This is a genomic window from Acidovorax sp. Root267 (assembly GCF_001429215.1).
GTDB lineage: Bacteria > Pseudomonadota > Gammaproteobacteria > Burkholderiales > Burkholderiaceae_C > Acidovorax > Acidovorax radicis.
Genome location: NZ_LMJC01000022.1, coordinates 341,143 through 392,495, shown reverse-complemented (window position 1 = coordinate 392,495; position 51,353 = coordinate 341,143). Strand labels below are relative to the sequence as shown.

The 51,353-nt window shown below is 65.6% G+C and carries 40 protein-coding genes and 1 tRNA gene (1 of these 41 running past the window's edge); 13 read left to right on the top strand and 28 right to left on the bottom strand.

Features of this window, described 5'->3' with window-relative positions:
* Positions 1-196 (top strand): hypothetical protein (locus ASE39_RS26980; protein ID WP_206779129.1); only part of this gene is annotated, 196 nt, incomplete at its 5' end.
* Here the strand turns inward: ASE39_RS26980 and ASE39_RS15720 are convergent.
* Positions 187-384, bottom strand: coding sequence for a hypothetical protein (locus tag ASE39_RS15720; RefSeq protein WP_010458615.1), 198 nt, complete (start codon positions 382-384; stop codon positions 187-189). The genes ASE39_RS26980 and ASE39_RS15720 overlap by 10 nt on opposite strands.
* On the opposite strand from ASE39_RS15720, the gene ASE39_RS15715 reads away from it, so the two are divergent.
* Positions 383-1,693, top strand: coding sequence for an HD domain-containing phosphohydrolase (locus tag ASE39_RS15715; RefSeq protein WP_057271753.1), 1,311 nt, complete (start codon positions 383-385; stop codon positions 1,691-1,693). The two genes, ASE39_RS15720 and ASE39_RS15715, sit on opposite strands and share 2 nt — an antisense overlap.
* 9 nt (positions 1,694-1,702) lie before the next feature.
* Here ASE39_RS15715 and ASE39_RS15710 read toward each other — a convergent pair whose 3' ends face one another.
* Positions 1,703-2,308: an IPTL-CTERM sorting domain-containing protein gene (locus tag ASE39_RS15710; protein ID WP_057271752.1), complete on the bottom strand. Its 606-nt coding sequence runs from the start codon at positions 2,306-2,308 to the stop codon at positions 1,703-1,705.
* Positions 2,309-2,499: 191 nt separating this feature from the next.
* Here ASE39_RS15710 and imuA point away from each other — a divergent pair, with 191 nt between their 5' ends.
* From imuA to ASE39_RS15695, 3 genes are all read left to right on the top strand, one after another.
* Entirely contained in the window at positions 2,500-3,399 is a 900-nt protein-coding gene (imuA, locus tag ASE39_RS27300) for a translesion DNA synthesis-associated protein ImuA (protein WP_140426801.1), read from the top strand.
* Complete coding sequence (locus ASE39_RS15700; protein WP_057271751.1) at positions 3,362-4,909, top strand: hypothetical protein; 1,548 nt, start codon at positions 3,362-3,364, stop codon at positions 4,907-4,909. Before imuA ends, ASE39_RS15700 begins: the two co-directional genes overlap by 38 nt.
* A gap of 64 nt (positions 4,910-4,973) precedes the next feature.
* Positions 4,974-8,282, top strand: coding sequence for an error-prone DNA polymerase (locus ASE39_RS15695; protein ID WP_057271750.1), 3,309 nt, complete (start codon positions 4,974-4,976; stop codon positions 8,280-8,282).
* 99 nt (positions 8,283-8,381) lie between these two features.
* Here ASE39_RS15695 and ASE39_RS15690 read toward each other — a convergent pair whose 3' ends face one another.
* Positions 8,382-8,897: a M23 family metallopeptidase gene (locus ASE39_RS15690; RefSeq protein WP_057271749.1), complete on the bottom strand. Its 516-nt coding sequence runs from the start codon at positions 8,895-8,897 to the stop codon at positions 8,382-8,384.
* A gap of 43 nt (positions 8,898-8,940) precedes the next feature.
* The gene (locus ASE39_RS15685) at positions 8,941-11,097 is read right to left on the bottom strand and encodes an AsmA family protein (protein WP_057271856.1); all 2,157 of its coding nucleotides are present in this window, start codon (positions 11,095-11,097) and stop codon (positions 8,941-8,943) included.
* Between the two features lie 314 nt (positions 11,098-11,411).
* Between ASE39_RS15685 and ASE39_RS15680 the strand changes: the two genes are divergently transcribed.
* Together ASE39_RS15680 and ASE39_RS15675 are read left to right on the top strand one after the other, a co-directional pair.
* Positions 11,412-12,329 carry a pseudouridine synthase gene (locus ASE39_RS15680; RefSeq protein WP_057271748.1) on the top strand — a complete coding sequence of 306 codons (918 nt, stop codon included), beginning with the start codon at positions 11,412-11,414 and terminating at the stop codon, positions 12,327-12,329.
* Between the two features lie 140 nt (positions 12,330-12,469).
* Positions 12,470-14,512 carry a Cache 3/Cache 2 fusion domain-containing protein gene (locus ASE39_RS15675; protein ID WP_242421464.1) on the top strand — a complete coding sequence of 681 codons (2,043 nt, stop codon included), beginning with the start codon at positions 12,470-12,472 and terminating at the stop codon, positions 14,510-14,512.
* Between the two features lie 54 nt (positions 14,513-14,566).
* On the opposite strand, the gene ASE39_RS15670 is transcribed toward ASE39_RS15675, so the two are convergent.
* The gene (locus ASE39_RS15670) at positions 14,567-14,929 is read right to left on the bottom strand and encodes a hypothetical protein (RefSeq protein ID WP_010458595.1); all 363 of its coding nucleotides are present in this window, start codon (positions 14,927-14,929) and stop codon (positions 14,567-14,569) included.
* 235 nt (positions 14,930-15,164) lie between these two features.
* Between ASE39_RS15670 and ASE39_RS15665 the strand changes: the two genes are divergently transcribed.
* The 3 genes from ASE39_RS15665 to ASE39_RS15655 all read left to right on the top strand — a co-directional run bounded on the left by ASE39_RS15665 (position 15,165) and on the right by ASE39_RS15655 (position 17,752).
* Positions 15,165-15,238 (top strand) — tRNA-Gly (locus tag ASE39_RS15665).
* 302 nt (positions 15,239-15,540) lie between these two features.
* Positions 15,541-16,431 carry a sulfurtransferase gene (locus ASE39_RS15660; RefSeq protein WP_199864293.1) on the top strand — a complete coding sequence of 297 codons (891 nt, stop codon included), beginning with the start codon at positions 15,541-15,543 and terminating at the stop codon, positions 16,429-16,431.
* A 124-nt stretch (positions 16,432-16,555) separates the two neighbouring features.
* Complete coding sequence (locus ASE39_RS15655; RefSeq protein WP_057271746.1) at positions 16,556-17,752, top strand: YeeE/YedE family protein; 1,197 nt, start codon at positions 16,556-16,558, stop codon at positions 17,750-17,752.
* A gap of 100 nt (positions 17,753-17,852) precedes the next feature.
* On the opposite strand, the gene ASE39_RS15650 is transcribed toward ASE39_RS15655, so the two are convergent.
* From ASE39_RS15650 to ASE39_RS15610, 9 genes are all read right to left on the bottom strand, one after another.
* The gene (locus ASE39_RS15650; protein WP_057271745.1) at positions 17,853-19,343 is read right to left on the bottom strand and encodes an NAD-dependent succinate-semialdehyde dehydrogenase; all 1,491 of its coding nucleotides are present in this window, start codon (positions 19,341-19,343) and stop codon (positions 17,853-17,855) included.
* 44 nt (positions 19,344-19,387) lie between these two features.
* Entirely contained in the window at positions 19,388-21,076 is a 1,689-nt protein-coding gene (locus tag ASE39_RS15645) for a methyl-accepting chemotaxis protein (protein WP_057224148.1), read from the bottom strand.
* Positions 21,073-22,182 carry an ABC transporter substrate-binding protein gene (locus tag ASE39_RS15640; RefSeq protein ID WP_242421462.1) on the bottom strand — a complete coding sequence of 370 codons (1,110 nt, stop codon included), beginning with the start codon at positions 22,180-22,182 and terminating at the stop codon, positions 21,073-21,075. Before ASE39_RS15640 ends, ASE39_RS15645 begins: the two co-directional genes overlap by 4 nt.
* A 17-nt stretch (positions 22,183-22,199) precedes the next feature.
* Positions 22,200-23,018 (bottom strand): ABC transporter permease, encoded by an 819-nt coding sequence (locus ASE39_RS15635; RefSeq protein ID WP_057224151.1) that lies wholly within the window; start codon positions 23,016-23,018, stop codon positions 22,200-22,202.
* Positions 23,019-23,049: 31 nt separating this feature from the next.
* Positions 23,050-24,315: an ABC transporter permease gene (locus ASE39_RS15630; RefSeq protein ID WP_057271743.1), complete on the bottom strand. Its 1,266-nt coding sequence runs from the start codon at positions 24,313-24,315 to the stop codon at positions 23,050-23,052.
* A 28-nt stretch (positions 24,316-24,343) separates the two neighbouring features.
* Complete coding sequence (locus tag ASE39_RS15625; RefSeq protein ID WP_010458579.1) at positions 24,344-25,375, bottom strand: ABC transporter substrate-binding protein; 1,032 nt, start codon at positions 25,373-25,375, stop codon at positions 24,344-24,346.
* 84 nt (positions 25,376-25,459) lie between these two features.
* Complete coding sequence (locus ASE39_RS15620) at positions 25,460-26,560, bottom strand: ABC transporter ATP-binding protein (RefSeq protein ID WP_057271742.1); 1,101 nt, start codon at positions 26,558-26,560, stop codon at positions 25,460-25,462.
* A 43-nt stretch (positions 26,561-26,603) separates the two neighbouring features.
* On the bottom strand, positions 26,604-27,896 hold the full coding sequence (gene gabT / locus ASE39_RS15615) for a 4-aminobutyrate--2-oxoglutarate transaminase (RefSeq protein ID WP_057271854.1): 1,293 nt from the start codon (positions 27,894-27,896) through the stop codon (positions 26,604-26,606).
* A gap of 360 nt (positions 27,897-28,256) precedes the next feature.
* On the bottom strand, positions 28,257-30,065 hold the full coding sequence (locus ASE39_RS15610; protein ID WP_140426800.1) for a right-handed parallel beta-helix repeat-containing protein: 1,809 nt from the start codon (positions 30,063-30,065) through the stop codon (positions 28,257-28,259).
* Positions 30,066-30,605: 540 nt separating this feature from the next.
* Here ASE39_RS15610 and ASE39_RS15605 point away from each other — a divergent pair.
* The gene (locus ASE39_RS15605) at positions 30,606-32,024 is read left to right on the top strand and encodes a PLP-dependent aminotransferase family protein (RefSeq protein ID WP_010458571.1); all 1,419 of its coding nucleotides are present in this window, start codon (positions 30,606-30,608) and stop codon (positions 32,022-32,024) included.
* Positions 32,025-32,170: 146 nt separating this feature from the next.
* On the opposite strand, the gene ASE39_RS15600 is transcribed toward ASE39_RS15605, so the two are convergent.
* From ASE39_RS15600 to ASE39_RS15560, 9 genes are all read right to left on the bottom strand, one after another.
* Positions 32,171-32,845, bottom strand: a complete 675-nt coding sequence (locus tag ASE39_RS15600) for a GntR family transcriptional regulator (protein ID WP_010458570.1) — start codon at positions 32,843-32,845, stop codon at positions 32,171-32,173.
* A 205-nt stretch (positions 32,846-33,050) separates the two neighbouring features.
* On the bottom strand, positions 33,051-34,073 hold the full coding sequence (locus ASE39_RS15595; protein ID WP_010458568.1) for a TRAP transporter substrate-binding protein: 1,023 nt from the start codon (positions 34,071-34,073) through the stop codon (positions 33,051-33,053).
* An 80-nt stretch (positions 34,074-34,153) separates the two neighbouring features.
* Positions 34,154-35,419, bottom strand: a complete 1,266-nt coding sequence (locus ASE39_RS15590; RefSeq protein WP_057271740.1) for a TRAP transporter large permease — start codon at positions 35,417-35,419, stop codon at positions 34,154-34,156.
* Positions 35,420-35,458: 39 nt separating this feature from the next.
* Entirely contained in the window at positions 35,459-36,094 is a 636-nt protein-coding gene (locus ASE39_RS15585; RefSeq protein ID WP_057271739.1) for a TRAP transporter small permease, read from the bottom strand.
* Positions 36,095-36,243: 149 nt separating this feature from the next.
* Positions 36,244-37,584, bottom strand: a complete 1,341-nt coding sequence (locus ASE39_RS15580) for an FAD/NAD(P)-binding oxidoreductase (protein ID WP_057271738.1) — start codon at positions 37,582-37,584, stop codon at positions 36,244-36,246.
* Positions 37,581-37,841, bottom strand: a complete 261-nt coding sequence (locus tag ASE39_RS15575; RefSeq protein ID WP_199864292.1) for a (2Fe-2S)-binding protein — start codon at positions 37,839-37,841, stop codon at positions 37,581-37,583. Before ASE39_RS15575 ends, ASE39_RS15580 begins: the two co-directional genes overlap by 4 nt.
* A 23-nt stretch (positions 37,842-37,864) precedes the next feature.
* Positions 37,865-38,980 carry an FAD-dependent oxidoreductase gene (locus tag ASE39_RS15570; protein ID WP_010458559.1) on the bottom strand — a complete coding sequence of 372 codons (1,116 nt, stop codon included), beginning with the start codon at positions 38,978-38,980 and terminating at the stop codon, positions 37,865-37,867.
* Positions 38,981-39,011: 31 nt separating this feature from the next.
* A complete protein-coding gene (locus ASE39_RS15565) occupies positions 39,012-39,959 on the bottom strand; it encodes a 4-hydroxyproline epimerase (RefSeq protein WP_057271737.1) in 948 nt (315 codons plus the stop codon).
* 37 nt (positions 39,960-39,996) lie between these two features.
* On the bottom strand, positions 39,997-40,914 hold the full coding sequence (locus ASE39_RS15560; RefSeq protein ID WP_057271736.1) for a dihydrodipicolinate synthase family protein: 918 nt from the start codon (positions 40,912-40,914) through the stop codon (positions 39,997-39,999).
* A gap of 255 nt (positions 40,915-41,169) precedes the next feature.
* Between ASE39_RS15560 and alaS the strand changes: the two genes are divergently transcribed.
* Positions 41,170-43,797, top strand: a complete 2,628-nt coding sequence (alaS, locus tag ASE39_RS15555; RefSeq protein ID WP_057271735.1) for an alanine--tRNA ligase — start codon at positions 41,170-41,172, stop codon at positions 43,795-43,797.
* A gap of 136 nt (positions 43,798-43,933) precedes the next feature.
* Positions 43,934-46,921 carry an HD domain-containing phosphohydrolase gene (locus ASE39_RS15550; RefSeq protein WP_057271734.1) on the top strand — a complete coding sequence of 996 codons (2,988 nt, stop codon included), beginning with the start codon at positions 43,934-43,936 and terminating at the stop codon, positions 46,919-46,921.
* Positions 46,922-46,992: 71 nt separating this feature from the next.
* Here ASE39_RS15550 and ASE39_RS15545 read toward each other — a convergent pair whose 3' ends face one another.
* From ASE39_RS15545 to ASE39_RS15525, 5 genes are all read right to left on the bottom strand, one after another.
* A complete protein-coding gene (locus tag ASE39_RS15545) occupies positions 46,993-48,045 on the bottom strand; it encodes a GGDEF domain-containing protein (protein WP_010458550.1) in 1,053 nt (350 codons plus the stop codon).
* 33 nt (positions 48,046-48,078) lie between these two features.
* Positions 48,079-48,837 (bottom strand): tRNA (guanosine(46)-N7)-methyltransferase TrmB, encoded by a 759-nt coding sequence (gene trmB / locus ASE39_RS15540; protein ID WP_057271733.1) that lies wholly within the window; start codon positions 48,835-48,837, stop codon positions 48,079-48,081.
* The gene (gene gluQRS / locus ASE39_RS15535; protein WP_057271732.1) at positions 48,834-49,814 is read right to left on the bottom strand and encodes a tRNA glutamyl-Q(34) synthetase GluQRS; all 981 of its coding nucleotides are present in this window, start codon (positions 49,812-49,814) and stop codon (positions 48,834-48,836) included. Before gluQRS ends, trmB begins: the two co-directional genes overlap by 4 nt.
* Positions 49,811-50,944: an FAD-dependent oxidoreductase gene (locus tag ASE39_RS15530; RefSeq protein ID WP_029412973.1), complete on the bottom strand. Its 1,134-nt coding sequence runs from the start codon at positions 50,942-50,944 to the stop codon at positions 49,811-49,813. Before ASE39_RS15530 ends, gluQRS begins: the two co-directional genes overlap by 4 nt.
* Before the next feature lie 96 nt (positions 50,945-51,040).
* Positions 51,041-51,353: the end of a LysR family transcriptional regulator gene (locus ASE39_RS15525; protein ID WP_010458546.1), read on the bottom strand. The gene runs 626 nt beyond the window's last position; 313 of the gene's 939 nt are visible here — the last part of the coding sequence; its start codon lies off the right edge, out of view; it ends in the stop codon at positions 51,041-51,043.

Genomic DNA, 51,353 nt, shown 5'->3' with positions numbered 1-51,353 from the left:
CTTGCGGGTTCGGCTCATCGATGGGTTGAACTGTACGCGGGTGGAAGCGGAAGAAAAACCACCGGGTCGCAAACTAACTGTTCCAGTATTGGAAACAATCTTCTCGGAGATCTTGAGGGTTTACCCAAATAAAAATGGCAAAACGGGGCCTGGGGCATCTTTTGCATCCGATGAATGGGGCGTTTATCAGAAATAGTGCTCAATCGTTTTGGAAATGACCAGCACAGGTAAATGCCTGATCTTTGAGTCCTTGGCCTGGGTGATCAGCGGGCTGTTGCCGAGGTCTTGATATGGCTCAAGGCTGCATGCGTGCCCGGCATTTTTCGTGGGTGCTTCGAAGGGGAACGTCATATAGTCCAAGGTAAGCTTTTGTGTTTCCTGCATGACAGATCCTCTTGTGCCCGCGGGCATCGACGTTGCGGACAGCCCCCACTACTTGCGTGCGTTGACCGATATGGCCGACCAGCGCACCGTGGTCGCTGACGCAGCCATTTACACCGACAACGGCATCAAGCTGGTCGAAAAAGGCGCACGCATTGACAGCCGCCTGTACGACCGCCTGGTGCAGCACAAGCTGCGCGAGCCCATTGACCGCCATCTGTCCATCGAGAATCCCGTAGACGTACCCGCTTTGCTGGTGGCAGGGCAGGCCATGAGCGAGCAGGAAGTGCTGTTCAATCTGCTGGCAGAAGCGTTGGGTTCTGCAGCCCGGCTGCTGGCGCCGCTGCGTTCGCTGCCCTTGCCTTCATCCATGGCCTGCAAGCTCACCGTGATGCGCGACCAGCGGCCCGAGCTTTTTCAGCACAGCCTCCAGATGATGGCCGTGGCCGTGTTTCTGGGCATCAAGAGCGGGCTGGCGGAGCGTGATTGCGCCAACCTCGCCGCTGCGGCCTTGCTGCACGACCTGGGTGTGCTGCACATGGACCCGGCCTGGATCGATCCCGACCACAAGGTGGTTGGTGCACAGCGCAAGCATCTGGTGGCACACCCCATCACCGCCATGCTCATGATTCGCGATACCCAGGTCTACCCCAAGGCCGTTGAGGTCGCTGTGCTGGAGCATCACGAGCGCATGGATGGGAGCGGTTACCCGCGTGGCCTGGCAGGTGCCGATATCTCCGCCCTGGGACGTATCTTGCTGCTGGCCGAGGTGGTGGCTGCGTTCTACGAAAAATACGAAGACATGCCCGCGCAGCGCCTGTCGCTGGTGCTGCGGCTGAACCACCGCAAGTTCCCTGCGGCCCTGGTGGCGCACATCCTGCCCCTGCTGCAGGAAGAGGTCGCCCGGGAGTCCGCCCTCATGCCGCTGGGCAACGACGCCTCGCGCCAGATCGACCTGCTGGCCGAAGCTTTTGAATGCTGGGACCAGCTCAAGGTCGCACTGCCCCCCGAAACCAGCGCCAAGGCACTGTCGGGAAGCGCCTTTGTATTCCTCGACGCGCGGCTGTTGGCTCTGCAAAAGGCCTTGCTGGAGGCCGGCTCACATCCCCGGCAGCAGGGCGAGCTCATGGCCCAATTGCAGGGTGATGCCATCGGCATGGCCGAAGTGGCGCTGGTGGGGCGCGAGGCGCTGTGGCAACTGCAAAGCATCCTGAATGCCAGCCATCGCCGCTGGCCACAGCTGGCAGACCGCGCCACGCCTGCGGATGCGGCTGTGGCGGATTGGTGTGATTGGGCCGTCCAGAAGCTTTGAAAAGGGTGGTCAGCCCACCCGGCTTCGCTGCGAGAACCGATGGCGCGTCGCCCAGCCTGCCATGAGCACCACCAGGATCAGCAGCCCCCATTCAGAGAGCGTGGGAATGGATGCGGGCGGCGCGATGCCGATGTGGACCGTGAATGAATCCGCTGTCGGGCCCGTGCCCCAGGTCCAGAGATAGGTGCCCGGTGTGAGTCCCAGACTGGCGAGTGAGGTCGCAGTCCAGGTGGCCGAGGACGTCAGCGCAGAGCCCGAGACGTAGCCTGTCGGGGCGAAGACAAACCCGGGCCCTGTGCTGTCCAGGCCCACCATGTTGCCAGATCCTGCATCCGCCCCGACGGGGCCTCCGCCTCCGAACGCTGGCGGGCCGGATATCCCCAGGTAGGCGTCCACTGTACCTGCCGTGCCGGTGAAGACCAACCCAGCCGAGGCAATGACTCCGGGGAACAGAGGCCCGCTGCCCGCAGGCAAGAGGGCCCCCAGATTCATGCTGCCGCTGCCACTGGCGACCACATTGCCACCGCTTTCAAAAAAGTAGAGCGTATAGGCTGCGAACGTGTTGCCGGACAGGAGCAGCAACAGGGCGAATGCTGCCGATTGGATTGTTTTCATTCAACGGACCCTCTCTTTTTTGTCCGGCCCATTGTAGGGAGCGTGGCGTGCATTGGCCCAGATTTATATGGCCGGGGATGCACCGGTGTGCAAAGCCTCTCACCCCAAAGTCTTCCTCGCCAGGTACCCCATGGCTTCAAAATACTGGTTATATTTACAGTATTCAAATCGTTCTCCTCTTTGTCTTCACCATGTCTGCGCCACGCCACTCCCTGCGGGTTGTCGCGTCCGATCTGCCATTCGCCGTGCCCGGTGTCTGGCATGCGGACGCATTGGGTGCGGGCCAGCAGTCGGCGCAGTCCACGGGCTATGGTCCTCTGGATGCGCAGTTGCCTGGCGGGGGCTGGCCGGTCGGGGCGCTGAACGAGGTGCTGCAGCCCGTGGCGGGCCTCCACGAATGGCAGTTGGTGCTGCCCGCCCTGGTGCAGGCCACGGCCCGGCGCTCGGGTGCGGTGGTGGTGGTCGCGCCGCCTTGTGAGCCTTTTGGACCCGCGCTGCAGGCCCAGGGGCTGGCGGCCGACCGGCTGTGTGTGGTGCGGGCCGATGCCGCCACCGCACTGTGGGCGGCAGAACAAGCGCTGCGCTGCCGGGAGGTGCTGGCCGTGATGGCCTGGCTGCCGCAGGTGCAGCCCGCAGCCCTGCGCAGGCTGCAACTGGCAGCAGCACAGCAACGGCAACTGCTGTGGGTGTTTCGCCCTGCCAGTGCTGCGCACCAGGCCTCACCAGCCTTGCTGCGGCTGCAGGTGCTGGGGATGGCCATGCCGGGCGGTGTATCCACATTCCCCGGTATGCAGGTGCACATCCTCAAGCGCCGGGGGCCGCCCCTGGCGCAGGGGCTGGATCTACCGGGTTGCCATTCCCGGTTGGCCCAGGTGCTGGCGGCACAGGCCGAGCGCCGACGCTCAGCGCAGGTGGTGGCCAGCACTTTCGCTGCAGCCAAGGCCCCCGGGGTGTTAGCCATGCGCCCACCGCTGGGGGCGCTGGGGGCGCTGGGGGCGCTGGGGGCGCTGGGGGAGCTGGGGGAGCTGGGTATAGGGCCAGAGGGGAGGGGGCATGCACTGGATCGCGCTGCCATGGCCCTTGTGCGATGAGTCTTCACTGTCATCCGGGGCGTCGGTGCAAGCTGCCGCGGCAGGCTGGTGGGCTTTGCGCTTTACCCCGCGTGTGGCACTGGTGGATGCCGAGGCCGTGCTGCTGGAGGTGTCCTCCACCGAGCGGCTGTGGGGTGGGCGCGAGGTGCTGCTGACCCAGGTGCTGCAGGCCTGGGTCGAGGCATCTGCCAGGGGCATGGACCCCACAGCTACCCAGGGCGTAGTCGAACGTGGGCCTGCAGGAGCAGGGTTGGTGGCGGGCGCCCAATCGCCTGGCGCGCCAGTGGCTTGGGGCAGTGGCCCCACAGCCCTGGTGGCGCACGCCGGGCTGCGGATGGCCTTGGCGGGGCATGCGCTTCCTGCGCAGGGGCCGCTGGGCCTGCCCCTGCACACGCTGACGGCCGTGCGCCCGCATGTGGCCAGCCTGGAGCGCATGGGCTGCCGCACCTGGGGGGCACTGCGGGCGCTGCCGCGCGCCGGGGTGTCGCGGCGTTTTGGTGCGGCGGTGCTTCGGGTGCTGGACCAGGCCCTGGGGGATGCCCCCGAGGCCCACGCCTGGGTGGAGCTGCCTGAGCAGTTTGTGCTGACGGGCGAGCTGCCTGCGCTGGCAGAGTCGGCCGATGCCTTGCTCTGGAGTACCAGCCGCTGCCTTTGCGCCCTGCAAGGCTGGCTGCAAGCGCGGCAGCAGGGCGTGCTGGGCCTGGAACTGGCCTGGCGCCACGACCTGCGGCGCATCGATGGCGTGGCCATCGCCCCCACGCAAGCGCTGCAGGTTCGCACGGCCCAGGCCACGCAGGACATGGGGCACCTGCGGCGCCTGCTGTCTGAGAACCTGGCGCGCACCACGCTGGCCGCGCCAGCCAACCAGATCACGCTGCGCCTGCTGGAGGCGGCACCACTTCCACACCGCAGCGCGAGCCTGCTGCCGCCCGATGATCTTGGCGGGGGTGATCCCACCGGCGTTCAGGGTGAGGCCTTGCACCAACTGCTAGAGCGCCTGTCAGCCCGCCTGGGGACTGACCATGTGCAGGCCCCGGTGCTGCAGGCCGACCACCGCCCCGAATGCATGCAGCAATGGCGCCCTGCGGCCGAGGTGCTGCGTCTCACGGCAGCGGTGACAAAGCACGCTGCAGCCCGGAATGCCCTCGCCAGCGTTTCCGACAGGCTCCTCGATGCGGCCCCCGATGCCCTGCTGCTGCCCACCTGGCTGCTGAATCCGCCCCGGCGGCTGGCCGTGCAGGGCAACCGCCCCTGCCACCATGGCCTGCTGCGCCTGCTCGCCGGGCCCCACCGCTTTGAGGCTGGCTGGTGGTCTGCGGCCGAGGAGGGCGCAGGCCCAGCCCCCGGTGGGGGGGCGCTGGCCTTGCGCGACTACTTTGTGGCGCACAACGACGTCGCGGGGCTGGTGTGGGTGTTCCGCGAGCGGCTGGCGCCGGAGCCAACCGGGTCTGATGGCCCCCCAGCCGCCGTGCGGCCCCATCGCTGGTTCCTGCATGGGGTGTTTGGGTGATGCCAGCGGAGCTTTTATGGGGCTGATACCGTCCTCTGCATCTTCCGCATCTTCTGCAACTACCTTGGCGGGGCGTTCCACGGCGGCCCCGCCTGCGCGGCCGACCCCAGCCGTACTGCCGGGCTATGCCGAGCTGCACTGCCTGTCCAACTTCAGCTTCCAGCGGGGGGCATCGCACCCCCAAGAACTCGTGGAGCGCGCACTGGCGTTGGGCTACCAGGCCCTGGCGCTGACGGACGAATGCTCGGTGGCAGGCGTGGTACGTGCCTGGGAAGCGGCCCTGGAATGCGGCTTGCACCTCATCGTGGGCAGCGAGTTTGTGTGGGGCGATCTGCGGGTGGTGGTGCTGGCGCGGGATGCCGAGGGCTGGGGCAACCTGTGCGAGTTCATCACCGCCGCCCGCGCGGCCGCACCCAAAGGGCAGTACCACGTGGGCACGGCCAGCCCATGGGCGGCTTTGAAGGGGTGCGAATTGTTGCTGTCCCCATGTCGGCAGGGCTTTGATGCTTCTGATTTGATAGCTATTAGCGCTTGTCTATCAAGCGCTAGGGGCCAATTTGACTCATATTTTGACGGCCACCTCTGGCTGGCGGTCGAGCTGCACCTGGCACCGGACGACAGCCTGTGGCTGGCCACGCTGCAGCGTGCGGGCGCGGCGCTGGGCTTGCCACTGGTGGCAGCGGGTGATGTGCACATGCACGCCCGTTCGCGCAAGCCGCTGCAGGACGTGATCACCGCCGTGCGCCTGGGCTGCAGCGTGGGCGAATGTGGTTTTGCGCTGCAGCCCAATGCCGAGCGCCACCTGCGCCGGCGCGTGCGGCTGGCGGGCATCTACCCGCCCGAGTTACTGGACGCCACGCTCACGGTGGCGGGGCGCTGCACTTTCCGCCTGGATGAAATCAAGTACCAGTACCCGCTGGAGACGGTGCCCGCCGGCATGACACCCGCACAGGCCCTGGCCTGGCTGGTGGATGTGGGCGTGCAGGGCGAATACCCGCAAGGCGCGCCAGAGAAGGTGTGGGTGCAGATCCGCAAAGAGCTGGATCTGATCGCACACTGCCAGTACGAGATGTACTTCCTCACGGTGCATGACATCGTGCGCTACGCACGCAGCCAGAACATCCTGTGCCAGGGCCGTGGCTCGGCTGCGAATTCGGTGGTCTGCTACATGCTGGGCATCACGGCCGTCCCGCCCGAGAACACCAACCTGCTGTTCGAGCGCTTCATCAGCAAGGAGCGCAAAGAGCCGCCCGACATTGACGTGGACTTCGAGCACGACCGGCGCGAGGAGGTCATCCAGTACATCTACGAAAAATACGGCCGCGAGCGCGCCGCCATCGCTGCGGTGGTCACCACCTACCGCACGCGCAGTGCCCTGCGCGATGTGGGCAAGGCACTGGGTGTGGCGCCGGCCTTGGTCGATGCCTTTGCCAAGGACCACCACTGGTTTGACGAACAGTTCGCCACCGACCGGCTGCAGGAACTGGCTGAAAGCCTGGGCGCACCGCTGCACCGGCACACGGCCCAGCTGTGGCTGGAGCTGGCGGCGGACCTGAAAGGCTTTCCGCGCCACCTGAGCCAGCATGTGGGCGGTTTTGTGCTCACGCAGGGCAAGCTCACGCGCCTGGTGCCGGTGGAGCCCGCGAGCATGGAGGATCGTTCCATCATCCAGTGGGACAAGGATGACCTGGACACCATGGGCTTGCTCAAGGTCGATGTGCTGGCCCTGGGCATGCTCAGTGCCTTGCGCCGCTGCCTGGATCTGCGCGATGCCTTGCGCGGTGAGCGCTGGGACCTCAAGGGCATTCCGCCCGAAGACCCTGCCACCTACGACATGATCTGCGCCGCCGACACTGTGGGCGTGTTCCAGATCGAGAGCCGCGCGCAGATGAGCATGCTGCCGCGCCTGCGGCCCCGCAAGTTCTACGATCTGGTGGTGGAGGTGGCCATCGTGCGGCCCGGGCCTATCCAGGGTGGCATGGTGCATCCTTATCTGAAGGCGCGAGAGGTCGAGCGGCAGATGCGCAGTGCGGGCAGCACGGAGCCTTTTCCGTTGGAGTACCCGGAGCTGCGCAACGCACTCGAACGTACGCTGGGTGTGCCTATCTTCCAGGAACAGGTGATGCAGATCTCCATCGATGCCGCCGGTTTCACGCCGGGCCAAGCCGATGACCTGCGCCGCTCAATGGCGGCCTGGAAGCGCAAAGGGGGCGTGCACCGGTTTGAAAAGCCGTTGAAAGACGGCATGGTCGCCCATGGTTATGCCGCCGAATTTGCCGACCGCATTTTCCAGCAGATGCTGGGCTTTGGCGAATACGGCTTTCCTGAAAGCCACGCCCACAGCTTTGCATTGCTGGCCTATGCCAGCAGCTGGCTCAAATGCCACGAGCCCGCGTGTTTTCTGGTCGCGTTGCTCAACTCGCTGCCCATGGGCTTTTACACCGCCTCGCAACTGGTGCAGGACGCACGACGCCACGGCGTGCGCGTGCTGCCCATCGACGTGATCCGCAGCCACCACGATTGCACGCTGGAAGGCCCGGCTGAATACCTGCGGCCTGCCAAGGGGTTGCCCACGCCGCTGCTACCGCAACCGGCTGTGCGCCTCGGCCTGCGGCTGGTGGGCAGCCTTCAGGAAGAGGCTGCCAAACGCCTAGTGCAAGTCCGCGTCGCAGGCCCTGCCTTTGCCAATACCGAAGACCTGGCCCTGCGTGCCCACCTGAGCCAGCAAGACCTGCAGGCCCTGGCCGCTGCCGATGCCTTGGCCAGCCTTTCGGGCCACCGGCGCCAACAGATGTGGGACGCTGCCGCGCAGCACACCGCACCCGCGCTGCTGCGCGATGTGCCCGTGCACGAAGCGCCGCTGGCCTTGCCAGCCGCGCCCGAGGGGGAGGAAATCCTGTTCGACTACGCCGCCACCGGTCTCACCCTGCGCCGCCACCCGCTGGCCCTGCTGCGCCCGCGCCTGGACCGCTGGCGCCTGCAGACTGCCCTGCAGTTGAACACCGTGCCCCACGGCCGCAAGGTGCGCGCCTGCGGCATCGTCACCGTGCGCCAGCGCCCCGGCACCGCCAAAGGCACGATGTTCGTCACGCTGGAAGACGAGACGGGCCCCGTCAACGTGATCGTGTGGCCTGCGCTGGTGGACACTTGGCGCAATGCACTGCTGCGCTCACAGCTGCTGGCGGTGGAAGGCATGTGGCAGTGCAGCGTGCCGGAGGGGGGGGAGGCCACCCCGGGTCGCACCCCATCGCCTCCCTCAGAGAACCCGGCGTCGACGGTGGTCCGCCACCTGGTGGCCCAGCGTTTCAAGGACCTCACCCCGCTGCTTGGGCGCATGGCCCAGGCACTGCAGGGCAGCCGGGACTTTCATTGAAGGCAAGTGGCAGGCCCCTGAGCGGCTACGCTGGTTGTTTGTGATGAGTGCGAAGCGCCGCAAAACAAGGTGTTGAGATGAGAGGCCTGAATCCAGCGGCTACCGCTCGCGCAGATAAGCGTGGGGGTCGATGAAAAACGCTTTTTTGTAGCCCTGCGTTGCGCCATCCACCTTCCACGGTGCGGGCAGCATGCGCACGATGGAATAGTGCAGGTGTGGCGGTTTGCCCTGCGCGTTGCCGCTGGCGCCCAGCGTGCCAATCGCCTCACCAGACGCCACGAAGGACAGGGCCCCGGTTCGGATCGAGTCCAGGTGCGCAAAGTAATGCAGCCGCCAGCGCGGCCCGAGGATCAGTACCACCTTGCCGCCTTTGGCGATCTCCCCTGTAAACAGCACGACGCCGTCCGTGGTGCTCAGCACCGGCGTGCCCGTCTTGCCAAAGATGTCGATGCCCTTGTGCACACCCGAGCTGCCCCAGGGCTCGAACCAGAAGGACTGGGGGTGCCAGTCCTTCGCCGATGCCCCGGCCACAGGGATCTGGATACGCTCCGGAAGCAGCAGGCCCGCCACGAGCGCCGCCAGCAGGGTGAGGCCCAGAATCTTTGCAATTTTCATGAACGCGATTATTCCGCGCCCCAAACGTTGTAGCCGATACCGATCAGCGCGAAGGGTCTGTCTTGCTGGCGGCCTGCCGTGCGGGCTGCGAGGCCGTGCCGGCTGCCCCCTGTACGCCGGGCTTGACAGGCTGCTGGGCCAGGTTCAGCAGCGGCTTGCAATGGGTGTCGTCGTCCGCTGCAGGCACGGTGATGGGTACCAGGGCCAGCGCGGCGGGAGCCACCACGGCGGCTACCACCGCAGCGCCCGCGCGCAGCAGCAGCGGGCCGGCTTCGACACCCACATCCGGGTTGCCAAACGTGCCCCTCACATACAGGGGTGAACGCAGCGAAAAGAACTTCCATTGCAATGACTCGGGCTTGATGCGCAGGTCCAGGGCCTCGGTCCCCAGGTCGATGGTGCCCGTGGCCTCCACCACGGCATCGTCGGTGCTCATCTTCACGATGCGTGTGGTGGCCAGGCCGTCCACCACGGTGAAGTCCGCCACCGCGCAGCGCAGGTGCACTTCCTTGTTTTCGCCAAAGAGCTTGCCCACGATGATGCTGCCCACGTTGAGGGCGGCCAGGTCCAGCATCTGCTTGCTCAGCGTGCCCTCGCGCACATACAGGCGCATCTCGCCCGTGCCGTGGCCCAGCAGCCCGGCCATGCTGTTGCCTGTGCTCTCCAGGGCGATGGCTCCGTCCATCCGGCCCAAGCTCTTCTTCATGAGCTGCACCTTGGGGAACAGCGCAGACAGCTGCAAGCCCTGCACGGTGCCGCGTATCTGCGCCTTGAGGGGGGCTGTGCGTCCATCGATGGTGACCTGCGATTCGATCTTGCCGTCTGCCACGCCAAACGTGAGGGGCGCCAGCCTGAGCTGCGCGTTCTCCATCACAGCGCGCGTGCTCAAGTCCTGCAGCGGCAGGCTCTCGGGGCGGATGATGTGGCGGCCCTTGAACACGATGTCCATGTCCATGGCATTCCACCGCTCGGCCGCAAATTGCGAATCCGGCAGCACCTTGCCACCCTGGCTGCGGGTGCGTTGCGTGTTGCCGGACTGGCGGGTGCCCAGCGTCGGCCCCAGGTCTGCGAGGCGCAGCTGATTGGATGTCATGGTGCCGGTGAGCCGGGGGCGTGGTTTGCCCGAGGTGTATTTCAGCGACCCCTGCAGATCACTCTGGCCCACCTTGCCGCGAAAATCGCTGTACTCCCACACCGCGCGTTCGGGCGCCAGGCTGCCGGTCAGCCGTCCGCGTGTTTCGAACGCCGGGGTATTGGGCAGCACCAGCCCGGTCAGGTCGTACAGGTCGGCCATGCTGCCGCCTTTGAGGAACACCTGAAAATCCAGCCCCGAGAGCGCCCCGGGGTTGGCCAGCACCCCCTCAGCCGAGAGTGCCACGCTGCCTGCGCTGGCATCGATCTGCAGCGGGTAATTCACCACCTTGTTGCGCAGGCTGATCACCTGGCCCGCCCGTCCCCGTCCCTCGATCCGGGCCTGGGCATAGCGGCCTTGCAGTTCAAAGCGCAGGCCATAGGGTGCGGCCTCTGTGGTGGCGACTGCAGGTGGTGTTGCAGCCTGATCGGCCGCACTGGCCGGGGCCCTTGCGACCGCACTTGCAGGGGCAACGGGCCCCGTCGTGTCAATACGCGCCTTCAGGTCCAGGTCTTTGACGGCGTCGGCATAGGCCAGCACGCCCTGGTGCACCACCAGCTGGTCTACATCAACGCTCCACCCGCTCCTGGGGCCGTCCTTGCGCTCAAAGGTCCAGTTGTTGGTGCCTTCGGCCGTGCGGGCCAGCGCCACCTGGGGGTCGATGAGTGCTACGGTATCGATCGACAGGTGCCGCCCCAGAAGGGGCAGCAGGCGCACCGTGGCAGTGGCGCTGCCAATGCGGGCCATGGTGGAAGCATCAGGCAGATCCGCTTTGCCCTTGGAAGGCGCTTTACCATCGGCGCGCTGAAATGGCGGCGCAAACCCCACGGGGTGATCCATCACCAGGCGCTCGGCCTTGACCGTCACGCCGGGTATCCATCGGTGCCACCCGTCTTCCAGGGGTTGGGGCCAGCGCCACGCTGCCGACAAGTCGCCCTCAATGGCAAAGTGCCGGCCCGTGGCTTCGCTGACTTTGTCGTTGACCCAGGGTTTTGCGCGGTTCCAGTCGATCACGGCCAGCAAGGCGCCGAGCACCAGCAGCAACACGGCCACCAGCCCCAGAGCCATCAGCACCCACCGTGCGCAACGTTGCCCAACGCCCGGGGCAGGCAAGGTGTGGCCGATGGTCGCGGCAGCGCTGGGCAGATCGGCAGAAGGCGGGGCAGGTGGTGATGGCATGAAAGGCGAATGGGTTATGGCCGCGTTCCGCAGAACGATTCGTTGCACGGGGAATGCGTGGGTGCAGCGTTGTCTCACGCGGCACAGGGCCTCTTGGGTTCATGCTAGCCCGCATCGGCGTGCGATGTGGCGGGGCAGCCGCAACTGCCGCCCTTGTCCTACAGGGCGATACCCGCGCCAGCGCGCCCTAAAATCCGCGCAATATGCACAACCCCCGCCATGCCCACGCCCCGCCCATGCGCGATGGTGTGGGGCCCAGCTGCGTGGTGCTGCCCACCCACGGGCACGGCAGCATGCTGGATTTTCTGGCGCAGCGTCTGCCGGTGGTCACCCGCGACGAATGGTTGCAACGCATGGAAGCGGGCGACGTGGTGGACGAACGTGGCGAACCCGTGGCGCCTGGGCGCCCGTTTGAAGGCAGCCTGCGGGTGTATTACTACCGCAGCCTGCCTGCCGAACCCGCCTTGCCGTTCGCAGAAACGGTGCTGTACCAGGACGAGCATCTCGTGGTGGCCGACAAGCCCCATTTCATGCCGGTAACACCGTCCGGCCGTTATCTGCACAACACACTGCTGGTGCGCCTCAAGCGTCAGCTGGGGCTGCCAGAACTGTCGCCCTTGCATCGCATTGACCGGGACACTGCGGGGCTGGTGCTGCTGTCGGTGCAGCAGCGCACACGCGGGGCCTACCAGGCCCTATTCCGCGACCGCCAGATCACCAAACATTACGACGCGATTGCGCCCTGGCGCGAAGACCTTGTGTTTCCGCGCGAGCACCTCAGCCGTTTGGAGGAAAGCCCGCAGTTCTTCCGCATGCAGGAAGTACCTGGCGAACCCAACAGCCACACGCAGATGCACGTGCTGCAGGTGGCCAGGGCAGGCGATTGGGCGCGTTATCGCCTGTCGCCCGTCACGGGCAAGCGCCACCAGTTGCGCGTGCATATGGCGGCCCTGGGGCTGCCGCTGCGCAACGACCCGTTCTATCCGGTCGTGAACGATCCGCCTGAAGGAGATTATTCGCGGCCGCTGCAGCTTTTGGCGCGGTCGCTGGAGTTCGTGGACCCTGTCACGCGCGACCCCCGCGCGTTTGAGAGCGCGCAGCGGCTCGATTTGCCGGCTTAGGCCACATCACCGCTGTTGGCGCATACCCGTCCATTCCGGGAGTCCCTTGCACGGGCAGGGCATTGGGTGGAATTTTGGTTTTGAACACAGATAAGGTAACTTGGTTACCCATTCTGGGCAGAGGGCCTGGGAGCTGAAAAATGAAAACAACAGTGAACCCCACCACACCCCATCGCTCGGTCGCGTTCAAGCTTTCGCTGACGGCACTGCTCAGCCTTCTTCTGGTGCTCATCATCACGATGGGCATCGTCAGCGCCTTGCTCTGGCAGAACTTTGGGCACCTTGCGCGTGGTGATGCGCAGCAATACGCGGCCCAGCTGCGCACGCTGGTGCAGATGTTCGATGAAACCGCACAAGAGCAGGCCAAGCGGGATTTCACGCTGTTCAAGGCCAACTTTCCGGGTAATTTCTCGCTGAGCGAGGTACCCGGGGCCGACGGCAAGCCTGAGGCGACGCTGGCGTTTCAGGGTGCTTCGGTCAACGGCAACTTCGAGGTGGTAGACCGGTTTTCCAAAGACAGCATGGGCGCGGTAGCCACCATCTTCGCGCGTTCGGGCGACGACTTCATCCGCGTGACCACCTCGCTCAAGAAGCAGGACGGCGACCGTGCCTACAAGACCCTGCTCGACCGCAAACACCCTGCCTATGAGTTGATGAACGAAGGCAAAACCTTCATCGGCCGCGCCAACCTGTTCGGCCGTGAGTACATGACGGTGTACGAGCCCATTCGCGAGGGCAACCGGACCATCGGCATCCTGTTCATTGGTTCGGACATCGCCCCCATCCTGGGCAAGCTCAACACCGTGATGGCGGGGCAAAAACTATTTGCCACAGGCGCTGTCTACGCGGTCAACATTTCCTCCGGCCCTGCACGGGGCAGTGTTTTCGGGCTGCCGGGCGCCAATGCGGCACTCAAGATCGATGAGAAAGTGGACGATGCCAAAGCCTGGCTGGCGTCGCTGACGGGCGTGGAGCAAAGCGGGGATTTTGAATCGGCCTGGTCGCCACGCCGCAGCGGCGATGGCGACAATGCCACGCGTTTTGTGGCGGTGCAGCGCTACAAGCCTTGGAGTTGGGCCATCGTGGCCGAGGCGCCGCAGTCTGAAATGATGGGCGAAGCCCGCAGTGTGCTGACCTGGTTGTGGCTGGGGGTGTTGGTGGCCTTGGTATTGCTCGCCGTGGTGCTCGTGGTGGCCACACGCCGCCTGGTGGGGGCACCCGTGCAACAACTGAGCACGGCGCTGGGTTACCTGGCGCAGGGCGACCTCACGCACGCCGTGTCCCTGAAATCCCGTGACGAAATCGGCAGCCTGGCCCAGGCCATGGAGGGCTTTCGCGTTCGCTTGGTCGATAGCCTGAGCACCGTGCGCACCAGCGCGGAAAGTGTGTCCGCCGCCAGCACTGAAATCGCGCAGGGCAACCAGGACCTGTCGGGCCGCACCGAAAGCCAGGCCAGCTCGCTGGAGGAAACGGCGGCCAGCATGGAGCAGCTGGGTGCCACCATCCGCCACAACGCCGACAGCGCCAGCCAGGCCAACCAGCTGGCCGTGGGTGCCAGCCGAGTGGCCGCCCAGGGCGGTGACGTGGTGTCCAAAGTGGTCAGCACCATGCAGAACATCAACACCAGCAGCCAGAAGATTGCCGACATCATCGGTGTGATTGATGGCATTGCCTTTCAGACCAACATCCTGGCACTCAATGCGGCAGTCGAAGCCGCGCGTGCGGGCGAGCAGGGGCGGGGTTTTGCCGTGGTGGCTGCCGAAGTGCGCAACCTGGCCCAGCGCACGGCCGCAGAAGCCAAGGCCATCAAGGAACTGATCGGTGCCAGCAACGCCATGGTGCAGCAGGGCTCGGTGCTGGCCGATCAGGCGGGCACCACGATGCAGGAGGTTGTCAGCTCTATCCAGCGCGTGGCCGACATGGTTTCCGAAATCAGCGCCGCCAGCAGCGAGCAGACCGCTGGTGTGGGCCAGGTGGGAGAAGCGGTGACGCAACTGGACCAGACCACGCAGCAGAATGCCGCGTTGGTGGAAGAAATGGCCGCTGCGGCCAGCAGCCTGCAGACGCAGGCGCACCAGATGGTGTCTGCGATTGCGCAGTTCAACCTGGGGGGGGCTGGTGCCAACACCGGTTTGCCAGCCCTGGCGGGTGGGGCCTCCCGCAACCGGGCAATTTCCGGCTGAATGGCCTAGAAGGCCAAACGCCCGCGGGCTGCGGGCGGCTTTGCCACGGCAGGATCAGCGAAACGGAATGGGCTTGCCCTTTGCAGGAGCGCTTTTCGGAAGCCGCGAATTGAAGAATTCGGCCAGCGCCCGCTGGGTATCGGGGTGCAGCCGCCAGGCGGTCCAGCCCAAGCCAATGCTGCGCAGGTACACGGTGACATGGGCATCCTCCAGCGGGTACTGGATGGCGAGAGCCGGGTTGTCCTGCGACATCACCGGGACTCCGCTCCCACTGCTGTCTTGGGGGGCCGGGGTGACTTCGGGCGTCATCTGCGAGCGCAACATGGCCAGCTCACGAATCAGATTTTCGATCTCCGGCGCTGTGAGCGTTTTGTTGATTGCCAGGGTGGCCTGCGTGCGGTCGTCGCTCAGTTGCATGGGGTCTTTCCTTCTTTCGCTGAGAGTTGTGAAGGGCTCCATTGTGCTGCCTCCGGTCTGATGCCTGCCGATGCCAGTGGAAACCCGGGGCCGCAGACCTTCGGTCAAGCCCGGTCCGGGCATGCGCCGCGTGGCTACAATACGGCTGCAGTTGAAACTCTGAAGCGGCGCAGGCCCACCGGATGTCTTCAATGGCCAGACTGAAATACCGTTGTCAATCAACGGGTTACAGAAGGCGGGTGTAGTTCAATGGTAGAACGGCAGCTTCCCAAGCTTCATACGAGGGTTCGATTCCCTTCACCCGCTCCAGCCCTCCCAGGCTGACCAGCTTTTCCCAACTCCCCTCCGGCTTTATCTCTTCGCGCTGCGTGTATTGCGCGGGTTACCTGTCCTCGTGTGGCGCTCCGCCAGCAAGCGTTGATTCCGCATATTCATAGTCGTTTTGTTTGGTTGGGCCAAGGACTGGGCCCTTCTAAATTCCGTGTACCGGGTGCCGCAAGCCCTGGCATTTCAACGACACGGAAAGGAAGACGATGCTCACCGCACCATCCACAACCACTTTTGCGCAAACGGCGTGCACGTGGCTCCGCGCCTCCGCGCTGGGCAGCGCCATGCTGGTCTGCAGTGCGGTATTTGCCGCCACCCCCATTCCCGCAGGACCCCTGGTCTCCACCGAGTGGCTGGCACAGAACCTCGATAACCAGCAGGTGCGCATCGTCGAAGTGAGCGTGAACCCTGGCCTTTATGAGCGCGGCCATGTGCCGGGTGCGGTCAACTTCTCGTGGCACCAGGATTTGAACGACCGCGTGCGCCGCGACATCGTGGGCAAGGAGGCCTTTGAGGCGCTGTTGTCCAAGGCGGGCGTATCGCAAGACACCACCGTGGTGCTGTACGGCGACACCAACAACTGGTTTGCCGCGTGGGGAGCGTGGGTGTTTGACATCTATGGTGTCAAGAACGTGAAGCTGCTCGACGGCGGCCGCAAGAAGTGGGAGGCGGAGAACCAGCCGCTGAACAACCGCGTACCGGATGTGGCAGCCACCAGCTACAAGGTGACCAAGGTGAATACCGACCTGCGCGCCCGCCTGTCGGACGCACTGGCAGCCGCCGAAGGCAAAAGCAAGGCGAAGCTGGTGGACATCCGCTCGGCCGACGAATACTCCGGCAAGATTTTTGCCCCGGCGGGTGTGCCCGAGCTGAGTATCCGCGCCGGCCACATCCCCGGCGCGGCCAACGTGCCCTGGGGCCAGGCAGTGAAGGAAGACGGCACCTTCAAGTCGGCTGAAGACCTCAAAAAGCTCTACGCCAGCGCAGGCCTGGACGGCAGCAAGCCCATCATCACCTACTGCCGCATCGGCGAGCGCTCCAGCCACACCTGGTTTGCGCTGTCCAAGATCCTGGGCTACAGCGTGAAGAACTACGACGGCTCGTGGACGGAATACGGCAACTCGGTGGGCGTGCCCATTACCAACCCGGCGGGCACCATCTGGGCTGCGAAGTGAATGGGTTGACCGACAGAACCTTTTGGGAAGAAGGTGCAATGCAGAACAAAGAGAGTTTTTGATTTTTGGTAGGGGGTCTCCTTTACAGCCCGCCTTGTGCGGGCTTTTTTATGGGTGAGGTGCAATGACATACAAGATCAATTTCTCTCACGCAGGAAGCTTGGCGCTGCTGGCGGTATTGGTTTGGGCGGCCCAGGCTCTGCGGGGCCTGCCCGGTGGGCGCACGCTCGTTTTTGCGCTGGTCACGGGAGCGGTGTTGGGGCTGGTGCTGCAGCGCTCGCGCTTTTGCTTTTACTGCCATGCGCGCGACTGGTTGGAAGACCGCAACCCGCGCGGGCTGCTGGCGATTGTGCTGGCGCTGGCGGTGGGGGTGGTGGGCTATACCGTGGTGCTGGGCAGCTGGCTGCCGGTGCCCCAGCCGGGCAAGCTGCCGCCTGACATGCACATCGGCCCCGTGAGCTGGGTGCTGGTAGCGGCTGGGCTGTCGTTTGGTGCGGGCATGGTGGTGTCGGGCTCGTGCATCAGCGCGCACTGGTACCGACTGGCCGAGGGGTCAACGGTGTCGCCGTTTGCGCTTGTCGGGTCGGCGCTGGGCTTCATCCTGGGTTTCAAGACCTGGAACCCCTTGTACAGCCTGGGCGTTGTCGATGCGCCCGTGGTCTGGTTGCCCGCCCATCTGGGGTATGGCGGTGCCTTGCTGGTGCAACTTGGCGGGTTGGCCCTGGTGGCTGCCTGGCTGTGGCGTGGCTTTGCACGGGACGCCGCCATCACGTCGGCACCGGGTATCGGGCCTGCCGTGCCCGGGTTAGGCACCGTGTGGCGCAACCTGTGGACCGGGCGCTGGCACTACTGGGTTGGAGGGCTGGCCGTGGGGCTGATTGGTGCCTTCGCGATTGTGCGGATGCGGCCATTGGGCGTGACGGCCACGCTGGGCAGTGCGGCCCGCCAGTGGGCGCAGGGGCAGGGTTGGATTCCTGATCGGCTCGATGGGCTCGACGGTTTTGCAGGCTGCGCCACCGCGCCGCAGTCCACCTGGTTCACCCCCAATGCCTTGCTGCTGGCGGGGCTGGTGACGGGGGCGTTTGTAGCCGCCCTGGCCAGCCGCCAGTGTGCGCCGCGCTGGCCCACCTGGCGCGACGCCGTGCGCGGCCTGTCGGGCGGCGTGTTGCTGGGCTGGGGTGCGATGACAGGGCTGGGCTGCACCATTGGCACGCTGTTGTCCGGCGGCATGGCTGGGGCGCTGTCGGGGTGGGTGTTTGGGGCGGCGGTGTTCTTCGCAGTGTGGGCAGGCCTGCGTGTGAAGGCGGTGCTGCGTCGCTGACGAGGCTGAATATTTTGAAGCGTTTTTGGCCGCTAGCGCTTATCCATAAAGCGCTAGCAGCTATCAAAAGCATATCAACGGGAAGTCGCCCGGGCGCCGGTCACTTCTGAATGTCGCCCAGGCACAGGTACTTGATCTCCACGTAGTCGTCCATGCCGTAGTGCGAGCCCTCGCGGCCCAGGCCCGACTGCTTGACGCCACCAAAGGGCACATGCTCGGTGGCCAGGATGCCCACGTTGGCGCCGACCATGCCGTATTCCAGCGCCTCGGTTACGCGGAAGATGCGGCCCACGTCGCGGCTGTAGAAGTAGCTGGCCAGGCCGAACTCGGTGTTGTTGGCCGCGTCGATGGCTTCCTGCTCGGTCTTGAACTTGAAGACCGGCGCAAAGGGGCCAAAGGTCTCCTCGCGCGCGCACAGCATGTCGGCCGTGGCGTTGGCCACCACCGTGGGCTCGAAGAACTGGCCCGAGCCCAGCGTTTTCAGGCGCTGGCCGCCAGCCACCACCTGGCCACCCTTGGCCAGCGCATCGTCCACATGGCGCTGAACTTTCGCCAGCGCGGCTTCTTCGATCAGCGGGCCCTGGTTCACGCCGGCTTCAAAGCCATTGCCCACCTTGGCGGTTTTCACCTTGGCGGCGAACTTGGCCACGAACTCGTCGTACACGCCTTCCTGGACATAAAAACGGTTGGTGCACACGCAGGTCTGGCCCGCGTTGCGGTACTTGCTGGCAAAGGCGCCTTCCACGGCGCTGTCGATGTCCGCGTCGTCGAACACCAGAAAGGGCGCGTTGCCGCCCAGCTCCAGCGACATTTTCTTGACCGTGGGGGCGGACTGCGCCATCAGGATGCGGCCCACTTCGGTGCTGCCGGTGAAGCTGATGTGGCGCACCACGTCGCTCGCGCACAGCACCTTGCCGATGGCGATCGAGTTGTCGCTGTCCGCGGGCAGGATGTTGAACACGCCGGCAGGGATGCCCGCACGCAGGGCCAGCTCTGCGGCGGCCAGGGCGGTGAGCGGTGTCAACTCGGCGGGCTTGATGACCACGGTGCAGCCCGCAGCCAGGGCAGGGGCCACCTTGCGGGTGATCATGGCCAGCGGGAAGTTCCACGGTGTGATGGCGGCACATACGCCAATGGGTTGTTTGAGCACCATCAGGCGGCGGCTGTTGTCGAACTGGGGCAACACCTCGCCGTTCACGCGCTTGGCCTCTTCGGCAAACCATTCCACAAAACTCGCACCGTAGGCCACCTCGCCCTTGGCTTCAGCCAGGGGCTTGCCTTGTTCGGCCGTCATGATGCGGCCCAGGTCGTCCTGGTTCGCCATCAGCAGGTCGAACCATTTGCGCAGGATGATGCTGCGCTCCTTGGCGGTCTTGGTCTTCCAGGGGCCCCAGGCCGCATTGGCTGCGGCAATCGCGGCCTCGGCGTCGGCGGGGCCCAGGTTGGCCACATCGGCCAGCTTGAGGCCTGTGGCCGGGTCGTTCACGTCAAAGCGGCTGCTGCCTGCCAACCACTGGCCATGGATGAGGCCGTCGGTCTTGAGCAGCGTGGGGTCGTTGAGCAGTGCGAGGGGGGAAGTCTTCATGTCCATGGGTCTCCGGATGCAGGTGAAATAACGGCAAAAAGAGGGCGCTGTCAGCGCCAAAGTGCGGGCAGTGCGGTGCGTGGATGCGGGGCGACGGGCAGGCTATCACGGGCGGTGCGGGCGGGTGTCGCCTGCGTTGCAGGGCCCTGAGGCAGCTGAAAGATGCTGACCAGCTCGGCCAGACGTGCCGCCTGGCCTTGCAGGCTCTGGGTGGCGGCTGTGCCTTGTTCCGCCAGGGCCGCGTTTTGCAAGGTGGTTTCGTCCAGCCGTGCCATGGTGCCGCTGATCTCGCGGATGCCTTCGTACTGGCGCGCCATGGCGTGGTGCATGTCGCCGATCATGGCGCTGATCTCCTGCACCTGCGAGACGATGGCGCGCACCGAAGCCCCTGCCTGCTGCACATGCTGGTGGCCCTGCGCCACCTTGTCCACGTTGTGGTGAATGAGCCGCTTGATCTCTCGGGCTGCCTCGGCACTGCGCTGGGCCAGCGAGCGCACTTCGGTGGCTACCACGGCAAAGCCCCGGCCTTGCTCGCCAGCGCGCGCGGCTTCCACGGCAGCGTTGAGCGCGAGGATGTTGGTCTGGAACGCAATACCGTCAATCACTGCCGTGATGTCGCTGATGGTCTTGGACGACGTGGAGATGCCTTCCATGGTGGACACCATCTGCTGCACAGCGTGTCCGCTGTCTGCCGCAGCGCCAGAGGCCCCGTCTGCGAGGCGATGGGCCTGCTCGGCCTTGACCGTGCTGTCCCGCACCGAATCGGTCAAGACGGACACGGCAGCGGCGGTTTGCTGCAGGTGGCTGGCCTGCTCTTCGGTGCGTTGGCTCAGGTGGAGGTTGCCGGTGGCCAGCTCTGCCGAGCCGGTGGCAATGCTCTCGCTGCTGTTGCGCACATCGCCGACCAGGGCCGCCAGGCGGCCGCGCATGGTGGCCATGGCCGCCATGACACTGCCCGGCAGGGCGCGCGCCGACCCGGCGGGGGGTGCTGCGCTCAGGTCGCCCTGGGCGATGGTCAGCGCCATGTGCGCCACATCGACCGGCTCGCCCCCCAATTGCCGCGTGATGGAGCGGATGACCATCGCGGCCAGGCCTGTGCCCAGCAGCAGCGCCAAAGTGCAGCTGCCCGCGAGCAGGGCCATGGAGAACACATAGGTAGCCCGACCTTTGGCGGCCAGCGCATTCGCCGCGTCGGTGGTGAACTGCCATTGCTGTTCCACCGCCGCTGCACTGGCCGCAAACAAGCGCTGCGACCGGCCGGTGAACAGGCGCCGCGCTTCTTCTGCCCGGGTGGGGTCGGAGAGCGACTCCCGCGATACGGCGCGCAGCTTGTCCCAGTAGGCCATGGCCGTTTGCGTCACGTCGGCCACCGCCATCCACAAGGCCCGGTCTTCCTCGCCCGTCAGGCGCTGTTCATGTTCGGCGAGGCTGCTGCGCAGCTGGGCATGGGCTTCGTCAATGCCCTTTTCCAGAAGGTCCATCTCGGCGGCGGAGACGGTCATGAGGTGCTGTGCCTGCAGGATCCGGATGGCGGCCAGCTTCTCCTGCCAGGACTTGACGGCCTGCAACGATGGCGTGGTGTTGCGTGTGTAGTGGTCCAGCGTTTCATGGAGCACCAGGATGCGCTGCGCCGCCACAAGGCCTACGCCCGCCAGCAGGGCCAGCAGCAAGCCCAGTGTGCACATCAGGCGCACCCAGACCTTCATGGCGCTGACCGCCTGTAGTGTTTTTCGGATCATGGCGCGCCTGCTGCCCAGCGGCGCTCTACCGAAGCGCCCTGCGTGCGCCAGAAACCGGCGTCAAAGGCCAGGGACCTGCGCAGGTTCGCGGGGGCGGAGGGCAGATCGCTGGGGGCCATCGACAGGTCGACCAACGGTGTGTGCGATGAGCCACCTCCTGCCGGTTCTGCAGACCGGGGGCGATTTTCTTCATAGCGCAGGATGGCACCCATGTGGGTGGGGCCGTAGGGAATTTCCTGCGAAAAAGCGAGTTGTGCGGCTTCCGACGTGGCAAAGCGAATGAAGTCCAGCGCCATCGCCTGCCGTGGCGTGCCCCGCACGATGGCCCAGTAGTCCATCTCGTAGATCGCATCCATCCAGACGATGGACAGGCGCAAGGACTGGGTGGCTGCATTGGCTGCAGCCACGCGCCCGTTGAAGGCCGTTGTCATGCTTACCGTGCCGTCGAGCAGGTTCTGCGGCCCTTGTGCACCCGACTCCCACCACACGATGTGGGGCTTGAGTTGTTCCAGCTTCTTGAGCGCGCGTGCCACGCCGGCTTCACTGTTCAGTTGGGCGTAGACATCGCGGCGGTGCACGCCGTCGGCCAGCAGTGCGATCTCCAGGTTGTAGCGCAGGCCTTTGCGCATGCCGCGTTTGCCGGGGAAGCGTTTGGTGTCCCAGAAGTCGGCCCAGCTCTTGGGCACTTCCTTGCCAAAACGCTGGCTGTCGAAGGCCAGCACGGTAGACCACACGAAGGCCCCAAGTCCGCAGTCTTGCACCGTGCCGGGTAGCAGCATGCTGGCGTGGGGCACGCTCGTGCGGTCAATGCGCTCGAAGTGTCCTGCGGCGCAGCCATTTGCCAGGTCGGCGGATTCCACCTCCACCACATCCCATTCAGGCTTGCCGCGCTGGACCATGGCGCCCACCTGGGCCAGGTCGCCCGTGTATTCAACGCCCCGCACCTTGGCACCCTTGGCGTTGGGGGTGGCTTCAAAAGGGGCATAGAAGGCCAATTGCTGGGCCTTGGCATTGGCGCCGCCAAAATTGGCCACCGTCAGCGTCTGGCCGAGCGTGGGGCTTACGGCCAAGGCCAGGCAACACGGCACCCCAAGGGCGTGTTTCATAAAAGCTTTGCGCATGCTCAGCCCCTGCGCGTGCGCAGCCATTCCAGCGCCAGCAGCAGGCTTGTGGTGAAGAGGATGAGCAGTGTGGCCACGGCGGCAATGGTGGGCGAAATGTTCTCGCGGATGCCGTTGAACATCTGGCGCGGCAGCGTGGACTGGTCGGCCCCGGCCAGGAAGAGGGTGACCACCACTTCATCAAAGGACGTGGCAAACGCAAACAGTGCGCCGGATATCACGCCCGGTGCAATCACCGGCAGCGTGACGCGAAAGAAGGTGTTGAGCGGTGTTTCACCCAGGCTCAGCGAGGCGCGTACCAGGTTGTGGTTGAAACCCGCCAGCGTGGCCAGCACGGTGGTCAGCACAAAGGGGGCACCCAGGGCTGCGTGCACGATGATGAGGCCGAAGTAGCTGTCGGCCAGGCCCAGCGGCGCGAAGTACAGGTAGGTCGCCACGCCCACCACGATGATCGGCACCACCATGGGGGCAATCAGGATGCTCATGAGCAGGCCTTTGAAGCGGAAGTCTGCCCGCGACAGCCCCACCGCCGCCAGCGTGCCCAGGGCCGTGGCGATCAACGTGGCCGCAGGCGCCACGATGAAGCTGTTGCGCGTGGCGCGCGCCCACTCGGCCGACTCGAACAGGTTGCGGTACCACTTGAGCGACCAGCCCGGGATGGGGTAGGCCAGGAACGAGCTTTCGGAGAACGACAGTGGCACCATCACCAGGATGGGGGCCAGCAGGAACACCAGCACGGCCACGCACAGGGCGCGCACGGCCCACCAGCCGAGCTTGTCGGCCAACGTGGCGTACAGGGGGAATTGGGGCAGGCGAAACATGGTCAGCGACTTTCGGCTTTGGAGGGATTGATCAGCCCAGACTCAATTCGGCTTTGCCAATGCGGCGGTACACGCCGTACAGCACCAGCGTGGCGGCCAGCAGCAGGGCGCCCAGTGCACAGGCCATGCCCCAGTTCACTTCCACATTGGTATAGCGGGCGATGTAGTAGCTCAGCATCTGGTCGTCGGCGCCGCCCAGCAGCGCGGGGGTGACGTAGTAGCCGATGGCCAGGATGAACACCAGCAGCGCACCCGCGCCCACGCCCGGGTAGGTTTGTGGCACATACACCCGAAAGAATGCGGCGATGGGCGAGCTGCCCAGCGAAACCGCTGCGCGCAGGTAGGTGGGGGGCACGCTTTTCATCACGCTGTACAGCGGCAGGACCATGAAAGGCAGCAGGATGTGCACCATCGCAATCACCACGCCCGTGCGGTTGAACAGCAGCGCAAGTGGCTGCTCGATCAGGCCCAGGCCCATCAACCCACGATTGACGAGGCCTTCGGACTGCAGCAGTACGATCCATGCGGCCACCCGCACCAGGATCGAGGTCCAGAACGGCACCAGCACCAGGATCATCAACACGTTGGCCTGGCGTGCGGGCAGCGAGGCCAGCCACCAGGCCAGCGGGTAGCCCAGCAGAAGGCAGAACAGCGTCACCACAAAGCTGATGTGAAAGGTGCGCAGCAAAATGCCGCCAAACGCGCGCTGCTCCTCGGGCATGCGTTCGACCTGGCCCAGCGCATCGCGCTGCAGGTCCACCGAGGCGAGCAGGTAGTCGGGTGTCCAGCGCGCGCCGTTTTTGGCAATGGCACGCCAGAAAGGTGCTTCGCCCCAGCGCGCATCTTTGTCTATCAGCTGGTCGCGGATGGATTCGGGTGCGCCTTGCATGGGCAGGGCGCGGAAGGCGCCCATCACCATCGAGCGTGCGCCGGGCACTTCCGAGTTCAGCCTGCGCGCCAGCGCGCCAGCGTCAGAGCTGTCAGGCAGGCGGGACAGGTCTTTCATGAGCGCGGCATAGGCGGCTGGGCCCGGTGCCTCGTGGCGGTCCCAGCCATGCAGCGCCTCGATGGTGGCGGGCAGCGTGTTGGCCACCTCGGGGTTCTCCACCCCGCGCTGCAGCAGTGCGGCAATGGGCACCAGCAGCGTGAGCAGCAAGAACACCAGCAGGGGCAGGGTCAGGGCAAAGGCCCGCCATTTGCGCCGCGCCTCGGCACGCGACAGCGCCTTGCGCAGTGCACCGGGTGCCTGTGCGTCCAGGGCAAGGGCGGCAGGGGCGATGGCAGAAGATGCTTGCATGGTGTCTTGCGCTCCGGGTGCAGTTGACTTACTGGGTGGCCCAGGCGGCGAAGCGTTTTTCCAGCGCCTCGCCCTGGTCGGCCCAGAAGCTCACGCCGAACTGGATAGCTTCCTTGGCATTGCTGGCAGAGGTGGGCAGGTCGTCCAGCACCTTCTTGTCCAGCTTGGCGAGGGCGGTGGTGTTGGCCGGGCCGTAGGCGATGTTCTGCGCGTAGGCGGCCTGGTTGGCGGTCTGCATGGTGTAGGCGATGAACTTCACCGCCGCGTCCTTGTTCGGCGTGCCCTTGGGGATGGCCCAGTAGTCCAGGTCATAGATGCCGCCGGGCCAGTAGATCTTGAGGTTGCGGCCTTCGCGGTTGGCCGCGTCGATGCGGCCGTTGAACACGGTGGTCAGCACCACGTCGCCCGCCACGAGAAACTGCGGTGCCTGGGCACCGGCTTCCCACCATTGAATGTTGGGCTTGAGTTCGGTCAGCTTCTTGAAGGCGCGGTCGGCGCCGTCTTTGGTGGCCAGCACCTTGTACACGTCGGCGGGCTTCACGCCATCGGCCATCAGTGCGAATTCGAGGTTGTAGCGCGCGCCCTTGCGCATGCCACGCTTGCCGGGGATCTTCTTGGTGTCCCAGAAGTCGGCCCAGCTGGTGGGGGCAGTCTTGAGCTTGTCGCCGTTGTAGGCCATGACGGTGGACCACACGAAGATGCCCACGGCGCAGTCGGACACAGCAGCGGGCAGCAGGTCGGACTTGCTCACGATCTTGCTGTAATCAAGCTTTTCATACAGGCCTTCGTCGCAGCCGCGTGCAGCGTCTGGCGACTCCAGCTCCACCACGTCCCAGGTCACCTTCTTGGCCTCGACCATGGCTTTGACCTTGGCCTGCTCGCCGTTGTATTCCACGGCCACGATCTTGTTGCCCAGCTTTTCGTAGGGCTCATAGAACGCTTTCTTCTGCGCGTTGGCGTTGGCGCCACCAAAGTTCACGACGGTAAGTTGCTGCTGCGCAAAGCTGGGCAGTGCCAGGCAGGCGGCCAGGGATGCGCAGGCGATAAGGCTCTTTTTCATGGTGCAGTTTTTCCTTGGGGTTGTGGAGGAACAGGGAAAGGGAACTTGGGTACAGGGGAGCGGAAAAGAGGAATGGGGCGGTGTTCACACGGCATAGATGCGCGTGGAGGCCGGTGGGAACTCCAGCAGCACGGCATCGCCCGGCTGCGGCTGGATGCCCGTGCCGGTGGGGGTGAGGGCCAGTTTCACAACGGCTTGCTCCTGGCCGTGGCCCAGGTCGCACATCAGGCGTTGGTGGTCGCCGTAGTAAATGGTGCGCGCCACAGTCGCCGGAACGGCTGAGACCTTGGGGTACTGCGAGTGCGGGTGCAGCACCACGCGCTCGGGCCGCACGCAGGCTTGTACGGGGGCGCCCCGGGCGGCCTGGTTCACGTTGACGCCAGGCAGCAGGTGGCCGCCGGGCAACTGGATGGCCGCCTCGGTGCCTGCGCCTTGCAGGGTGCCCGTGAGCACCGTGCTGTCGCCCACAAAACCGGCCACAAAGCGGTTGGACGGAGCTTCATACAACGTCTCCACATCGGCCAGCTGCTGGATGATGCCTTCGTTGAACACAGCCACGCGGTCGCTCATGGTCAGGGCCTCGCCTTGGTCGTGGGTCACGTACACAAAGGTCACGCCGAGCTGGCGGTGCAGCTCTTTCAACTCAATCTGCATGTGTTCGCGCAGCTGCTTGTCCAGGGCACCCAGGGGTTCGTCCATCAGCACGAGCTGGGGGTTGAACACCAGGGCGCGCGCCAGCGCCACGCGCTGCTGCTGGCCGCCCGACAGGCGCGCAGGCAGGCGGTCTGCCATGCCCGTCAGGCGCACCATGTCCAGGGCCTTCTTCACACGGTCGGCCTGCTCGGCCTTGGGCACCTTGCGCACGGTGAGCGGGTAGGCCACGTTCTGCCCCACGGTGAGGTGCGGGAACAGCGCGTAGTTCTGGAACACCATGCCAAAGTTGCGCTTGTGGGGTGGTGTGCGCGTGATCTGCTTGCCATCGAGCAGGATGTCGCCCGCAGTGGGAGATTCAAAACCCGCCAGCATCATCAGCGTGGTGGTCTTGCCAGAGCCCGAGGGCCCGAGCAGGCTCAGAAACTCGCCGCGCTGGATGTCCAGGTCCAGCGCCCGCACCACCAGTTGTTCACCGTCGTACGTCTTTTGCACACCGCTGAAGCGGACCAGGGGTTCTGCTGAGGGGTTCATGGTCGGGGGCACCTTGTAAGCAGAATGAAGGTCGGGCCGCATATCAGCTCAGTGCGGCAAAACTGTCGGCCAGGATGGCCAGGCCCTCGTCGAGCAGCTCGTTGGAGGCGGTCAGCGGCACCAGGATGCGGATCACATTGCCATAGGTTCCGCAGGACAGCAAGATGAGGCCACGCTTGGCCGCTTCGGCAACGACTTTCTTGGTCAACGCGGCGTCGGGGCGGTGAACATCGCCGTCTTCGAACAGTTCGATCGCCACCATCGCCCCCAGGCCGCGCACATCGCCGATGGCGGGTACTTTGGCGGCCATTTCTTTCAGTGCCCTGACCAGCAGAGCGCCCATGTCCTGGCTGCGGGCCAGCAGGTTTTCTTTTTCAAAGGCTTCGATCACGGCCAGCGCTGCCGCACAGGCGACGGGGCTGCCTGCATAGGTGCCGCCCAGGCCACCGGCCGCAGGGGCGTCGATGACGTCGGCACGGCCCACCACCCCCGACAGTGGAAAACCGCCCGCCAGCGACTTGGCGGTGGTGATGAGGTCGGGTGCCACCGGCCATTGTTCGCAGGCAAACCAGGTGCCGGTGCGGCCTGCACCGGTCTGCACTTCGTCGGCGATCAGCAGGATGCCATGGCGGTCGGCCAGGGCCTTGAGGCCGGTGATGAATTCGGGTGGCGCCACGTAAAAGCCACCTTCGCCCTGCACGGGTTCAAGGATGAAGGCTGCCACACGCTCGGGCTCGATGTCGTTCTTGAAGATCAGCTCCACCGAGTGCAGCGCCTGCTCCACGCTGACGCCATGCAGCGCATTGGGGAACAGCGCGTGGTACACCTCGCCTGGAAACGGTCCAAAACCCGTCTTGTACGGCACTACCTTGCCCGTCAGGCCCAGTGTGAGGTTGGTACGGCCGTGGTAGCCACCCGTGAAAGCGATCACGCCAGCACGCTTGGTGTAGGCGCGGGCGATCTTGATGGCGTTCTCCACGGCCTCGGCACCAGTGGTCAGCAACAGGCTCTTCTTGGCAAATGCACCCGGCGCCAGGGTGTTCAGGCGCTCGCACACTTCCACGTAGGGCTCGTACGCCACCACCTGAAAGCAGGTGTGGGTGTACAGGTCCAGCTGGGCCTTCACGGCGGCGATCACGCCGGCGTGCAGGTGGCCGGTGTTGAGCACGGCGATGCCCCCGGCAAAGTCGATGAAGCGGCGGCCTTCCACATCCCACAGCTCGGCGTTGCGTGCTTTCTGGACGAAGATTTCATGGGCCTGACCGACGCCACGGGCCACGGCGGCATGGCGACGGGTGAGGAGGGCGGCGTTGGTGAAGTGGCGGTCTTGCTGCATGGCGGTGGACATGTGTGATGAACACGAAATGAAGGAATGGGTGAATTCTGAAAGTCACGCAACCTAGCGTCCATGTACACCGGCATGCTGTTTTGCGTGCACTGTGCAGGGCCTGGGTCCTGTACAGGCAATCCCTGATCTGGCGCGCGCCAAGTCGGTGCACAATGCGCCCCCGTTTGCGCGGCCGTAGTGCAATCCCCACGCGGATCAGTGGGCAAACCAAGGCGTTCAGAGGACAGAGGGTCTGGAGCCAGGATGCAGCGGCGGGCCGCTTGCCATCTTCCAAAATGGTGCATGAAGACAAAAAAGGCCTCGCAGCGTGCTGCGAGGCCCATGCTCACCGAGGCGCGAAGCTATCCTCTACCGGGCGCACACCCCGGTCGTTGCAGCCACTCCTGTCACCACGGTGTTGTTCGTGACCACGCTGTTCGGTGCAATCACGCGCACCGCGGTGCTGCTTGCGTGGGGTGTTGGAAAACACGCTACGTTGTTGCGCACCACGGCGTTTCCATCGGGGACATCACCGTTCTGGAATTCGGTGTGGCCCACGTTGATGGCTGTTTGAAACGTCGTCTGTGTGTTGATGACGACGTTGCCCTCGATCACGATGCCGGGTGCCGACTGCACGGCCATGCCGGTGTTGCCGGCATTGATGAGCTTGTTGTTGCGCACCACGAAGTTGCGGAACCACTCGGCCGAGTCGTACCCCTGCGTGATCGACATCTCCCAGCAGCCGTCCGTCGCAGCATCCTGCTCGATCCGGTTGCCTTCAATCAGCACACCGTCCATCTGGCCGTGGAAGGTCATGTTGCCCCCCTGGCAGACGCCGTTGACCACGGAGTTGCGGATGTAGCGGTTGTTGCGCAGGGTGACGTTGGTGCCACTCAGTCCGCTGCTGCCTGAGAGATAGGTGCCGTGGTTGAAGCCGCTGCCGCTGAAGTTGTTGGCCTCGATCAGGTTGCCCTCGATCACGCTGTTCCGGAACTGGCCCAGGATGCCCATGCTGGCGTTGTGATGGATGTGGTTGTTGCGGATCAATACGTTGTTCACGCCATGGGGCGCGCGCGCCTGCGAGTGGATGGCGATCTGGAAGCCGGATATCTCCACGTTCTCGATCACGACGTCGCGGACATTGCCGTTCAGCCAGAAGCCCCAGGCCGAGTTGTTGGATCCGTGGATTCGGAGATTGCGGAATACATACCCGCCATCGTTCGATGTGTTGCTGTATCGCCCTCCCAGCTCGAAAGGGGCAATCCCGTTATTGCTGGTGGTCAGCAATGGCGCAGGCCCTGCGCCATATGCATCGAACGTGAGGGGGGCATCTGCGCGGACATTCATGTTCTCGAACGTGGTGATGCCCACCACCCACGCACCACCGCGTGCGAAGCGCAATGCCGCGCCAGCAGGCAGGGTGTTGACGTTAATTCCTGTGAGGTTTTGCTTGGGGGCGGCCTGGGTGCCGGGGTTGGAATTGCTTCCCGGCACGCAACCGGTGGCCGCGCCTGCCTGGCAGTCCGAGAAGTAATACGTTACGGAGCCACCGGGAGCTGGTGCGGGCGGAGGAGCTGGTGGAGCCGGCGGTGCCGGGGGCGTTGGCGGAGGAGCCGGTGGTGCTGGTGTTGGGACGGGGCTGCTGGCGTAGCACGCCTTTTTCACGCCATTCAGGGGGTCGCCAAAAGTGGCGTTGTTGCACATCACGTTGTTGGTGAATGGGCGCGCGGCAGTCCAGGTTGTTCCAGCCCCATAGACCACCTTGGCGGTGCCGCTGAAGCTGCATTGCTGCCCCTCGACGGCGCACAGGGTGTAGCCCGATGGAGGCGCGCCCAGCACCGGCGCAGGAGCTGGCGGTGACGCTGGGGCACTGGCATAACAAGCCTTTTGCACGCCCCACAAAGGGTCGCCAAATGTGGCGTTGCTGCAGTTCGCACCGTTGGTGAAGCTGCGGGGGCTGGTCCAGGTGGTGCCCGCTCCATAAACCACATTGGCCGTGCCGCTGAAGCTGCATTTCTGCCCCTCGATGGCGCAGGGCTTGTAGCCTGCCGGTGGGGTGTGGGCGGTTTCTGCCAGTGCATGGCCCGTGGCTCCGCCCAGGCAAAGTCCCAAGGCCAGGGCCCAGGGCTTGGGCTGAAAAATCCGTGAAGAAGTTCGGTCAGGCGTCCGTGTCAGCATGGGTGTCCCTCAGTGTGTTGGGTGTTGGTTTTCAAACCCGGTTCAGCGTGATCGGTGCCAGGCGGGTTGGGGGGCAAGCCTATCGCTGGGGAACGTGTGCGTGCATATCCAGAAGGCCGAAAAAGGACAGACGGTGGGCGCAATCCGATGGCCGTTATTGGTGACAAAAGGCTGAATACCGCCCGTCGGTCTTGCGCTACCGTTCACATCGGACAGGCCTTTTCGCCGGCAGGACTACCCGGGCTGAAGGCGCCTGCAGACTGGTCCCAAGGGTTGAAAACATCGCGCTGAAACTGCGCAATGTGCCGCTTGCCACCGGCCCGAAAAATCGCGTGGCGGCCTCCGGGATGGGCATGCGAGGCTGGCGGACAATAGAGGCAGGTTGGAGGGGATCTGATGGGGGCTCTGCCCGCGGTCCCTCCAGGCACTCGGCACCACGGAAGGATGCGCGCTGTGCAGGTGCCCGGTCCTGTACACGCAATCCCTGAGCTGGGATCTGCGGGGCCGGTGCACAATTTGGCCCCTTTTCTTGCTCTTTTGATGCTCACTCTCAGCCCGGATCTTCAGACACCGCTGGTCAGCCAGATCGTTGATGGCCTGCGCGGCCTCATCGCTGGGCAGGTGCTAAAACCTGGCGCCAAGCTTCCCTCCATCCGAGCTTTTGCGGCCGCCCACGGCGTGAGCGTGTTCACGGTGGTTGAGGCCTACGACCGCCTGGTGGCACAGGGCTGGCTGGTGTCGCGCGCCAACGCAGGCTTTTTCGTGAAGCGGCGGGGCGATGAAGGGGCCGCGCCCGGCGCTGGTGCGCCCGAGCGGCCGGTGCCCCGTTTTGATGCGCGCTGGTACCTCAAGCAGATTTTCGAGAACCGCAACCTGCCGATGAAACCAGGGTGCGGCTGGCTGCCGCACGACTGGCTGTTTGGCGATGCCGTCAAACGCAGCATGCGCCAGCTGTCGTCCGATGGCCCGGAGCTGGACGGCTATGGTCTGCCGCACGGCCACATGGCGTTGCGCATGGTGGTGGCCGAGTCATTGGCCGAACACCACCTGGCCGTGGACGCCGACCAGGTGCTGCTGACCCAGGGCTCCAGCCAGGCGCTGGACCTGGTGGCGCGCCGCCTCGTCAAGCCCGGCGATGTCGTGCTGGTGGATGACCCGGGTTACCCCAACCTGTTGTTCATGCTGCGCTTTGCGGGGGGCCATCCTGTGGGCGTGCCACGCACGGCCACAGGCTACGACCTGGTGGCGCTGGAGGCCCTGCTGGCCGAGCACAAGCCCACGGTGTTCTTCACCCAGCCACGCCTGCAAAGCCCCACCTGCTCGGTGGCGTCGGTGGCGCACCTGCACCGGCTGCTTCAGCTGGCCGAGCAGCACAACTTCATGCTGGTGGAGAACGACATCTACGCCGACATGGACACCGGCGTGCGCCCATCGCTGGCCAGCCTGGACCAGCTCAACCGCGTGATTTACCTGGGCAGTTTCTCCAAGACGATATCGCCCAACCTGCGCACCGGCTTTCTGGCGGCGCGGCGCGATCTGCTCGATGAGCTGGTGCAGCTCAAGATGATCTCGGGTCTGACCTCGTCAGAGATCACCGAGCGCATCACCTTTGGCGTGGTGACCGATGGGCGCTGGCGCAAGCACCTCAAGTCGCTGCGCGAACGCCTGGCCGAGGCGCACCGCACGGTGGGGCGGCGCTTGCTGAACCTGGGGTTCGAGCTGTTCCACGAGCCCGAGGCGGGTATGTACCTGTGGGCCCGGCACCCCGACCTGCCCGACAGTGCCGAGCTGTCGAAAGAGGCTACGGGTGCGGGGATCATGCTCGGCCCCGGTCAGCTGTTCCTGGTGGAGCCGCGCCCCACAGGCTGGCTGCGGTTTAACGTGGCGTTCAGCCAGGACGAGCGCATATGGCGCTTTCTGGAGCAGCGCATCGTGCTGGGCCAGCAGGTGGCGGAATAGGCTGGCTGCCTCCGTTGGAGCAGCAGTTTGCAAGTTATTTTGGCCGCTAGCGCTTATTGGTAAAGCGCTGAAAGCTATAAAAATGATAGCTCAACCCGCTGAAGCCCGAATTGCCCCTGCAGCTGCCGTTGTGGCGGCGCCTGTTACTACCGGTCAATGATGCGCCGCGCAAACCGCTCCAGGTATTCCATCAGCTGCTCCGCGCCCGCCATGGCCTGGGCTTCGTCACCACTGGCGATGCCCTGGGCCAGTTGCATGTGCGCGCGGGCGCCTTCCGACACCTCACCTTCGTGCTGGTAGGCGTACCAGAAGCGGCGGCACTGCACGATGAGCGGTTGCACGCATTTGACGGCGGAATGGTTCTGGCTGGCCTGGTGGGTGACGAGGTCCAGCTCATGGTCGGCCAGCATGTAGCCGTCGAGGTGGCCGCGCGCCGCGGCCTGCACCATGTTTTCAGCACAACGCACGATGGCCTGGCGCTGCGGCGCGGTGGCGCGGCGTGCGGCGTTGGAGGCCAACAATCGCTCCAGCACGCGGCGGGTCTGGATCACGTCCAGGTGATCGGCCAGGTCGATGTGCGACACCAGCAGCCCGCGCCGGGGCTGCTGCACGATGAGCCCGATCGACACCATGCGCAGCAGCGCCTCGCGCACCGGTGTGCGCCCCAGGCCCGTGCTCTCGGCGATTTCGGCCTCTACCACGGGGCTGCCGGGCTGCAGCTGCAGCGTGGAGATCATGGTCTCGATGGCGTCGTAGGCCACGTCCGCCGCGCGCCGCTTGGGCGCGGGGTCTTGCAGGGGGGAAGGGCGGCGGAGTGTCATGGCGGGGTTGTTTGATGGTCAGGGCAGGGGCTTGCGCACGGCATCTTAAGGCCCCCGGCCCCTCGTTCTTCTATGCCCCGCACCCGGCGAAACTGGCGCGGCATACGCCAGTGCACCCGTGGAACCGGCTTGGCAGGGCCACCGGGTGCGTCCCCCTCCCGCGCAGCGAGAGAGGGGGCAGGCGCCAAAGGCGACTCAGGGGGAGTCACGCCAATCCGGCGCCCGCCTTGCGCAGCTCGGCAATCTGCGGCGCCTTGGGCAGCCACAGCTTGTCGAACTCCTGGATGATGCCGTCGGGGTTGAAGGACGACGCCGTCTTGAAGGCGATGGACGTGCCCTTGAACTTCTCGATGAGGCCCGCCTCGGTGGTCACGATGTCGTTGATCTGCGCGTCGAGCGACTGGGCCACCAGCTTGCGGATGATCTCTTTGTCCTTGGCATCCAGCCCTTGCCAGATGCGGCCCGACACCAGTGGCGCAAACGGCATGAAGAGGGCGTTCATCTGCAGCAGCGTCTTGGCGACCTTGTCGAAACGCTGGTTCCAGGAGAACTCGATGTCCGCCTCCAGCCCATCGACCTGGCCGTTGCTCATCGCGTCAAACACCTGGGGCGTGGGGATGGGTGTGGGGGCAGCGCCCAGCATTTGATAGAAATCGCGGTACACGGGCGTGGGGTTGATGCGCAGCTTCATGCCCTTGATGTCGGTGGGCACGGCGATGTCCTTGGTGGAGAACACGGCGCGCATGCCGGTGATGCCCCAGCCCAGGCCAATGGTGCCAGTCTCGCGCGGCAACGCCTCCAGCAGCTTGGTGGCAGAAGGGTGCTTGACCAGTTTGGCCACGGCGGGGGTGGAGCGCACCAGATACGGCGCATTGATGGCCGCGATGCTGGCCACGCGCGAGCCCAGCTCTGCCGCCTGGATCCAGCCCATGTCGAGCGCGCCCGACTGCAGCTGCTGCATCATGGCGGCCTCGTTGCCCAGCTGGCCTGAGTGGAAGACCGTGACACTCAGGCGGCCATCGGTTTCCTTCTTCAAGGCTTCGCCAAACTGCAGCGCGGCACGGTTCCACGAGTGGCCGGCGGGTGTGATCAGGCCCAGGCGGAACTCCTTGGCATCGGCTGCGCGCACCAGCGCCGGGAAGCCCAGCCCCGTGACGGTGGCGGCGGCCACGGCGTGGCGCTGGATGAAATGGCGGCGGGTGACAGTGTGGGCGGGCGTGGTCGTCATGGTGATCTCCGGGTAGAAGGACGGTGGGAGGGTTGGGGGCAGCGGGAGGGGAACGGGGTATGTGGCGCCGCAAAGGCGGGTTACTTGAGCAAGCCGAGCGACAGGCTGGGGAACAACGACAGCACCACCAGCGCCACGCAGCTGATGATGAAAAACGGCAGCGTGACGATGAACATTTTTCCGGGCTTGGCCCCGGTCACGGCGGACGCGACAAAGAAGCTCAGGCCCACCGGCGGCGTCATAAGGCCCAGCACCAGATTGACCACCACCACCACGCCAAAGTGGCGCGGGTCGATGTGGTAGACCTCGGTGGCAATCGGCAGCAGGATGGGCACGGTCATGATGAGCCCGGGAATGCCGTCGATGACGGTGCCGATGACCAGCAGAATCACGTTGACCAGCAGCAAGAAGGTGACCGGGTCGTGCGCCACGGTCTGCACCCAGGCCGCCACCATCTGCGGCACCTTGCCGTAGATCAGCAGCCACGAAAACACGGCAGCCGCCGCCACCAGGAACAGCACGATGGCCGAATAGATGGCCGAGCGCAGCAGGATGGCCGGCATGACGCTGAACCGGAACTCCTTGGTGACATAGCGGCCCACCAGCGCCGAGACCAGCGCGCCCACGGCGGCTGATTCGGTTGGGTTGGCCAGGCCGCTCAGGATGGAGCCCACGATGATGATGGGGATCAAGAGCGTGGGGCTGGCCTGCATCACGGTGCGCGCGCGCTGGGCCAGGGTGCGCTTTTCGCTGCGCGGGTAGTCGTAGATGAAACCCATCAGGGCGATCACGATGAAGAACAGCAGCGTGAGCAGCACGCCGGGCAGGATGCCGGCAATCAGCATGTCGCCCACGGCCACCTGGGCGAGCACGCTGAACACCACAAACATCACCGACGGCGGGATGATGGGCCCGAGCATGCCGCCGTACACCGTGAGGCCCGCAGCAAAGGTCTTGTCGTAGCCCTGCTTGACCATCTCGGGCACCATGACCTGCGACATGATGGCCACCTGCGCGGTGGCCGAGCCAATGATGGAAGACACCAGCATGTTGGCCAGGATGTTGACGTAGGCGAGGCCCCCCTTGACCGAGCCGATGAAGGCCATCGACAGGTCCACCAGCCTGCGCGTGATGCCGCCGCTGTTCATGATCTCGCCGATCAGGATGAACAGCGGAATGGCGATGAGGCCGTAGCTGTCCACCCCGCCAAACATCTGCATGGGGAACGACTGGAACAGCACCGGGCTGCCGATGCTGAGGATGTACACCGCACCCGACAGGCACAGGCACACCCCAATGGGCACACCCACCAACAAGGCGGCGAGGAAGAACAGGGTGGTGATCATGGTGGGGCTCCGGGCGGGTGGTGCGGGTGTGGCGGAGGGTCAGTTCACGGCGTCGGCGTTGACCACGTCAAAGCCTGCGTGCTTCACGCGCTCCGCAGCACCCAGGTCTTCGAGCAGGTTGGCCAGCGCATGCACGCTGAAGGTGGCCGAGAAGACCGGCAGGATCAGCTGCAGCACCCAGGTGGGCCAGTTCAGCGTCTGGGTGCGCTCGGTGTAGATGAAGTTGAAGCTGTCGGCCGCAAACTCCTTGGCGTCAAATCCGTAGCGCGCAATGCCGATGGGGTCCATCCACACCCAGCACATCACCAGCATGGCCAGGCCAAACAGCAGCACCCCAGATGTAGCGACCACCTTGGCCACCTTGGCACCCCGGGGGCCCATCTGGTCGGTGAGCATGCCCACGGCAAAGTCCATGCGCAGCCGCGTCATGACCGAGGCGCCCACAAATGTCAGCCAGACCACGGTGTACACCGCCGCCTCGTCAATCCAATAGATTGGCATGCCGGAGTAGCGTGTGACCACGTTGAGCAGGATCAGCAGCACCAGCAAGGTCATCAGTGCGGTAAGCAGGTGCCGCTCGACGCGCAACACCTGCGTGGACAACGCCAGCACCCAGCGGACGGGGGCGGGCGGCGATGGAGCTTGCGGGGCTGGTGGACTGGTGAGCGTGGGCATGGTGTGGTTCCGGGGGGAGGGCTTGCCGATGAAAGAAGCAACCGCGGGTTGTTTAATATCTAACAAATATATTTAAAAGCAAAATAGATGCCTGCGGGGTGCGGGTAAGCCCTGAAAAGGATGGCGTGGGAAAACTGGCGGTGCGCCCGTCAGCCCGAGGGCGTGACGGGCTCGCTGGTGGGCGCGGGTGTGCACGCGGCCAGCGTGCCAATGCGCGCGGGTGCCAGCAGATGCCGTGGGGGCGCGGGCGTCCAGCCAAACAGGTGCTGCGTGGCCGCGCCGCAGATGCGGCCCTGGCAGGCGCCCATGCCGCAGCGGGTGTGGAGCTTGGCATCGATCCAGCCGTCGCGATCGGCCAGTGCAGCGTAGGGCACGTCTTCGCAGCGGCACACCAGGGTGCCGGGCTGCGCCAGGGTTTTGAGTGCTTCGTTCAGTGGAAAAGAAGCCTGCAACGCCTGCGCAAATCCCTCCCAGCGTGCCAGCTGCGGGCGCAGCGCCTGGGCCTGTTGCACCTGTCCCGCCGCCACATGCCCTGCGATAGCGCCCTGAACCAGTGCACGTTCGCTGCCGCCAAAGCCAGTGGCTTCACCCGCGGCGAACACTCCGGGCACGCTCGTGCGCATCTGTGCATCGACAGCCAAGCCCTGGCCACCGCTCAGCGGCCCGCCCAGGGCGCAGCCCAGCATCTGCCCCAGGTGGGTGTTGGGAACGAGCCCGAACCCGCAGGCCACGCGGTCGCAGGCCATGGTTTCTTCGGCGTGTTGGCCTTTGCGCAACCTCACTGTTTGCACCTGCTTGGTGCCTTGGACTTCCAGCACATGGCTGCTGGCGCGCAACTGCGAGTGAAGCAGCGTGAGGGCTTGCAACGCCTTGGCCGGCCAGCGCGGCAGTTGCGCTGCAAAGCCAGCGAGCGCGCTCCACGGCGCCTGCTCGGCCACGCGCACCACGGTGGCACCCGCTTTGTTGGCGGTGGCGGCAGCGGCCAGCAGCAGAGGGCCTGTGCCTGCAATGACGATGCGCTGGCCGCGCACGTCGAGCCCTGCCTTGATGAGGGCCTGCAAAGCGCCCGCGCCTGTCACACCGGGCAGTGTCCACCCTGGGAAAGGCAGCAGCAGCTCGCGCGCCCCGGTGCACAGCACGATGCGGTGGCTGTGCTGCGTCCAGCCCCGGTCAGCGTCTTCCAGCAGCAGGGCAGGGGCCTTGCCGCCGGGTTGGATGGGTTGGGTGCCCCCCAGGCCCATCACACGGGTGCCGGGCAGCAGGCGGATGTTGGTATGCCGGGCCAGGGCCGCGCGGTGCTGCTGCGCCAGGGCGGGCAAGGCCACCTGGGGGCCAGCGCGCCAGATCTGCCCACCGGGTTGCGGGTTGTCATCCACGATGGTGATCGATGCACCGCTGGGCGCAGCAGCCACGGCTGCGGCCAAACCGGCAGGGCCTGCGCCGATGATGAGGATGTCGCAGCGCTCGTGCGCCGAGTGTTGCTCGGTCATGGCGTTGCGCTCCCAGGGGCTGTACCGACATCGGTGTGAATTTGCATGCCCTCGACGCAGACCGTCTGGCACGCCAGACGGGTGCGGCCATGGATGCGGACCCGGCATTCGTGGCACACGCCCATGCCACACAGCGGCGCCCGCGCCTCGCCGGTGACCGAGGTGCGGGTGGTGCCCGGTGTTTGCTGCGCCAGCGCGGCGGCGACGCTGGTCCCTGGGGGCACCTGCAGGGGGGTGCCATTCACCACGATGTGCACCAGGGCGGGTGTTCTGGATGGGGTCATGGTGTGCCCAGGCCTGCAAAGCGTGCAGGTGCATAGGGCGTGGGGTCGATCGCCGGGGTGCCCCCTGCGATCTGGGCCGCCAGCAACTGCGCGGTGGCCGGGGCGGTGGTCACCCCCAGTCCTTCATGTCCCACGGCCAGCCACAGGTGCGGGTGTTCGGGGTGCGCGCCAATCAGGGGCAGGCTGTCGGGCGTGGCGGCGCGAAAGCCGGTCCAGGTGCGAATGGCGTTGAGGTCGGCCAGGCCGGGCAGGTAGTCGAGCGCACGCTGCAGCATGCGCGCCATCACAGCGTTGTTGACAGCGGGGTCGGTGGTGTCGAACTCGCGCGACGAGCCGATCAGCAGCTGCCCCGTGGGCCGGGGCTGCACGTTGAAGGCCACCGAGGTGCCATCGCTGTGGTGGGCGCTGGTGATGTAGCCCAGCTCCACCAGTTGGTGGTGGACGGTGCCCGGGTAGCGGTCGGTGATGACAAGGTGGCCCTTCTTGGGGCGCAGCGGCAGGCCGGGGCACAGCCGTGGGGCGTGGATGCCACTGGCCACCACGATGGCGCCTGCGCTGCGTTGGCTGCCATCGCGCAGAGTGACCGTGTGGCCGTCGATCTGCAGGGCTTCAGCTTGCTCCAACACAAGGCGCCCGTGGGCTGCGGCCTGGTCCAGCAGCCACTGGGCTGCGCGCGGGGCATAGACCGCGCTGTCGCCCTGCACCTTGAGCGCGGCCGCCAAACCGGGGCGCAGTGCGGGTTCTGCGCGGGCCAGGGCGGCGGCGTCGAGCATCTCGCAGGCGATGCCATGCGCTTGCAAGGTGGTGCGTTTGTCATGCGCAGCCTGCAGTTCGGCATCGTTGGCAGCGAGCCAGAGCGTGCCGCAAGGGGTGAACGCGCAGCCCGCGTCCATGTGGGGCGCCCAGGCGTGCCAGAGGTCCAGCGATGTCTGGCTCAGCGCCAGTTCGGCAGGGTTGTCATCCATCACCACCAGATGGCCCATGCCCGCCGCCGTGGCACCGCCGAGGCGCGCATCGATGACACGTACCGACAGCCCTGCCAACACCAGCTCATGGGCGCAGGCGGCACCCACGATGCCAGCGCCAATGACGAGAACGTCGGTGTGTTGCATGGCGAGCGTGTGTTTCGGAGCGAGCTGCGGATTACAGCCGGATTCCCCAGCCAAAGGGGTCGCTGTCTTCGATGAGCAGTGTGGCATCGGCGCTCATGTGCGCGCGGCCCCGCAAGGTGGGAATGACCTTGCCATCGTCCTGCAGCGTGTAGCTGGCCTCGAACTGGCTGCCGATGATGCTGGCTTGGCGCCAGAGTGCGCCCGGTGCCAGCTTGCCATCGGCCGCCAGGCAGGCTACCTTGGCGCTGGTGCCCGTGCCACAGGGCGAGCGGTCATAGGCCTTGCCGGGACACAGCACATAGTTGCGACTATCGGCGGGGTCATCGGCCTGGTCGTCGTCGGCAAACAGCTCGATGTGGTCAATCTCGCCGCCGTTGTCGCCCCGAATGCCCTGGTCTTTGAGGGCCTGCTGCACGGCGCAGCTGTAGTTCATCAACGCCTCCAGGTTGTCACTGGCTACACGCTGGCCGTGGTCTGAGATCAGGAAGAACCAGTTGCCGCCCCAGGCCACATCACCCACCACGCGGCCGTAGCCGGGCACCTCGATGGCCAATGCGTGGTGCAGCCGGTAGGCGGGCACGTTGCGCACGCTGACCGATCCATCGGCGTGCAGGGTGGTGGTGACGGTGCCCACGGGTGTCTCGATGCGGTGCTCACCGGGCGTGATGCGGCCCAGGTAGGCGAGCGATGCAATCAGCCCGATGGTGCCGTGGCCACACATGCCCAGGTAGCCGCTGTTGTTGAAGAAGATCACACCCGCCGCGTTGGCCGGGTCTTGTGGCGCACACAGAAGGGCCCCCACCACCACGTCGCTGCCACGCGGCTCCAGCACGGTGGCGGCCCGCCAGGCATCGTGGCGCTCGGCCAGCAGCGTGCGCCGCTCGGCCATGGTGCCGGTGCCCAGGTCCGGAAAACCATCGATGACAAGCCGGGTCGGCTCGCCGCCGGTGTGGGAGTCGATCACGTGGATGCGTTGCATAGTGCTCTGGTGGTGGTGGAGTAGGGCGCTCAGTGTCTCAGGCTGCAGACTGGTATTTTGTAGGGCGCGTAGCCAGGGCCTTGCGCACCACACTCTCCACAAATGCGCGTTCCTCGCCCACCAAGGGCAGGCGCGGGCGGCGCATGTGTTCGGTGCCCACACCCACCAGTGCGTCGATGAGTTTGAGGTTTTGCACCAGCTTGTTGGATACATCCAGGTGCAGCATGGGCGTCATCCACTGGTACAGCGGCAACGCCTCGGCAAATTTGCCCGCCTTCATCAGGTCGTACAGCGCCACGGTTTCGCGAGGGAAGGCGCAGCCCACGCCGGCCAGCAGGCCGTCGCAGCCCAGGGCCAAGCCTTCGTAAGCCAGGTCGTCCACGCCCAGGAAGAGCTGGTAGCGGTCGCCCACGGTGTTGCGCAGGTCGGTGATGCGGCGGATGTCGCCGGTGCTTTCCTTGATGGCGGCGATCCACTCGCAGTCGGCCAGCTCCACCATGTGCTCGGGCTTCAGGTCCACGCGGTAGGCCACAGGGTTGTTGTAGACCATCAGGGGGCGCTGGGCGGCACCCGCCATGGCGCGCACATTGGCCATGGCCTCGCGGGCGTCGGCCACGTAGATCACCGAGGGCATGACCATGTAGCCGGCCACGCCGAGCTTGTTGCCGCCGTCGATGTACCGCAGGGCTTCGCGGGTGCTGGTCTCGGACACGTTGGCGAGTACGGGCACGCGGCCGTCAGCGGCTTCGAGGGCGATCTTGGCAACCTGGAGCTTTTCCTCCAGCGTGAGGGTGCTGGCCTCGCCGAGAGAACCGCAGGTGACCAGCCCGTGGATGCCGTTGCGGATCTGGAAGTCGATGTGGCGGGCTGTGCCCTCGGCGTCGATGGACTCGTCGGCGTGGAACTTGGTGGTGATGGCAGGGAAGATGCCTTGCCAGCGGGGTTGTGGGTTCACGAGGGACTCCTTGGATCGGTGGTCGGGTTGAAGTTATTAATATATTAACAAGATATTTAAAGCGTGCAAGCGGATTTTTCCGCATTCGTTGGCGCATGGATCGGAGGCGTCTGTCCCTGCCCTGTCGCCCTCCAGCCACGGACCACCAGACTGCAAACCTATAATGAAAGGTTGGTCCCCATAGGGGCAGCGACAGGCAACGCGCAGGCGCGGGTCCTGCGGCCTGCCTGCTCCGTGCAACCACTCCATAACACCATGAGCACTCCCACTTTTTCTGTCGCTGACATCCGCAAGTCCTTCCTGGACTTCTTCGTCTCCAAGGGCCACACCGTGGTGCCGTCGAGTCCCCTGGTGCCGGGCAATGACCCCACGCTGATGTTCACCAACTCGGGCATGGTGCAGTTCAAGGACGTGTTCCTGGGCACCGACAAGCGCTCGTACAACCGTGCGGTGTCGGTTCAGGCGTGCCTGCGTGCGGGCGGCAAGCACAACGACCTGGAAAACGTGGGCTACACCGCGCGCCACCACACCTTCTTTGAAATGCTGGGCAACTGGTCGTTTGGCGACTACTTCAAGCGCGAGTCGCTCAAGTGGGCGTGGGAGCTGCTGACCGAGGTCTACAAGCTGCCACCCGAGCGCCTGCTGGCCACGGTGTACCAAGAAGACGACGAGGCCTACGACATCTGGACCAAGGAAATCGGTCTGCCGCCCGAGCGCGTGATCCGCATCGGCGACAACAAGGGCGGCCGCTACAAGTCCGACAACTTCTGGATGATGGCCGACACCGGCCCCTGCGGCCCGTGCAGCGAAATCTTCTACGACCACGGTCCGCACATTGCCGGTGGCCCGCCCGGCAGCCCCGATGAAGACGGTGACCGCTTCATCGAGATCTGGAACAACGTGTTCATGCAATTCAACATGGACGAAACCGGCGCCGTGACCCCGTTGCCCGCGCCCTGCGTGGACACCGGCATGGGCCTGGAGCGCCTGGCCGCCATCCTGCAGCACGTGCACAGCAACTACGAGATCGACCTGTTCGACGCGCTCATCAAGGCCGCTGGCCGTGAGACCGGCGTGGCCGACCTCAACAACAAGAGCCTGCGCGTGATCGCCGACCACATCCGCGCCACCGCGTTTTTGGTGAGCGACGGCGTGATTCCGAGCAACGAAGGCCGCGGCTACGTGCAGCGCCGCATCGTGCGCCGTGCCATCCGCCACGGCTACAAGCTGGGCAAGAAGACGCCGTTCTTCCACAAGCTGGTGGCCGACCTGGTGCGCGTGATGGGCGATGCCTATCCGTCCCTGCGCGAGCAGGAACAGCGCATCACCGAAGTGCTGAAGGTGGAAGAAGAGCGCTTCTTTGAAACGCTGGCCAATGGCATGGAAATCCTGGACGCCACCCTGGACGGCGGCGCCAAGGTGTTGCCCGGTGATGTGGCGTTCAAACTGCACGACACCTACGGCTTCCCGCTCGACCTGACCAACGACGTGTGCCGCGAACGCGACGTCGAGGTGGACGAGGCCGGTTTCAAGACCGCCATGGAAAAGCAGAAGGCCCAGGCCCGCGCAGCCGGCAAGTTCAAGATGGACAAGGCGCTGGAGTACACCGGTGCAGCCAACCAGTTCACCGGCTATGAAAATCTGGCTGAGACTGCAAAAATCATAGCTATCTACGTGGATGGGACAAGCGCTGCAGCCCTAAAGGCTGGTCAAAACGGTGTGGTGGTGCTGGACACCACCCCGTTCTACGCCGAAAGCGGCGGCCAGGTAGGTGACGAAGGCACCATCACCAGTGGCTCCGCCCGCTTTGCAGTGGGCGACACGCTCAAGATCAAGGCCGATGTGTTTGGCCACCACGGCACGGTGGAAGAGGGCACGCTGAACGTGGGCGACACGGTGCAGGCCCAGGTGAACACCGCCGTGCGCGCAGCCACCGTGCGCAACCACTCGGTCACGCACATCATGCACAAGGCGTTGCGCGAAGTGCTGGGCAGCCATGTGCAGCAAAAGGGCAGCCTGGTGAATGCCGATCGCACGCGTTTTGACTTCACACACAACGGTGCCGTCACCGCGGCTGAAATCCGCGAGATCGAACGCCGTGTCAACGAAGAAATCCTGTCCAACCAGCCCACGCAGGCCCGTGTGATGGACATCGAATCGGCCCAGAAGACCGGCGCCATGATGCTGTTTGGCGAGAAGTACGGCGAAACCGTGCGCGTGCTCGACATCGGCACCAGCCGCGAACTGTGTGGCGGCACCCACGTGCAGCGCACCGGTGACATCGGCCTGTTCAAGGTGGTGGGCGAGGGCGGCGTGGCCGCGGGCATCCGCCGCATCGAGGCCGTGACGGGCGCGAACGCGCTGGCCTATCTGCAGAACCTGGAAGACACCGTGAACCAGGCCGCCAGCACCCTCAAGGCGCCGGTGGCCGAACTCAACGGCCGCATCAGCCAGGCGCTGGACAATGCCCGCGCGCTCGAAAAGGAAGTGGCGGCCCTGAAGGGCAAGCTGGCCTCCAACCAGGGCGATGAGCTGGTGAACCAGGCCGTGGATGTGAAGGGCCTGAAGGTCCTGGCCGCCGCGCTGCCTGGCGCCGACGCCAAGACACTGCGCGACACCATGGACAAGCTCAAGGACAAGCTCAAGACCGCTGCCATCGTGCTGGCCGCCGTGGACGGCGACAAGGTGCAGATCGCTGCAGGCGTCACCGCCGACAGCGTGGGCAAGGTCAAGGCCGGCGAACTGGTCAACTTTGTGGCCCAGCAAGTGGGCGGCAAGGGCGGCGGCAAGCCCGACATGGCCATGGCCGGCGGCACCGATGCCTCCAAGCTGCCAGCGGCGCTGGCCTCGGTGACGGGCTGGGTCACGCAACAACTGGGCTGATCCCCGAACGTAAACACGTTCGGGTCGTCACAGGGTCACAGTGGCGCAGGCCGCTGTGGTGCGACTGATGTGCTGGTGGCCTTGTCTGCCAAAAAGGGGATGACGGAAAACCGGCTTTCCCCCTACATTCAAGCGCATGGACCCCCTGCGCGAAAGCCCGCAAGAGCCGGTGCCTGCCCATGGCACCCGGCCGAGCTCGTCTGATCCGGGGGCTGCCGAGTTGCCCTGGTGGCGGCGCATCACCGTTCCGTTCGAAGTGGTGATTGCGTCGGTGGTGGTGTCTGCCATGCTGCTGCTTACGGTGCTGCTGGTGTACCAGGTGGGCACCGGCGCCCGGCAGGCCATCATCGCCGCGTCGGACGACAGTGCGCAGCACATCAGCCTGTTGATCAGCGAACGGGTGCACCACATCGTGGACCCGGCGGATGCCACGATCCGGTTGCTGGCGTTTGATCCCATTGCTTCGGCCACCACCCTCCCGGCGCGGCTGCGTCGCCTGCCGGTGTTTGTGCGTCTGCTGGAGCAGAACCCGTTGCTGTCGGCGGTCTTCATCGGCTATTCCGATGGTCAGTTTTTGCTCATGCGCCCGCTGCGCAACGCCGCGCTCCGTGCGCGGCTGGAGGCGCCTGCGGAGGCTGCGTTCCTGGTGCAATCGATGGCGCGCGAGCGCAGCGCGGCGGGGCCAGCAGGCCTGGTCGGACGGTGGAACTACTACGACGCACAACTGCACCTGCTCGATTCCGCCGTGCGCCCCGGCTACCGATATGACCCCCGGTCCCGCCCCTGGTATGCCGAGGCAGCCGAAAAGAACGCGCAGGTCCTCACCGCACCCTATGTGTTCTTCACCACGCAGGAGGTGGGCATCACGCTGAGCCAGCCCAGCGAGGACGGCCGCGCCGTGATCGGCCTGGATGTGGCGCTCACCGACCTGGGCCGGGAGATTGGTGAGCTGCGGCTGATGCCGCGCACCGAGATCGCCGTGGTGGACCAGGACCAGCGCGTGCTGGCCTACCCGGACATGTCCCGCGTGCTGGTGCGTGATGGCAACCAGCCCAGCCTCAAGCTGCGCACGCTCGATGGCCTGGGGGTGCCCAGCCTGCAGGCCCTGCGCAGTTTCGGGGTGAAGGAGGGGCCTTCGCGCCGCTTTGTGGCGGGTGGCGAGGAGTGGCTGGCCAAGGTCATGCCACTCAAGTCGCAGCGCTGGGAGGGGCTGCACATCCTGATGGCCATCCCCACCCGGGAGCTGCTGGCGGACGTGAACGAAAACCTGCAGCGCCAGGTGTGGCTGTCCCTGGGGCTCATCGCGCTGATGCTGCCCTTTGGCTGGCTGGCCGGGAGGCGTGTGGGGCGCAGCCTGTCGGGGTTGGCCACGCAGGCGCAGGCGTTGGCGCGGTTTGATTTCCGGCGGCCGGCACAACGCCGCATGTCGCCGGTCCGCGAGGTACGTGCGCTGGGCCAGGTGATGGACCGCATGTCCGACACCATCCAGGAGTTCCTGCACATCACGCACCACATCAGCGCCGAGTCGCGCATGGACCTCATGCTGTCGAGCGTGCTCTACGAACTGGTGCGCGCCACCAGCTGCACTGGCGGTGCGGTGTACCTGGTGGAGGCGCAGCGCGCGGGCCTGCTGCGCACGGCGCGGTACTGCGAAGACCCTGAGCAGCAGTCGCGCTACCCGGAGCACCTGCCCATGGTGTTTTTCATCAACCCTGCCGAGCCGCAGGACGGCGACCGGCACGAGGACGACGACCAGACCACCCCCCAGCGCGTGCTGCGCGTGCAGTTGCGCACGCGCGACGGCCAGCCGCTGGGCCTGCTGGTGCTCCGTTACCGTGCGGACCAGCAGCAGGACGATGTTCACTTTCGAGCGTTTGTCGAGAAGCTCTCGGGCACGCTGTCGGTGGCCATCGAGACGCGCAGCCTGATCGAAGGGCAAAAGAAGCTGTTCGACGCTGTCATCCGTCTGCTGGCTGACGCGATCGACGCCAAGAGTCCCTACACCGGCGGGCACTGCGAGCGGGTGCCCCAGCTGGCGGAGTCCCTGATGCAGCGCATGTGCGAGGCCGAGGAGGGGCCGTTTGCCCCGGTGGCCATGACCGATGCCGAGCGCTATGAATTCCGCCTGGGCGCCTGGCTGCACGACTGCGGCAAGGTCACCAGCCCCGAGCACATCATCGACAAGGCCACCAAGCTGGAGGCGCTCTACAACCGCATCCACGAGGTGCGCATGCGCTTTGAAGTGCTGTGGCGCGATGCGGAGCTGGATTACTGGAAGCAGTACGTGTCCGGCGTGGACCCGGTGCGGCTGCAGCGTGAGCTTTTGCAGCGGCGCGACCGGCTGCAGGAAGAGTTTGCCTTCGTATCCCGCAGCAATGTGGGTGGCGAATTCATGGCAGATGCCGACATCCAGCGGCTGACCACCATCGGGCGGCAGGTGTGGCAGCGGCATTTTGACGACCGGCTGGGCCTGTCGGCGGCCGAGAAGATGCGGCTGGCCCCCGTGCCGGTGCGCCCCTTGCCCGCCAACGAACCCCTGCTGGCGGACCGGCCCGAGCACATCGTGCGCTGGGGTGCCCGCAAGCCGCCCGTGGAGGTCGGCAACCCGGCCAATCTCTGGGGTTTTGACATGGTGCTGCCCCCGCAGGAAGCCCACCTGGGCGAGTTGCACAACCTGTCGATCCAGCGAGGGACCCTCACCGCAGAAGACCGTTTCAAGATCAACGACCACATTGTTCAGACCATCGTCATGCTCAGCGGCCTGCCGTTCCCGCCGCACCTGGCGCGGGTGCCGTCGATTGCGGGCTCGCACCACGAAAAGCTGGACGGCACAGGCTATCCCCGGCGCCTGAAGGCTTCGGAGCTGACGCTGGCAGACCGCGTGATGACGCTGGCCGATATCTTCGAGGCGCTGACGGCGTCAGACCGGCCCTACAAGCCGCCCAAGACACTGTCCGAATCGCTCAAGATCATGGGCCACATGGTGCGAGAGCGCCACATCGATGCTGAGGTGTTCCGCTTCTTCCTGTGCAGCGGGGTCTGGCGGGAGTATGCGGAGCAGTTTCTGCCGGCTGCGCAGCGGGATGCGGTGGACGTGGAGGCGATCCTGGAGTCGATGAACTGATGCGCTGAAAGCGGGCAGTGGCGCCTGTTTCGTGCCTGTTTCGATGCGGGCGTCCCGTCAGGCGGGGGCGTTCAGAACAGCTCGACGTCGTCGTTGGCCACTTTGGCGGCCAGTTGCCCGCTGGCCACTAGATCGTCATAAAAACAGACCTGATTGCGGCCGTGTTCCTTGGCGTAGTAAAGCGCCTGGTCGGCCTGGCCCAGAATCTCCACGGGTGAGCCCCGGTTGGTGCTGACAAAGCCCAGGCTGACGGTGACCTGGCCGACCTGCGGAAAGTGGTATTCCTGCACCGCAAGCCGGAAGCGGTTGAACACCCGGTGCGCCGTGCTCAGTGTGGTGGAGCGCAGCAGCACCACAAATTCTTCGCCGCCAAAGCGGAAGATACGGTCGTGGCTGCGGAACGAGCTGCGCAGGATGTTGGCAATCAGGATCAGCACTTCGTCGCCATACAGATGGCCAAAGCGGTCGTTGACCAGCTTGAAGTGGTCGATGTCCACCACGGCCAGCCATTGCTGCACCGGCTCCCCGGGCAGCGAGCCTTCTTCGGGGGCTATCGATTCGGTCACGGTGCCCGAGCGGCCACTGGCCAGACCGTTCAGCGCGTGGCGCGAGAACTGCTCGTCGAAGGTCTTGCGGTTGAACAGGCCCGTGAGGGCGTCGCGTTCGCTGTAGTCGAGCAGGCTCTGGTAGTTCTGGTAAACCTGAAACACGCCCTTGAGCACTTCCAGCTTGTGCGCCGAGAAAGAGCGGGACTGCGTGATCTCCAGGCAGGTGTTGACCTTGTCATGCATCCACACCGGCAGCCAGAGCACATGGCGGCCCCGGCGGGGCGATGCCAGGGCACTGTCGCCGTGGTTGGCAATGCAATCGCGCAGGGCGGGGTATTTGTCCAGTGTCTCGCGGCGGGGGTCTGCGGCGGCTTCGGAATCGGTGGACACCAGTTGCCCGTCTTCAACCCAGCTGCGGGGGCGCACATGGGGCACGCCACCGTCGGTGAACAGCTCCAGCGCACGCACTTCGACAATGCTGCTGAGCGTTTGCAGCGTGGACAGCACCGACACCTCCAACCGCAAGTGGTCGCGGTGGCCAGTCATTTCGACCAGGTTCTGGAGAATGGGCTTCATTGGGGTGTACGGTGGAGCAGTGGGGGCTGGTTGTCAATGTCGTCGTAGGAACACAACATCCCACACGCCGTGTCCCAGCCGCAGGCCACGGTTCTCGAACTTGGTCAGGGGCCGGTAGTCGGGCTGTGGGGCAAAGCCTGTGGCGGTGTTCTGCAGCAGGGGTTCGGCGCCCAGCACCTGCAGCATCTGCTCGGCATAGGGCTGCCAGTCGGTGGCGCAGTGCAGGTAACCGCCGGGCTTGAGGCGGGCGGCCAGCTTGGCCACCAGGGGGGACTGGATCAGGCGGCGCTTGTTGTGTTTGGTCTTGTGCCAGGGGTCGGGGAAGAAGATGTGCACACCATCGAGGCTGCCCTCGGGCAGCATGTGGTCGATCACCTCCACGGCATCGTGCTGCAGGATGCGGATGTTGGTCAGCTCCTGCTCGCCAATGCGTTTGAGCAGCGCGCCCACGCCGGGCTCATGCACCTCGCAGCACAGGAAGTTGTCGCCAGGGCGCACACGGGCGATGTGGGCCGTGGCCTCGCCCATGCCAAAGCCGATTTCGAGAATCAGCGGGGCCGTGCGACCAAAGGCAGCGGTGGCATCGAGCGGCGCGGGCACATAGGGCAGCACGAAGCGGGGGCCCAGGTCTTCAAAGGCCTTGGCCTGGCCGGTGGTGGTGCGGCCAGCACGGCGCACGAAGCTCTTGATGGTTTTGGGATGGGTCACGCCAGCGGGAGCCCCGCCAGGGGTGGTCGCGGGGGCTGCTGCGGGCGCAGCGGTGGGGGCAGAAGCGGTGGTCAGTTCGGTCACGGTGCGCCATTGTAGTTTCGTCGCCACGCTGCGACCCACAGGGTTAGCGCGTCCGAGATGCAACGAATGTGTGGATTTGGCAGTGGTGGCAGGCCCAGCACCTGCGCGGCGCTGGCCAGGGCCTGCAGCGGGTCGGCCAGGTCCAGCGCGCGTGCGCCGTTCTGCTTGGAGAGTTTTTCGCCGTTGTCGCCACATACCAGCGGCGTGTGCAGGTAGCGGGGCGTGGGCACGCCCAGGGCCTGCTGCAGCAGGATCTGGCGCGGGGTGTTGTCTGCCAGGTCTTCGCCGCGCACCACGTCGGTGATGCCCTGGTCGGCGTCGTCCACCACCACCGCCAACTGATAGGCCCAGAGCCCGTCGGCCCGGCGCAGGATGAAATCCCCCACGGCCTGCGTGACATCCTGGTGTTGTTCGCCCAGTCGGCGGTCGTGCCATTGCAGCAGGTGATTTGCTACTGTATTTGTAGCTGATGGCGCATTTCTATCAAGCGCCAGAGCCTGTTTTTGCTTGAAATCTGTGGCGTTGAACCGCCACGAACGTCCGGCGCGGCCCTGCAGCCCCTGGCGGCAGGTACCCGGGTAGGGCAGTGCGGCATGTCGCTCGCGGGTGTGGCCCTGCGCGGTATGGGCGTCTTCGATGTCCTTGCGCGAGCAGGCGCAGGGGTAGGCGTGGCCCTGCGCCACCAATTGGTCCAGGGCCCGCTGGTACAGCGGGCTGCGGGCGGATTGCCATTGGGGAGGGGCGTCGGGCACCAGGCCGCAGGTGGCCAGCTGCTGCAGGATGAATTCGTCTGCACCCGGCACGCAGCGCGGCACGTCCACATCTTCCATGCGCACGAGCCATTGCCCTTGCTGGGCCCGTGCGTCCAGCCAGCTGGCCAGCGCCGCCACCAGCGAGCCTGCGTGCAGCGGACCCGTGGGCGAGGGCGCAAACCGTCCGATGTAGCGGGCCCCGGTGGCCGCGCCGTCCTCCGTCATGCCACGGCGAGTGCCAGTTCGAGTCCCGACACGAAGGCATCTTCCACCCGGTGGCCCAGGCACCAGTCGCCACAGGCGCCCAGGCCCATGGTGGCGTCCCAGAGGTGGCTCTTGCCCAGTGGGTGGGTGGTCTGCGCATAGCGCCAGCGGCGCGTGTCGGCATGCGCGGGGGTGGCACGGATGCCCGTGACTTCGGCAAAGGCCTTGATGAGCTTGGCCTGCACGCGGGCTTCGTCGTCTTCCAGGTGTTCGGCCGACCAGGCAGGGCTGGCCTGCACCGTCCAGCGTTCAACGACGTTGCGGCCGGGCTTGGACGACTCGCGCGCCAGCCAGGCAATGCGGTGGTGCGTGCTGCGCGCGGCGTTCCACTGCGGACCCAGCGTGGTCAGGCCGGGGCGCACGGCGTGCGGGTAGGCCAGCATGAGCGTCCAGCACGGGGCAATGGCCACCTTGGAGAGGGCATCGGTCAACGGGGTGTCCACTGCGGAGCTTGCCAGCAGGGCCTGTGCGGGCACCGAAGGCTGGGCCAGCAACACCGCGTCGAACCCGGCATAGACACGCTGGGCACCCGCAGGTCCCTCGGTGCGCAGTTGCCAGCCGGGGGCATTCAGGGAATCAGGCTCGATGGCCGTGACACGGGTGTGGGTGATGAGCTGGCCGGCCTGCAGCAGCGGCTCGGCCCAGGCGCCCACGAGGGACTGCATGCCCGGGCTGGCCACCCAGTGCGCTTCGCGGTGGGGCAGGCCCGCGGCAGCCACACGCCCTGCGGCGTCGAGCACCTGCACGGAATTGGCGCTCCAGCGCTTGCAGATGCCGGGCACGGTGTCGATGGCGCGGGCAAAGCGCGGGTCGCGCACGGTGAAGTACTGGGCGCCAGCGTCAAAGTTGCCAAAAGGGGAGTCGATGGTGGCGGTGCGGCCGCCGGCCTGGGAGGATTTCTCGAACACCGTCACGCGGTGCCCGGCCTGCACCAGGGTGCGTGCGCAGGCTATGCCAGCCACGCCGGCGCCGATGATGGCGAAATGGCGCTGGGGCTTGCCGGAGCGCGCGGTGGGTGCCGCAGGGGCTGCAGGCATGGGGGCGCTGTTGCGTCGGAGCCGTTTGGCGGGAAGAGGATCAGGTTTGCTCATGGAAGGCCTTTCGGTGACGGTCGGCAAGTGAAATGCAATGCAAAACCAACAGGAACCACTCTACACGCGCCACAGCGTGCGGGCGCGTGCGCTGGGTCAGAAATGATGGTGGTTTTCCAGCAGAGCGCGGCGAGTGGCCGGGCTTTGCAGCTGGTTGAGCCACCACTGCAGTGCCCGCCCCGGTGCGGTGAAGCCGGGACCGCCCCAGGCGTAGTTCACGCGCACATTGCGGTCAGGGCGGGCCACGCGGCGGGCCACCAGCCGGCCTGCTTCGACATAGGGGCGCACCATGGGCTCGGGCAGAAAGCCGCCGCCCAGGCCGCGCAGCTGCACACGCACCTTGGCCTGCATGGTGTCCACGGTCAGCACGTCCTGCCCGCCGAGCAGGCCCATCGTGGCGCCACCGCGC

Bases quoted from the DNA above. Each gene is read 5' to 3' on its own strand.
- ASE39_RS15655 (WP_057271746.1), top strand. From the start codon at position 16,556: ATGACATACAAGATCAATTTCTCTCACGCAGGAAGCTTGGCGCTGCTG.
- ASE39_RS15610 (WP_140426800.1), bottom strand. From the start codon at position 30,065: ATGCTGACACGGACGCCTGACCGAACTTCTTCACGGATTTTTCAGCCC.
- ASE39_RS15670 (WP_010458595.1), bottom strand. From the start codon at position 14,929: ATGCAACTGAGCGACGACCGCACGCAGGCCACCCTGGCAATCAACAAA.
- ASE39_RS15675 (WP_242421464.1), top strand. From the start codon at position 12,470: ATGAAAACAACAGTGAACCCCACCACACCCCATCGCTCGGTCGCGTTC.
- ASE39_RS15550 (WP_057271734.1), top strand. From the start codon at position 43,934: ATGGACCCCCTGCGCGAAAGCCCGCAAGAGCCGGTGCCTGCCCATGGC.
- ASE39_RS15635 (WP_057224151.1), bottom strand. From the start codon at position 23,018: ATGTTTCGCCTGCCCCAATTCCCCCTGTACGCCACGTTGGCCGACAAG.
- ASE39_RS15600 (WP_010458570.1), bottom strand. From the start codon at position 32,845: ATGACACTCCGCCGCCCTTCCCCCCTGCAAGACCCCGCGCCCAAGCGG.
- ASE39_RS15690 (WP_057271749.1), bottom strand. From the start codon at position 8,897: ATGAAAATTGCAAAGATTCTGGGCCTCACCCTGCTGGCGGCGCTCGTG.
- ASE39_RS15680 (WP_057271748.1), top strand. From the start codon at position 11,412: ATGCACAACCCCCGCCATGCCCACGCCCCGCCCATGCGCGATGGTGTG.
- ASE39_RS15720 (WP_010458615.1), bottom strand. From the start codon at position 384: ATGCAGGAAACACAAAAGCTTACCTTGGACTATATGACGTTCCCCTTC.
- ASE39_RS15590 (WP_057271740.1), bottom strand. From the start codon at position 35,419: ATGATCACCACCCTGTTCTTCCTCGCCGCCTTGTTGGTGGGTGTGCCC.
- alaS (WP_057271735.1), top strand. From the start codon at position 41,170: ATGAGCACTCCCACTTTTTCTGTCGCTGACATCCGCAAGTCCTTCCTG.
- ASE39_RS15650 (WP_057271745.1), bottom strand. From the start codon at position 19,343: ATGGACATGAAGACTTCCCCCCTCGCACTGCTCAACGACCCCACGCTG.
- ASE39_RS15605 (WP_010458571.1), top strand. From the start codon at position 30,606: ATGCTCACTCTCAGCCCGGATCTTCAGACACCGCTGGTCAGCCAGATC.
- gabT (WP_057271854.1), bottom strand. From the start codon at position 27,896: ATGCAGCAAGACCGCCACTTCACCAACGCCGCCCTCCTCACCCGTCGC.
- ASE39_RS15585 (WP_057271739.1), bottom strand. From the start codon at position 36,094: ATGCCCACGCTCACCAGTCCACCAGCCCCGCAAGCTCCATCGCCGCCC.
- ASE39_RS15595 (WP_010458568.1), bottom strand. From the start codon at position 34,073: ATGACGACCACGCCCGCCCACACTGTCACCCGCCGCCATTTCATCCAG.
- ASE39_RS15530 (WP_029412973.1), bottom strand. From the start codon at position 50,944: ATGAGCAAACCTGATCCTCTTCCCGCCAAACGGCTCCGACGCAACAGC.
- ASE39_RS15630 (WP_057271743.1), bottom strand. From the start codon at position 24,315: ATGCAAGCATCTTCTGCCATCGCCCCTGCCGCCCTTGCCCTGGACGCA.
- ASE39_RS15715 (WP_057271753.1), top strand. From the start codon at position 383: ATGACAGATCCTCTTGTGCCCGCGGGCATCGACGTTGCGGACAGCCCC.
- ASE39_RS15620 (WP_057271742.1), bottom strand. From the start codon at position 26,560: ATGAACCCCTCAGCAGAACCCCTGGTCCGCTTCAGCGGTGTGCAAAAG.
- ASE39_RS15660 (WP_199864293.1), top strand. From the start codon at position 15,541: ATGCTGGTCTGCAGTGCGGTATTTGCCGCCACCCCCATTCCCGCAGGA.
- ASE39_RS15625 (WP_010458579.1), bottom strand. From the start codon at position 25,375: ATGAAAAAGAGCCTTATCGCCTGCGCATCCCTGGCCGCCTGCCTGGCA.
- ASE39_RS15640 (WP_242421462.1), bottom strand. From the start codon at position 22,182: ATGAAACACGCCCTTGGGGTGCCGTGTTGCCTGGCCTTGGCCGTAAGC.
- ASE39_RS15580 (WP_057271738.1), bottom strand. From the start codon at position 37,584: ATGACCGAGCAACACTCGGCGCACGAGCGCTGCGACATCCTCATCATC.
- ASE39_RS15710 (WP_057271752.1), bottom strand. From the start codon at position 2,308: ATGAAAACAATCCAATCGGCAGCATTCGCCCTGTTGCTGCTCCTGTCC.
- ASE39_RS15570 (WP_010458559.1), bottom strand. From the start codon at position 38,980: ATGCAACACACCGACGTTCTCGTCATTGGCGCTGGCATCGTGGGTGCC.
- ASE39_RS15700 (WP_057271751.1), top strand. From the start codon at position 3,362: ATGCACTGGATCGCGCTGCCATGGCCCTTGTGCGATGAGTCTTCACTG.
- ASE39_RS15685 (WP_057271856.1), bottom strand. From the start codon at position 11,097: ATGGCTCTGGGGCTGGTGGCCGTGTTGCTGCTGGTGCTCGGCGCCTTG.
- ASE39_RS15545 (WP_010458550.1), bottom strand. From the start codon at position 48,045: ATGAAGCCCATTCTCCAGAACCTGGTCGAAATGACTGGCCACCGCGAC.
- ASE39_RS15565 (WP_057271737.1), bottom strand. From the start codon at position 39,959: ATGCAACGCATCCACGTGATCGACTCCCACACCGGCGGCGAGCCGACC.
- ASE39_RS15645 (WP_057224148.1), bottom strand. From the start codon at position 21,076: ATGATCCGAAAAACACTACAGGCGGTCAGCGCCATGAAGGTCTGGGTG.
- imuA (WP_140426801.1), top strand. From the start codon at position 2,500: ATGTCTGCGCCACGCCACTCCCTGCGGGTTGTCGCGTCCGATCTGCCA.
- gluQRS (WP_057271732.1), bottom strand. From the start codon at position 49,814: ATGACGGAGGACGGCGCGGCCACCGGGGCCCGCTACATCGGACGGTTT.